The organism is Frankia alni ACN14a (assembly GCF_000058485.1).
Classification (GTDB): domain Bacteria; phylum Actinomycetota; class Actinomycetes; order Frankiales; family Frankiaceae; genus Frankia; species Frankia alni.
Window position 1 is genome coordinate 2,186,859 of the sequence record NC_008278.1, and the last position, 57,671, is coordinate 2,244,529.

Sequence of the window (57,671 nt, forward strand, 5' to 3'; positions counted from 1 at the left end):
CCACCGCGGTGCGCGCGCCGGCGACCCTGCTGTTCGAGATCGGCACGGAGGAGCTGCCTGCGGCCGAGGTGACCCGCACGGCGGCGGCGGTGCGCGCCGGCCTGCTCGACCGGCTGGCCGCCACCCGCCTCACCCACGGCGACGTGCGCGTGCAGGGCACCCCCCGCCGCATCGTGGCAATCGTCGACGACGTGGCCCCGCGCGAGCCGGACGTCGAGCGGGTGGTGCGCGGCCCACGGGTCGCGGCCGCCTACGACGCCGCCGGTGCGCCGACGAAGGCCGCGGTGGGCTTCGCCCGCGGGCAGGGTGCGGATCCGGCGGATCTCCAGGTCGTCACCCACCGCGACGTCGAGCACGTCGCCCTGGTCCGCACCGAAGCCGGCCGGGACGCCACCGACGTGCTGGCCGAGGTCCTCGGCGAGCTTGTCGCCGGGCTGCGCGCGGAGCGCAACATGCGCTGGAACGACCCGGAGCTGTCCTTCAGCCGCCCGGTGCGCTGGCTGGTCGCCCTGCTCGGGGAGACGGTGGTGCCGGTCGCGGTGTCCTCCCTCGCCGCCGGCCGGACCACCGTGGGCCACCGCCGGGCGGGATCACCGCCGATCGAGGTGGCCAGCGCCGACGGCTACCCGGAGCTGCTCGCCACGCGCTCGATCCTGCTCGACCCGGCGGTGCGTCGCGACCTCGTCCTGGAACAGGCCGCCAAGCTCACCGCGGACACCGGCGGCCACATCGATCCGGACGCCGACGCCGACACCCTCGCCGAGGTGACGAACCTCGTCGAGTTCCCGCGGCCGCTGCTGGGTGCCTTCGAGGCGCGGTTCCTGGAACTGCCCGCGGAGATCCTCACCACCGTCATGCGCAAGCACCAGCGGTACCTGCCCGTGCGCGACGCCGCGGGGCGGCTGCTGCCGGCCTTCGTCGCCGTCGCCGACGGGCAGGTCGACGACGCCCTCGTGCGCGCCGGCAACGAGGACGTTATCCGGGCCCGGTTCACCGATGCCGCCTTCTTCTACGACGCCGACGTCAAGGTGGCGCCGGAGACCTTCCGCGCCGAGCTCGCGAAGCTCACCTTCGAACAGCGGCTCGGTTCGGTCGCCGACCGGGCGGACCGGATCGGGGCGCTGGCCCGCGCGCTCGGCGACGAGATCGGCCTCGGTGCCGACGACCGGGCGACCCTCGACCGGGCGGCCACGCTCGCGAAGTTCGACCTGGCCACCCAGATGGTGGTCGAGCTGTCCAGCCTCGCCGGCACGATGGCCCGGGAGTACGCCCGCCGGGCCGGCGAGCCCGAGGCCGTCGCCACAGCGCTCTACGAGATGGAACTGCCGCGCCGGGCCGGCGACGACCTGCCCGCCACCGTCGCCGGGTCGCTGCTCGCCCTCGCCGACCGGCTCGACCTGCTCGTCGGGCTGTTCGCCCTGGACGCCGCGCCGACCGGCAGCTCCGACCCGTTCGGGCTGCGCCGGGCGGCGCTCGGCGCCGCCGCGATCCTCGGCAGCCGGCCCGAGCTCGCCGGCCTCGCCGTCGCCGACGTCCTCGCCCGGGCCGCCCGGCTCACCCCGGTGCCGGTGTCCGAGCAGGCGCTCGCCGCGGCCGAGGCGTTCCTCCGCGGTCGCTACACCCAGCAACTCCTCGACAGCGGGGTCGACCACCGCCTGGTCGGCGCGGTCGGTCCGCTCACGGGCACTCCGGCGCGCGCGGCAGCCACCCTGGCGACGCTGCGCGGGCTGATCGCGGTGCCCGCCGCGGCGACATCCGCGGGTGAGGCATCCTCGGCGACGCCCTCGACGCCCTCGACGCCCTCGACGCCCTCGACGCCCTCGACGCCCTCGACGACGGGTGATCAGGTCGCGTTCGCCGCCCTGGCGGCGGCGCTGCAGCGGGTGCGCCGCATCGTTCCGGCGGATGCCCCCGCGATCCTCGACGGCGAGCGGCTCACCGAGCCGGCCGCCGCCCGGCTCCTGGCCGTCGTCACCGCGTTGGCGGAGCGCCTGGGTGCACGAGCAGGTTCACCCGCTCCGGTCGTGGCGGACAGTCCGGTCGTCGGGGACGCTCCGGTGGTGGGGGACGTCGCGGCCGGCTCGGGGGCGTCGGCGAACCCGGCGTTCGTCCCGCTCGGTGAGCTCGTCGCCGCGGCGGGGGAGCTGCCGGCCGCGATCGACGGCTTTTTCGACGCGCTGATGGTGATGGATCCCGATCCGGCGCTCCGGGCCGCCCGGCTCGGACTGCTCGCCAGGATCCGGGACCTCACGGCGGGAACCCTGGACTGGGAGGCACTCGGCTCGCTGCCCGCCTCGGGGCACTGATACGGCAGGGAGTGAAACGGCGGGCACAGATCCGGCGGGCACCGATGCGGTGGGCGCAGGCCGCCCCGCCGTACGGTCACCCGCGAAAGAACCAGGACAAACGGGCGCATAGGCCGCGCTGTGTCGGATAGCCCGCGACGGGGGGCTACTGTTCCATCGCGTGGGTCTGTCCCGTCCTAGCCTCGCTGTCCATCCGTTTCGCGCGACCTGGTACCAGGTGCCCTGGTGGCGGTGGGCGATCCGGGCTGTGGCCGCGGTCGTCGCCGCCATCGTGATCCTCACTGTGGTGACGTTCGTTCAGGTGTGGTGGGTGGGCCGGGAGGATCACCGGCCCACCTCCGACACCCTGGTCGTCCTCGGGGCCTCGCAGTACGACGGGCGTCCCTCGGCGGTCTTCGCGGCCCGGCTCGACCACGCCCTGGAGCTCTACCGGCAGGGCGTCGCACCCAACGTGATCACGATCGGCGGCAAGCAGCCCGGCGACCGCTACACCGAGGCCGAGGCAGGCGCCGCCTACCTGCGCCGCCGGGGCGTTCCGGCCGATCGGGTGATCGTCGTCCCGGAGGGTTCGGACACCCTCGGTTCGCTGACCGCCGTCGCGGGGGTCATGAACACCCGGCACTGGCGGTCGACCGTCCTGGTCACCGATCCCCCGCACAGCCTGCGGTCCCGGACGATGGCACGCGACCTCGGGCTGGACGCGACCACGTCGCCGGTGACCCGCGGCCCGGCCGTCCACGGCTTCGACACCAAGGTCCGCTACATCATTCGCGAGGGCATCGGCTACCGCTGGTACCAGCTCTTCCACCGGGCCTCGCCGCCCTCGGCGACCACGCGGGCGGTCTGAGCTCGGGCCACAGACACCGGGTACCGGACAGGCCCGCCGCCGGCACCGACCGGCTCGGCACCTTCCGGCCTGTGGGTGGCCGCCCGCCGGGCCGGCCACGCGCGGGCGGGCGGCGGTGGGCAGCGGCGGGGCGGCGGAGGTCACGCGACGGCCGGCCGGGCGACATCAAGTGTTTCTGACGATGTGACCTACCCGCAGCTTGTTCGACCCTCTTCGGTGGTCACCCGCGCTGGTACGGTTCGGATCGCCGGGTGAGAGGGTAGTGCGACAAGCGGCAGTGACGCAAGGCGGCGGAAGCGGCCACCCGACGCGTGCGACAACACCCCGGAAATCACCTTCCGCGAGTGTAACGACTTCCTAAGGAGACTGGTGTGGCAACTCCCGTATCCGAGAGTGCGGTCGGGACGGCCGATCTGGAGACAGTCCGGGAACTCGCGCAGCAGTTGCGGGTCGACTCGGTGCGCAGCAGCACCTCGGCCGGCTCCGGGCACCCCACCTCTTCCATGTCCGCCGCGGACGTGCTGGCCACCCTCGTGGCCCGGCACCTGCGCTACGACTGGGACAACCCCGAGGACCCGGCGAACGACCACCTGATCTTCTCCAAGGGGCACGCCTCGCCGCTGATCTACTCGATCTTCAAGGCGGTCGGGGTCGTCAGCGACACCGAGCTCGTCAACGGCTACCGCCGCTTCGGCGAGCGGTTGCAGGGTCACCCCACCCCGATCCTGCCCTGGGTCGACGTCGCCACCGGGTCGCTCGGGCAGGGCCTGCCCGACGGTGTGGGGGTGGCGCTCGCCGGGAAGTACCTGGACAAGGTGCCCTACCGCGTCTGGGTGATCTGCGGTGACAGCGAGATGGCGGAGGGGTCGGTCTGGGAGGCGCTGGACAAGGCCTCCTACTACAACCTGTCGAATCTGATCGCGATCGTCGACGTCAACCGGCTCGGCCAGCGTGGCCCCACCGAGCTCGGCTGGGATCTCGACACCTACGCCAAGCGGGTCGAGTCGTTCGGTGCGCGGGCGGTCGTCATCGACGGTCACGACATCGCCGCGATCGACGAGGCGCTCGCCGGGGCCGAGGACGCGACCCGGCCGACCGTCATCCTCGCCCGTACCCACAAGGGCGCCGGCTTCTCGGAGACGTCGGACAAGGAGGGCTGGCACGGCAAGCCCTTCCCCGAGGACATGGCCAAGCGTGCCATCGCCGAGCTCGGCGGCGAGCGCAACCTGCGCATCCGCGGCCCGGTGCCGGGGCCGGACTTCCCGCGGCCGGAGCCGATCAGCCGGCCGGCGATCACCCTGCCCAGCTACGAGCTCGGCGCCAAGGTCGCCACCCGGCGGGCCTACGGGCAGGCGCTGGCCGCCCTCGGGGCGCGCACCGACGTCGTCGCCCTCGACGCCGAGGTCAGCAACTCGACGTACTCCGAGGACTTCGGCAAGGCGTACCCGGACCGGTTCTTCGAGATCTTCATCGCCGAGCAGCAGCTCGTCGCGGCGGCGGTCGGCCTGTCGGTGCGCGGCTACGTGCCGTTCGCCTCCACCTTCGCCGCCTTCTTCTCCCGTGCCTACGACTTCATCCGGATGGCGGCGATCTCCCAGGCCGACATCCGGTTGTCCGGCAGCCACGCCGGGGTGGAGATCGGCGCGGACGGTCCGTCGCAGATGGCGCTGGAGGACCTGGCGATGATGCGGGCCGTCGGCGGATCGACGGTGCTCTACCCGAGCGACGCGACGTCCGCCGCCAAGCTCGTCGCGGCGATGGCCGACCTGTCCGGGGTGAGCTACCTGCGTACCACCCGCGGCGCCTACCCGGTGCTCTATGGTCCGGACGAGCCGTTCGCCCCCGGCGGCTCCAAGGTGCTGCGCCGTTCGGACGGCGACACCGTCACGCTCATCGGTGCTGGTGTCACCCTGCATCAGGCCCTGGCCGCCGCCGACACGCTCGCCGCGGAGGGGGTCGCCGCCCGGGTGATCGACCTCTACTCGGTCAAGCCCGTCGACGCCGCGACCCTGCTCGAAGCCGCCCGGGCCACCGGGGGGCGCATCGTCGTCGCCGAGGACCACTACCCGGAGGGCGGACTGGCCAGCGCCGTGCTCGGGGCGCTGGACGACAGCGGGCTGCCGCTGTCCGTTCGCCATCTCGCGGTGCGCGCACTGCCCGGTTCGGGCACGCCCGAGGAGCTCCTCGACGCCGCCGGCATCTCGGCGAAGCACATCGTCGAGGCGGCCCGCGACCTGCTGCGCTGACGGTCCCCCGGCGGCGCGTGGCGCCGCCGGGGAGGACCGCCGAGAAGGGGCCGAGACGGCAGCGGGGCCGGGGGACGTCACCCCCCGGCCCCGCTGCCATCGTCACGCCCGTGGCCGCGTCGACCCGGGCCCGGCCGCCGTCACGCGTCCAGAAGAGCCCGGCGACGCGACCACCCCGCGTCGTCCCCCGCGGGTGAGTTCCGTACCGCCGCTGTCAGTCGTCCCCGGCCGGCGACGGCGCCCCACCGAAGGTCATGTCGACCAGGGTGAGGTAGAGCCGGTCCGGTCGCGGCAAGAACTGGATCTTGGATAGTGCCTGGTCCTGACCGGCGGACTCGACCACGAACTCGCCGTAACCGAGCAGCCGGCCCAGCGGATCCCGGTTGTAGGTCAGATCGGTGATCTTGGACAGCGGCATCGTCTGGACCTTGCGAAAGAAGATCCCCGACACCTTCAGCAGCCGCTTGTCGGTGATCATCAGATGATCGAACTGCCAGTCGGCGACCTTCCAGAGCATCCGCAAGATCATGAAGAGCGCGAAGTACCACAACAGTGTGGTGATGAAGCCCGCGTCGACGTCCTGCGCGGCGAACAGGATGTTCGCCACCAGGGCGAGCAGCACCGCACCCAGGGTCTGGAGGAAGACGGGAAGCAGGACGGCCCAGTGCAGCCGCACCATCATCACCAGGCGTTCCTGCGACGCCAGGTACTTGGTGTCGCGCTGGGCCGGATCCGGGAGCTGAAGTCTCACCACGTCCGCAGTGTCCCAGACATGAGGGCCGCCTGGGCGGGCATTACAGAGCGGTGTCGGTGACGAACGTGGACACCCCGTCAGCCCATGACTGCAACCATCCGAACACGCGGTCGATGATACTTGCTGCACTGTTGGGTGCGGTCACCACGAAGAAGATGACGAACGCGATCGCGCCATACTTGATGATCTTGTCCACGGCGGGCCTCCGGGCCGATTGGTGAAGGGTGCGCACAAAGTATCGTCGCTGCGATCGGCCGAGGTCCCCGAATCGCGCCGATACGCTCAACCTCGTGGTCGGTGAGTGGTATGACGCTTCGGATACGGTCCGTCGGGTCTCGGAACGCCCGAAGGCTACACCGCAGCCGCGGTCCCCGTTCGCCCGGGATCGGGCGCGGGTGCTGCACTCCAGCGCGCTGCGCCGGCTGGCGGGAAAGACGCAGGTCGTAGGCCCGCTCGACGACGATTTCCCGCGCACTCGGCTCACCCACTCGCTCGAGACCGCCCAGGTGGGGCGGGAACTCGCGGCGGAGCTGGGAGCCGATGCGGACCTCGTCGATGCGGCGTGCCTCGCACACGACCTCGGACATCCCCCTTTCGGGCACAACGGTGAGCTGGCGCTGGACGAGGCGGCGGCGGCCTGCGGCGGGTTCGAGGGCAATGCGCAGAGCCTGCGGGAGCTGACGAGACTGGAGGTGAAGATCGTTGACGACGAGGGGCGCAGCGCGGGGCTGAACCTGACGCGCGCGAGCCTGGACGCCGCGACCAAGTACCCGTGGGCGCGCCGGGACGCCCCGCCGGAGCATGGCGGCAAGTTCGGCGCGTACGACGACGACCTGGCCGTGCTGGAGTGGGTGCGCGCGGGGGCCCCGCCGGGGCGGCGGTGCTTCGAGTCCCAGATCATGGACTGGGCCGACGACGTCGCCTACTCGGTCCACGACCTCGAGGACGGCGTCGTCGGCGGGCACATCGAGCTGGCCGCGCTCGACGACCCGGGGCACCGCGAGGAGCTGGCGGTCGCCACCGCACAGCGCTATCCGGGCGCCTCGGCGGCGGCGGTGTCGGCGGCGCTGGACACGCTGCGTGCCCAACCCTGGTGGATCCGTTCGGAGATCACGTCGGCCCGCGGCCAGGCGGCGCTGCGGGCGATGACGAGCGAGCTGATCGCGCGGTTCTCCCGGGCGGCGGTGCGGACGACGCGGGAGCGCCATCCCGGGGGGCCGCTGCGGCGCTACGGCGCGGACCTGGCGGTGGATGCCGCCACAGTGGCGGAATGTGCCGCCCTCAAGGGGGTCACCGCGTGGTACGTCATGGAGCGGCCGGGTGCGCGGACCCGGCAGGCTCGGCAGCGGGAGGTCGTCGCCGAACTCGTGGACCTGCTGCTGCGGGGCGCCCCGCGGTCACTGGATCCGTCGTTGCGGGCTCGTTTCGAGCAGGCTCCGGACGACGCCGCCCGGCTGCGGGTGGTCGTCGACCAGGTGGCCCGGCTGACCGATGCGAGTGCCGAGCGGCGGCACGCCGCGCTGCGCGGGCAACCGGTGCACCGTGTGCTCTGAGCGGCCCGATCGCCGGTCGGCGGCCGCCCGCGGCGGGCGAGGGTGGCGTCGTGGCGGCCGGCGCGTCCGGGGCGGTGCGGGGTCCCCCGCGGGGGTGATCGTCGTACCCTCGGCAGGGGGAGCGGACCCGTCCGCGTCCGGGGTAGGGGCGCATCCCCCGACGGAGGGAGGGCCGCCACGGCCGGGCGCGAGGCCGCCGGCTCGGCCCGAGATGCAGGTGGCGGCCATTGTCCTCAACATTCCCGTGGCATGATCGGCACTGTCGTGCTTACGACACGTACCATCGCACCGGTAGGACCGATGTGAGCGGCGTCGCGGCCGACATCGGCCGGGGGTACGGCGACGGCGCCGTGGCGATCGGCTCCGCGGGAACGGGATGGCGCACTACTGGCGGGCGTTCTGCCCCGGGCGAGGTACCTCTCGCCCGACACGGACGAGGGGAGGGACGGGTGGCCGGACGAATCCGTGACGCCGACGTCGCCCTGGTCCGGGAGCGCTCGCCGATCGCGGACGTCGTCTCCGAACACGTCCAGTTGCGCCCGGCGGGGCGCAACGAGCTGGTCGGGCTGTGCCCGTTCCACGAGGAGAAGTCACCCTCCTTCTACGTCAACGTGGCCACCGGCCTGTTCCACTGCTTCGGCTGCCAGCAGGGTGGCGACGTCTACTCCTTCGTCCGCGAGATCGACGGGCTGAGTTTCCGGGAGGCCGCCGAGCGGCTGGCCCGCCGCGCCGGGGTCACGCTGACCTTCGAGGGCGGCGGCACCACGGACCGGACCGTGTCCAGCCAGCGCCAGCGGTTGCTGGAGGCGCACCGGATCGCGGCGGAGTTCTACGCCGAGCAGCTTGGCGGTCACCCCTCGGCCCGCGCCGGCTGGGACTTCCTCACCGCCCGGGGCTTCGACCTGACCGCGGCGCAGCGCTTCGGCGTCGGCTATGCCGCGACCGGCTGGGACACGCTCACCCGCCACCTGCTGTCGCGCCGCTTCACCGGCGAGGAGCTCGTGCTCGGGGGGCTGTCCAAACAGGGAGCCCGCGGGGGCCTGATCGATCGGTTCCACCACCGGCTCATGTGGCCGATCCGCGACCTGGCCGGCGAGGTGGTCGGCTTCGGCGGGCGCCGCCTCGCCGAGGACGGCTCGCCGAACGCCGGTCCGAAGTACCTCAACTCGCCCGAGACACCGCTGTTCAAGAAGGCGAGCCTGCTCTACGGGGCGGAGCTGGCCCGCCGCGACATCGCCCGGCGCTACCAGGTCGTGGTGGTCGAAGGCTACACCGACGTGATGGCCTGCCACCTCGCCGGGGTCACCACGGCCGTGGCCACCTGTGGCACCGCCTTCGGTCCGGAGCATGTCGGGGTGGTGCGCCGGCTGCTCATGGACTCCGACGAGCGTCGCGGCGAGGTGATCTTCACCTTCGACGGCGACGCCGCCGGCCAGAAGGCGGCCCTGCGGGCGTTCGAGCACGAGGAACGCTTTGCCACCCAGACGTTCGTCGCGGTGGAGCCCACCGGGCTCGATCCGTGCGAGCTGTGGATGCGCGGCGGTGACGCCGCCGTGCGCGAGCTGGTCGCCCGCCGCGTCCCGCTGGTGGAGTTCGCGATCCGCGGGGTGCTCGCCCGCTACGACCTCGACACCACCGAGGGCCGCCTCGCCGCGCTGGACGCCGCCGCCCCGCTGATCAACCGGATCAAGGACGCCGGCCTGCGCCATCGCCACGCGGTGAACCTGGACCGCTGGCTGGGCTTCCTCGACGAGCGGTTCGTGGCGCGCCGGGTCGCCGAGCACCGGGAGCAGCAGACGGGCGGCCGGTCCGCCGCCGTCGCCTCGGCGGTGGGCCGCCGGGAGCCCGCCGCAACCGACCCGACCGTCATCGTGGAGCGTGAGGCACTCAAACTCGCGGTCCAGTTTCCGGGACTTGCAGGGCCGATGTTCGACACGCTGGCCCCGGAGATGTTCACTGTTCCCGCGCACCGCGCCGTCCGCGAGCTCATCTCCGGTCTCGGTGGGGTGGGCGGGGGGCTGGCGAGGACCGGCGACGTCGCCGCGTGGGTGACGGAGCTGTCCGCGGCGGCGACGGAGGAGGGGCTGCGACGTTTCGTCACCGCTCTCGCCGTGGAAAGGGTGCTCTGCGACCGCGATGTGGATGATCGTTATGTCGACGAACAGATGTCACGCGTACAGGAGTTGCATGTGACACGTCGGATCACCGACCTGAAGTCGCGCGTGCAGCGGCTCAACCCGGTGGTCGACGCCGAGGCCTTCAACCGTGCTTACGGTGAGCTGATCGCTTTGGAACAGCACAAGCATCAACTCCGGGAGCGGGGCGTAGGTGCCGCGTAACCTGGGTCGATCCCGAGAAGGAAGTGACGAGATTCCGCCCATGAGTCCTACCGTCCTACCCCGCGAAGCCCAGGTGGACGAGGTCAAGGACCTCATCACCCGGGGCAAGGAGATCGGTTTCCTCACCACCGAGGATGTCACGGTCGCGATCCAGGCGGCGGAGCTGCCCCCGGAGCAGGCCGAGACGGTGCTGCAGGTGCTCAACGACGAGGGCATCGAGGTCCTTGAGGCCGGGGGCGAGAACCCCGACGAGGCCGATCTGCTCGCCCGCCGGCGCCGCGAGGAGGAGGAGCTCGCGCTCAAGGCGCCGACCTCCGACCCGGTGCGCATGTACCTCAAGGAGATCGGCAAGGTCCCGCTGCTCACCGCCGAGGAGGAGGTCGACCTCGCCAAGCGGATCGAGGCCGGGCTGTTCGCCTCCGAGAAGCTCGCGGTGGCGACGAAGAAGACCTCCCCGCAGATGCGGCGGGATCTCGAGGCCATCGAGCGCGACGGGCAGATCGCCAAGCGCAAGCTGGTCGAGGCGAACCTGCGTCTCGTCGTCTCGATCGCCAAGCGCTACGTCGGTCGCGGCATGCTGTTCCTGGACCTCATCCAGGAGGGCAACCTCGGCCTGATCCGCGCGGTCGAGAAGTTCGACTACACCAAGGGCTACAAGTTCTCGACCTACGCCACCTGGTGGATCCGCCAGGCGATCACCCGCGCCATCGCCGACCAGGCGCGCACGATCCGCATCCCGGTGCACATGGTCGAGACCATCAACAAACTGATCCGCATCCAGCGGCAGCTCCTTCAGGACCTCGGCCGCGAGCCGAGCCCGGAGGAGATCGCCAAGGAGATGGACCTCACCCCGGACAAGGTCCGGGAGATCCTCAAGGTCTCCCAGGAGCCGGTCTCGCTGGAGACGCCCATCGGTGAGGAGGAGGACTCCCACCTTGGCGACTTCATCGAGGACTGCGACGCCGTCGTCCCGGTCGACGCGGCGAGCTTCATCCTCCTCCAGGAGCAGCTCGACTCTGTCCTGCACACGCTCTCCGACCGGGAGAAGAAGGTCATCCAGCTCCGCTTCGGGCTCACCGACGGCCACCCCCGCACGCTGGAGGAGGTCGGGCGCGAGTTCGGCGTCACCCGCGAGCGCATCCGGCAGATCGAGTCCAAGACGCTGTCGAAGCTGCGCCACCCGTCGCGTTCCCAGAAGCTGCGCGACTACCTGGAGTAGACGCGCCTGCGTGGCCACCCGGGTTGTTGACCCTGTGTGGTCACGTTATTACTCTTGGCTAGTATCGGTGTCCTGATCCTCGATGGTTGCTGTCCATCGATGCTCGTCGGCCCGGTGCGCGGCGGCACAGTCGGTGCCGTCTGTCCGGCCGAGAGGATGGCGAGCATGGCTGGCAGGGGATCCACCGTCGTACGCCGGCTACGCCCGCTGGCGGGATTCGCCGTGGCGACAGCCGGTGCGCAGAACTTCCTCGGCGCTCGATGGGTGCCCGCGCTGCTGGCCGTGACCCCGGCCGGGCGGCGCCCGCAGGTCGCGCTGCGCCTGCTGGCCTGGAGCCCGCACTACTTTCAGCCCGGCGAGCATGACCGTCACGCCGCGGCCGAGCGCAACCGGCGCACCCGGCAGGTGCTCGCCGACGAGGTGCTCGGCCGTTACCTGCAGGCGGACGACGATGTCCTCGACGTCGGCTGCGGCCCCGGCTATCTGGCCGCGGCCGTGGCGCCACGGGTCCACTCGGTGACCGCTGTCGACGTCTCCCGCGGGGCGCTGGCCTGCGCGCGCGTGTTGAACCCGGCGCCCAACCTGGACTACGTCACCGTCGACGAGTTCATCCGCGGTGGCCGTGACGTCGATGTCGTCTACTCCGTCGCGGTCGTGCAGCACCTCACCGACGAGGTGTTCGCGCGCGCACTGCGTGGTTGGCACGCCGCGCTGCGCCCCGGCGGCCGGCTGCTCGTGCACGTGGTCGTCGACGACCCCCGCTGGCGGACCGAGGCGCAGTGGCGCGCCGAACGGGGGCTGGCGGGCCGGTTGAAGCTCCGGTTCGCGCTGAACTGCTTCGGCCGCAGCGCCGACCAGGTGCGCCGACTCGTGACGGCGGCCGGATTCGGCGAACTGGAGCTCGTTCCGGTGGCCTCGCTCGCCGATGTCGACGACGACGTCGCCGGTCAGCATCTGCTGGTCGCCCGACGCCTCGACGTGGGAGCGGCGCCCGTGGCGACGCCGTCGCGCGGGCTCACGGTGCCGGCCCAGGCGACGCCCGTCGAGCCGTTCGACCTGGAGCCGTTCGACCTGGAGCCGCTCGAGCTGGAGTCCATCGCTCCGGCGACCGCGGACACCGACCGGACCCACTGAGCGACCGGACCCGCTGAGCGACCGGACCCGCCGAGCGACCGGACTCGCCGAGCGCCCCGATCCGCGGGTCCGCCGCGGCGGGAGCGGTGGAGCACGGCCACGCCCGCCGGGTCCGCCGCGAGCGCGATCAGCCCGCGGCGCCCTCGCCGAGGAGCAGGTCGAAGTAGGGTCCGCGGTCGAACGGGTTGTCCTGGTCGGGCTTCAGATCCACCTCGAGCGCGGCGTGCAACGCGGCGGCGATCTCCTCGGTGGCCTCCCGCTCGTAGCCGACCAGCGCCGGTCCGGCGATCTCGCGGTTGTGGGCGCTGTCCAGCGCGACGACGGGCACTCCCATCATCCGGCCCTCGGCCATGGGGTAGCCGAAGGACTCGAGCTCGGCCGGGAAGAAGATGGCGTCGCACCGGATCATCATGTCGATGACCGTGGTCGCCGGGTGCTCCCTGACGAGCCGCAGGCGTGGATGATGCGCCACGGCGGGATCCTCGATCAGGTCCGCCCGGCCGGTGACGGTGATCGTGGCGTCGATGTGGTGGGGCGGTCCGGCGAGGATGTCGAGGGCCCCGAGCCCCGCCCGCAGACGGCGGGCCATCAGCTTGTGCGGGGTGATGATGATGGGGCACAGGAAGTCCACCGTCCCGGCGCCCGCGTCCCGCTCGCGGCGCTCGTCCGACCGGACCCGCAGCAGGTGCGGGTCCGGCGGCGTCACCGGGTTGAACGCCACGACCACCCGGTCCCGGGCGGCCGGCATGATCCGCAGGACCCGCTCGGCCATGCTCGTCGACGGAACGAAGATGTGGTCGGCCCGGCGCATAGCCGCCCACACGACCGGGGCCTGCGCGTGCACGGCCGGGCCGATCCGCAGCCCGAGCGTGCGCACCTCGTCCATCCGCAGGAAGTGCTGGGGGCCGTGGATGAGGACCCGACGCTCGCGGCCGGTCAGCGCGAAGGAGACGTTGTTCAGCGCCAGCGATCGGTCGTACCGGTCGCCGGGGCGCTCCCGGCGCAGCAACCAGGGGGCGGTCAGGACGCGGTCGCGCCCGGTCACGCGCAGCTCGGGCAGCCGGCGGTCCTGCAGGTAGAGGTCGAACTCGTTCAGCAGGCGTTTCGCGCCGCCGATGCGGGCGCCGGCGCAGTCGACCAGGATCTTCATCATGCTCCCGAGTGAGAGGGCGCGCCGGCGCGCGTCCTGCCGTGCGGGGCGTCGGCCGGCTGGTCCGGGACCCCGGCCCCGCCGAGGCCGGCCGGGGGACGCCCGGTCAGGGCGGTGAACACGAGTCGGAGGTAGTCGTCCGGCCGGGTGGCTGCCGCTGCCCATTCGGCGGCGCGCCGCCCGATGCGGGCGAGGCGGGCCCGGTCGGCGAGCAGGGCGCGCAGCACGTCGGCGAGGGCCTCGGCGGACTCGTCGACGGGTGTGGCGCCGGTGACGCCGTCCTGGTAGGCGTCGTGGCTGCCACCGGAGGCCGGGCCGACCACGGCGCAGCCGGCGAGCTGGGCCTCCAACAGCACGATGCCGTAGCCCTCGCCGCTGGCCGCCGGTCCGCGTGGGCGGGTGCGGGTGCACAGGGCGAACAGGTCGGCGGTGGCGTAGAACCGGGCGAGGTCCTCGTCGGTCGGGGACTCGTGCAGCTCGGTGTCGGGATCCGCGGACACCAGCTCGTGCAGCGCGCCCGGAGCCGGGCCCTGGCCGGCCAGCACCAGCCGGACCGGGCCCAGGGTCTGCCGGACGGAGCGCACCGCCTCCATCAGCACCGCGGCGCCCTTGCCCGCCCAGTCGGCGAGCCGGAAAACGCTGAGCATGGTGGGGACCGGCGGCAGCGGCCGTCGCCGGCTCGCCTCGGCGAGCAGCGTCGCCCGCCACGCCGGGGAGATGCCGGGCGGCAGGATGGGGGCGAGGCCCACGGTGGACAGCGCCCCCGCGCTGTAGGAACTGATCGTGACGGGGTGCAGCAGGGGGTCGGCCCGCAGGATCGCCCGGTCGGCGGCGCGCATGCCCCAGATGTCGGTGCCGTAGAACAGGACCGGGCCGAAGCGGGCCCGGGTCAGCCGCAGCGCGGCGGCGGCCACCGGGATGAGGTTGGCATGGCCGGCGACGACGCTGTCCGCGGGGCCGAAGCGCCGGGCCTGGTCGAGCGCCCGCAGGCTGAACCGGGCGCGGGCGGCCGCGGTCAGCTCGACCCCCGGTCCCAGCATGTCGAGGCGCAGCAGGTCCGCTCCGCCGGCCCGCAGCGTCTCCTCGACGGTGGTGAGGTAGCGCTCGATGCCGCCGCCGAGCCCGCGCGAGACGGTCAGGAGCAGCACGCGCGCGGGCTGGTCGGGGGCAGATGCGGGAGTGGGGGCAGGGAATCGGCGAAGAGGTGGCACGGAAGGTGATGCTAATCTCTCGCCACGTGTTGTCTTCGCGTTGAGTGCCGTGTCATCGGCACGTTGAGGATTGGAGTATGTACTTTTAGTGGCCCGTGCGCGGGGCTGGTAGGGCGTCGAGGGACCTGCCCCGGCCCGGGCGACGGGACCACCGGTTCTTCTGCCGCAGCGCCGGCGCCTCCACGGCCGGCCAGCTCGCCGCGGCGACCAGCACCGTCACGGCCGTGGTCAGCGGCAGGTAGACGACGGCGCCGAGCCGGTGCAGGCCGTAGACGGTGGCGAGCTGCTGGATCGGGAAGCCGTAGATGTACAGGCCGTAGGACAGATCGCGCCGCGAGCCGACCCGGTGCAGCGGCAGCCGGACCGCCAACCAGGCGACGAGGTACGCCATCGGCAGCGCGGACAGCAGGTGCTGGTCGGTGACGAAGAACGACGCGCCGAGCACGAGCGCCGCCGCCGTGGCCAGCCGGCCCGACAGCGGGATGCGCTCGGCGTACAGGCACAGCACGGCGCCGGCGAGGAAGTGCAGCCCGAACCGGGCGAGGTCGGTGGAGAAGGGCGCCGGCAGCAGCGCGCCGCCGGGGCCCAGCGGGTGGATCGCGGCGAGTAGCAGCAGGGTCGCACCGACGGCCAGAACCGGGCGGCGGCGCAGCAGGCCGACCGCGGCGAGCGCCGCGGTGCCGAGGTAGCACAGCACCTCCCACCACAGAGTCCACAGCGAGCCGTCCCAGGCGACCGGCATGCCCGAACCGGGCAGGGGGAAGAAGGTGCCGGTGGGAGTGCCGGCGATGTCGTAGAAGCGCATCCTGACCAGCGCGTTGTCGGTGACGTAGGGCAGCGCGCCGTGCGGGCCGGTCAGCGGGTAGCCACGAAGCGAGCCGGTGTCGTGCAGCCAACCCAGGGGCGCCTCGACGAGGGCGACCAGCAGGAGGCACACCCAGAAGGCCGGCAGGATGCGCAACGCCCGGTGCCACAGGAAGCGGGGGACGCTCAGCCGCGTGCCGCTGCGGGTCACCAGGAAGCCGCTCACCGCGAAGAAGCCGTTGAGGGCTACCTCGTCGTACTCGTGGCGGCCCAGTGCCGGGGTGTGGTGGCCGCTGAGTGCCCACCCGTGGGACAGCAACACCGTCACCGCGAGCCACAGCCGCAACGCCCCGATGCTGTTCGGCCCCGTGAAGACCGTGGCGAGGGTGGGTCGGGGGCCTTGCAGCGCCTGCCCGGTGCTCGGGGTGGTCGCCGCGGGAGGGGACCCGCTCGGGCTCGCGGCGGCCGGCGAGGGGAGGGCGTGCGCCGTCGGTCCGATGCCGGATTCCATACGAGGCTCCTTCGCGGCCGACACGGGGCCGACGGTGGTCCTGGCGCGAGGTCAACGATTATGCGTCATGAAGGCATTACTCTATGTGAGAATCCGGCCTTGCCTCTGAGGTCGAGGACGCGTGCCGTGCCGGCGCGAAGGGAGTCGTACATGGAACTCGATCTGCGGTATCGCAATGGCGGCAACTCCGACCTGCTCGATCTGATCGACATCCGGCCGGGGCGGGCGCTCGACTGCGGCTGCGGAGCGGGGGACAACGCTCGGTTGCTGCGGGCCCGGGGCTGGCGCGTCACCGGGGTGACGATCGATCCCTCGGAGCGGGTGGCCGCGGGCGTGGAGTGCGAGCGGGTCGAACTCGCTGATCTCAACGACGGGCTGTCCTTCGCGCCGGACGGCAGCTACCAGCTCGTACTGCTCTCCCACATCCTGGAGCACCTGGCCGAGCCCGCGCCGCTGTTGGCCGAGGCCCGCCGGGTCGTCGACCCGGCCGGGCGCATCCTGGTGGCGCTGCCCAACGTGCTGCACTACCGGCAGCGCGCACAGTTCCTGCTCGGTCGCTTCGAGTACACCGAGACCGGGCTCATGGACGCCACCCACCTGCGCTTCTACACGGTGGACTCGGCCCGGCGCCTGCTGGCGGACAACGGCCTGCGCCTCGTCGCCCACTCGACGACCGGCGGCCTGCCGTGGTGGCGCAGTCGCGAGGTGCTGCCGCGCGGGCTGACGCGCGGTGCCGACCGCCGGGTTCTCGCCCGGTGGCCGAACATGTTCGCGTGGCAGGCGCTGTTCCTCGCCACCCCCGCCACCACCCCTGCCACCGCGACCCCCGCCACCGTCGCCCCCCTCGCCGTCGGCGCCGACGCCGGCGGCTGCGACGGCGCACCCGTGGTCGTGCCGGCGCAGAGCTCGGGGTCGTCCCGGGGCCCGGCGGTCATCCGGTCGGTCCACGCCGAGGCCGGGGCCGGCCCGCGGACACCGCCCCGGCGGCCGTAGGCGCGGGACCGGTGGGCCACGTCGGCCACGGCCGCTCTGCCGTCGGTCGGTGCAGCGGGGCCGACCGGCCGGGGCGCGCGACGGTCGGGTGGCGCGGGGACCGCCGCGGCAGCAGATCCGTCGCGACCCGGAGGCGGTGTCCCCGGTGGGTGGGAACGTGGGGTCGGGCTACCGCCATGCCGTCCAGTGGGCCGCACGCGGTTCGTCGGCCCTCGGGTCGCCGGGGGGTGGCAGGGGGCCGAGCCCGTCGAGCAGGCCGTGGCGGACCAGCGCCGTCGTTTCGAGTCCCCGCCCGCGCACGACGTCCAGCACCACGCTGCGGGGCAGCACGACGGTCGCGGTGACGGCGGCGACCAGCGTGGTGCGCAGCCGCCAGCCGCGGATGCGGGTGAACCACAGCCGGTTGCGCACGGTGTAGTAGGCGTTGGCGCGGCGGGGGATCGTGGTGCTGCCGGTGTGCCAGGCCCGGTGCGGGCTGAGTACGACGCTCCACCCGGCCTCCCGGACCCGGTAGCAGAAGTCGACGTCCTCGAAACCGAGGAAGTACCGGCCGTCGAACGGGACCCGCCGCAGGCATGCGGCCTTGATGAACATCACCGCGCCGGTCACCCAGTCCGCCTCGCAGGGCCGGTCGTCGGGGGGGCGGCGGGCTCGCGGCGCCACGAGGACCGGGCTCAGCCGCGCCGAGCCGGACTGCAGGCCGTCACCGTTGACTAGGGTGGGGGCGACGACTCCGATGTTGGTGCCGGTCAGCAGGTCCAGACACGCCCGGATCGTTGCCTCGTCGATCCGGATGTCGTTGTTGACCAGCAGGTAGGCGCCCGCCGCCGGGTAGTCCCGGACGGCGAGCGCGAAACCGCCGCCGAAGCCGAGGTTGCGTGGCGGCAGGGTCCACGCCACGGACGTCGCCAGTTCCGCCGGCCGGGCCGAGCCGTCGTTGGCGACGACGGTGACCTGGGCGATCGACGGGCTCGCGTCCAGGCGTTCCGCGAGTTCGACCGTGGGCTGAGGCGGGCCCCAGTGGACGATGACCGCCACGGTCTTCATCGGGCCCCCTGCCTCGGTCGAGCGGAGCGTGAGTCCTGGCGGCCGCGCGACGACGCCACCGATTCGGTGCCGAGAGTAACAGAGCCATGTCACGCTGTAGAGCAAGGGGAGTCGTCGGCTCGCCGTGGCGGGCCGCAACGTCCAGTCGATCTGCCGATACCTCACTAGAGGTAGTTGAACGATGGCCTAGGGTGATGGCGTGGTGGAGGCATCCTCGGTCCCAGCGGCCGAAGACGAGCAGGGAACCGCGTCGAGCGGTCCGGCGACGGGCGAGACGCCCCGACCCGGCCGGCCGGCGGATCCGGCGGCGGACGCGCCCACGGTGCTCGTCGAGGACCCGGCGCCCGTCGTCGGACGCGGTCCCGCCGCCGGACGCCGGCGGATGCTCGCCGGCCGGCTGGCCCGGGGGCTCGGCGAGTTGCTGATCACCGCTGGGATCGTCGTCGCGCTGTTCCTCGCCTACCAGCTGTGGGTCACCGATCTGTTCGCCGCGCGGACCCAGGATCGGCTGCACCACCAGCTCGACCAGGCCTGGCGGCGGCCGCCGGCGCCGCGGGCGCCCGCCGGTGATCGGGTGCGGCCGGCTCCGCTGCCACCGGTCGATCTCGGCGACGGCCTGGCGGTCCTGCGGGTGCCGCGATTCGGCCGCGACTATTCCCCCGTCGTCGTGGAGGGCGTCGCCGCCGGTGACCTGCGGCGCGGGCCAGGCCATATTCCGGGCACGGCCATGCCTGGTCAGCTCGGCAACTTCGTCGTTTCGGGGCATCGGACGACGTATGGAAAACCGTTTAGTCGTCTCGATGAATTGAAGGTTGGCGACCCTCTTGTCGTTGAGGTACGGGACCGTTACTACACCTACCGGGTCACCGGCTCCGAGGTCGTGACGCCGAACCGCGTGGATGTCACCTACCCGGTCCCCAAGCGACCGGGAGTGGCGCCGACCAAGGACCTGATCACCCTGACCACCTGCCATCCGAAGTTCTCGGCGAGCCATCGACTGATCGTGTACGGCGAGCTGGTCGACACCACCGCGAAGTCCGCCGGGGTGCCCCCGGCGGTCAGGGGGGAGTGAGCGATGTACGCGTGGCTCTACCGCCGGCTGCCCGGTCCGCCGCGGCTCCGGCTGACGCTGGCAGTCGTTGCGGTGCTTGCCGTCGTCGCCTTGTTGATGTTCGTTGCCTTTCCCGCGGTGGAGACGGTGTTGCCGAACGGTCGAGTCACACTGGGTAACTGATGGGTGTTGACTCGACGGCGGCGGGCCGCCGGCCACCACTCGTCTGTCGGCGGACCAGCGGATTAGTCGAAATGGCGACGGGCTGGTCCCAACGGGTAGCGGAGTGGAATTCGCCAACGCCTTCACGGGCATTAGGACCCGATGGTCGGGGGAGCGTGTCGGGGACACCGGACGGCTGAGCCGACGCCACCGGAAAGTCGGGCATCGGATACCCTGCGAACTGGGCCACGTTACGCTCTGATAGCGCGGAGATCGGCGTGGACGTGGGGCAGGCCGGGTCGGCGGAGATGGTGGCGGGTGGGCCAGCCACAGGCGGTCCGGAGAGCGGCGCAGGGGCATTGCGGGATAGGCTTCGGGGGAATTCCATGAAATGGCCGGATCGGATACGGCGTGGTTCGGCGCTCCGCCCGGGCGGCGTGGCGTGGGAACCGGGCGGTCGCGGTTGGTCACGCTGCCTGCCGGACGGGGCGCCGCCTGCCGGCGCCGGCGGCCTCGACCGGCTCGACCGGCCCGGAGAGGTCCAGGCGGCGCCGCAGGCCGGACCGTCAGGCCGGGGTGGCCGCGGCCACGCCCGTGCGGCGGCGGCCGTCCTCGCCGTCCTCGCCGTCCTCGCCGGGCTGATCGTGCTGGCGCTCGTGGTCGGGTTCGTCCGCCCGCCGGGCTTACCCGGCTCCGCCGGTGACGCCGGGGGACGCGTCGGCGCGGCCGCGATCTCGCTCGCAGGGGTCACGGCGGTCGCCGTGGTCGCCGTCCCCGCGGCGCTGGCGGGTCGGGCCCGCGCCTGCGGCGGCACCTGGTGGGGCTCCAGGCGGGGGCGGCGGCGCTGGGCCGGTGACGAGCTGACCGGGCTCGCCGACCGCCGGCACTTCCTCGACGCGGTCGGCCGCAGCCTGGGCGGCGGCCATCGGGCGCGCGCCGTGACGCCGGTCGCGGTCCTGCTCCTCGACCTCGACCGGATGCGCGACGTCAACGGCGCCCTCGGCCACGAGCAGGGCGACCGGCTGATCGTCACCGTGGGCCGGCGCCTGCTCGCCGCCCTGCCCGCCTCGACCCTGCTCGCGCGGGTCGACGGTGACGCCTTCGCGGTGCTGCTGCGCGGCGGCGAGGTCGACGGCGCCGAGCGGCTCGCGGCCGTCCTGCGGGAGACGCTCGAACCGCCGGTCCTGCTCGCCGGCACCCCGGTCCGACCCGACGCGAGCATCGGGATCGCCTGCTCTCCCGAGCATGGCCGGGTGGCGCTGGAGCTGTTCCGTCACGCCGAGGAGGCGATGCTCGCCGCGAAACGGTCCCGGTGCGGGCAGGCGGTCTACAACCGGGCACATCCCCCGATCAACCGGGCGCGGCTGCTGCTGCGCGCCGAGGTGCGCCAGGCGTTGGACCGCGGCCAGCTCGAGCTGAGCTACCAGCCGAAGGCCGACCTGCGCAGTGGCCGGATCAGCGGGGTCGAGGCGCTCGTGCGCTGGCGCCATCCGGTCGACGGGGTGCGCCCGCCCGACGTGTTCCTCGCCGAGCTCGACCGGGCCGGGCTGATGCCGAAACTGACCGTGTACGTCCTCGACCAGGCGCTGGCCGCCTGTGCGGGCTGGCACGCCGGGGGCGCACTGCTGTCGGTCTCGGTCAACGTGCCGGCGTCGGTCATCGTCGACCGCGCCTTCGTCGGCGTGGTGCGCGCGGCGCTGGCCCGCCACCGGCTCCCGCCGTCGGCGCTGGTCGTCGAGGTCACCGAGGACAGCCTCATCGAGGCCCGGGAGGCGGCGCGGCGCACGCTGGCGGGTCTGCGCAGCCTGGGCGTGCGGGTCAGCCTGGACGACTACGGCACCGGCTTCTGCTCGCTGACCTATCTGCGCGAACTGCCGGCAGACGAGGTGAAGCTGGACCGTACGTTCCTGCGCGATCTCGACCGTGACCCCGCGGCGGTCGAGATCGTGCGCTCCACGGTCTCGCTCGCCCACGCGCTGCGGCTGCGCATCGTCGCCGAAGGGGTGGAGACCCAGCGGTCCTGGCAGGCGCTGGCCGACTGGCAGTGCGACGAGGTGCAGGGCTTCTTCGTCGCCGGGCCGATGACGGGCGACCGGGTCGTCGGGTGGCTGCGCGAGTGGGCCGCCCGGCTCGCCGTCCCCCCCGACGCCGCGGCGTCGGGGGGCGGGGCCCTGGTCGGCGCCGGCCTGGCCCCGGAGGTTGGCGCCGCGGCCGTTCCGGCGCTGTCGGCACCGCCGTCGGCCGGTGCCGGCGCACCGCGGCCGGGCCAGTGGCCGGCGGGCCTGCGCGGCACCCCGGCGCCCGCCACGGCCTGGCGGGCGGCCGGCTACCGGGTGCAGACCGACCTGGCGGCCTCCTGAGCTCAACAGGCCGGCCCCTGCCGGGCCGCCGCCGTGTCCAGCCGCAGCGTCAGCTCGGCGACCGCCCTGATCTCCCGGGCGTTCTCGCCCGGCGCCCCCGCGACGAGCCGCTCGCAGATCCCGCGGTACATCGCCGGGTAGCTGTCGAGTCGGTTCACCCGGCGGCGGCGCAGGATCCGGGACCCGGCCTCGGCGCTGTACCGGGCGCCGTCGACGATGGTCGCCGTCACCCCGTTGGCCCGCAGTTCGGTGTGCTCACGCAGGCCGAAGCGGCTGCCGCCGGCGCTGGTCAGCACGAGCGAGAGGATCGCGTCGTTCACGAGCTCGACGTACACGGTGAAGGTACCCGTGCGGGCGGAGGTGACCGTGGCGCGGCGCACCGGGGCGAAGTCGTTGAGCCACAGGAAGTGGTCGATCCAGTGGCAGCCGTTGCTCACCAACCGGGTCCGCGAGGCCGGCCAGCGGTACCAGTGCCGGGCGGGCAGCGGCTCCTCGTACACCACCGCGCTGTAGAGCATCGGCTCGCGCGCCTCGCCGAGGCGGAGGTCGGTGCGTAGCCAGGCGTTGATCGGCGAGTGGCGGCGCTGGAAGCAGGCGAACAGACGCCCGCCGCCGTCGATGAGCTTCGCCAGCTCCTCGAGGTCCTCCTCGGTGGTGACCAGGGGTTTCTCGACGACGGCCGCCGAGCCGCGGCGCAGCGCCGCGTGGGCCAGCGGGGCATGGGTGTGGTGGTAGCCGGCGATCAGCAGGACGTCCGCCGGGTCGTCCTCGGCCGGCAGCGGCGAGGTGTCCCAGGACCACCGGTCGGTGCGCCGGGCGCCGATCTGCACGGGATCGAGTTCGTGCACCCGGATGAGGTCGAGGTGTTCGCCGATGTGCGGGACGATCTGGGTCTTGGCGTAGTGGCCGAGCCCGAACAGGGCCGCGGTGGGCCGGCGGGCGGACCCCGGCGCGGCGCCGGGTGCCGGGCGCCGCCGCGTGCTGGTCGCGATCGGGCTGGCGCCGGTGAGCAGCCGGTCGTCCGGCCTGGCCCCGCGCCACTCGACCGCGAGCCACGCCACGAGTCGGTCGACGGCCGCCGGGTCCAGCGCGATCCCGGCCAACGGCGACCAGCCGACCAGCGCGTCGTCGACCACCGGCGGCGGGCTCGCCGGTCGGGCCCGGTGGACGATCGTCGCCCCGCCCGGCCGGGCACCGGGGTCGACCGGTCGGGGGACGTCTGCCGCACGGACCGGGCGGATGAGGTCGCGGTGCAGGACGACCCGCTCCATGCACGCCGGGTGGCAGGGCGCGACGAAGGCGACGGGGGAGCCGGGCGCCGGGACAGCCGTCGGCGACGCCGGCGCCTCGCCCCCCGGGAACGGCGCCGGCTCGACCGTGCCCAGCCCGACCCCCACGTACCGCCGGTTGCGGTCGCGTTCCCGCAGCCGGCTGGCGGTCTTGCGAGCCACCGCCCGAGCCCCGAACTCGCGGGTGTAGGCGGCCAGCGCCCGGGAGCCGCCCGACCGCACGTAGAACTGGTCGTCCACCGGGACCAGGGTGATCCAGACGGACGGACGGACGCGCGCCTGCCCGGCCGTCGGGGTCTCGTCGAGGAAGCCGTCGGCCCAGCGCTGCGCGAGGAGAACCCTCATCCCGCCGCCGGCGCCCGTCCGACCGGTTGGGCGCGGCAGGCGCCGGCGAGCAGTGTCAGCGGAGCCGTCAGCGCCGCGTCGATCAGCCGCGCGCAGGTCTCGAACGCCTCCCGACCGCCCTCGAGCGGGTCGGACAGGTCGTCGATCGACGCCGGCACGACGCGGCCCGAGGCCCGGACCCGCCAGGCGGCCGCGGCCAGGTGCTCCCCGGCCAGCCGCGGCTCACCCGGCGGCACGTCCGCGGGGCGCACCCCGGAAGTCAGCCGGCCGAACTCGCGCACGGTGAAGGTCCGGCGCAGGGCGCGCGGCGCGAGGGCGACCACCGCCGAGCGGTGCTGTCGGGTCGCGCACAGGACCAGGTCGCTGGCGCCGATCAGCTCCGCGGTCAGCGGCCGGGTGCGGAACGCGCCGGGGTCCACGCCCCGTGCGCGCAGCAGCGCCGCGGCGTGCGGGTGCATCGGCGCGGCCGGTTCCGCGTACACCCCGGCGCTGTGGAACACGGGCGCCGCGCCGGGCGCCGCGCCGAACCGGGCCGCGGCGAGGTGCTCGGCCAGCGGCGAGCGGCAGAGATTGCCGGTGCAGACCATCAGCACCGTCCACGGCCGGCCCGGCTCGCCCGCCCCGGTGGCGCTCATGCCGGACGGGGCGCGCTGCCCCGACGCCAGTACACGCCCGTCCAGTCGACCTGGATGATCGGTTCGGACACGCCGTGGGCGGCCCGGTAGTCGTCCACGGCTGCCCGACACCCGGGAACCGCCCCGTAGTCGTCGATGATGCAGTAGCCGCCGGGGGACAGCTTCGGGTACAGCGCGCCGAGCGCGTCGATGGTGCTCTCGTACATGTCACCGTCCAGGCGCAGCACCGCCAGGCGTTCGATCGGCGCGTCGGGCAGCGTGTCGCGAAACCATCCCGGCAGGAAGCGGACCTGGTCGTCGAGCAGGCCGTAGCGGCGGAAGTTCTCCCGCACCTGGTCGACGGAGACGACGAGGGCGGAGTGCTCGTGGTGGCGGTCGCCGGCGTCGGCCGCGTAACGCGGGTCGGGCACCGGCAGCCCGGCGAAGGAGTCGGCGACCCAGATCGTGCGGTCGTCGACCCCGTAGGCGGCCAGCACCCCGCGCATCAGGATGCAGGCCCCGCCCCGCCACACCCCGGTCTCGATGAGATCGCCGGGGACGCCGTCGCGGATCACCTGCTCGGTGCACTCCTGAAGGTTGCGCATGCGATGTTCGCCGGTCATCGTGTGCGCGAGTCTCGGCCAGTCCCGCCCGTCGTCGCGGGCGTCGGGTGAGGATCTCTTCACGATCTCCACTCCCTGGCGCTCGGCGGCCAGGGCCAGGATGCGCCGGGCGCCGCCGCGCGGCTCCCACACGCTGCCGTCCCCGCCGTCCCAGAGGGAGAAGGTGAGGGTGGACCGGAGGAGATCGAGGTACCGCGACGTGGTGTCGGGCAGGTCGTCGCGGGTGCCGGTCGGCGTCGTGGTCATCGTCGCTCCTGGATGGGGGATGGATCGCCGGTGAGGTCGGTGACGGGGTCGATGGTGGTGCGGGGCGCGGGGATCGCGGGATGCGGGCGGCCCGCGAGGTCGGTCGGGACGGTGCGGCCGAGCTGGCCGGCGTGGGTGAGCTGGCCGGTGTGGGCGTGCTGGCCGGTGTGGGCGTGCTGGCCGGTGTGGGCGTGCTGGCCGGTGTGGGCGTGCTGGCCGGTGTGGGCGTGCTGGCCGGTGTGGGCGTGCTGGCGGGGGTCGGCGAGCTGGCGGGTGCAGGCGAGGTAGAGCGCGGCGGCGGAGGCGCTGTAGGTGGCGCCGGAGACGGCGGCCACCCCCGGCAACCCTGTGTGGCGCAGCGCGACGACGAGCCCCAGCACCGTCGCCAGCGCCACCGGCACCTGCACGGCGAGCACCGTGCGCGCCGAGCGGAAGCCGAGCAGCACGTGGATGAGCAGGTAGTCGACCGACTGGGGGATGGCGGCGAGGACGAGGATCCGGGTGGTCGTGGCCGCCGGGGCGAAGTCGGCGCCGTACACCACCCGGATACCGAGCGGAGTGAGCAGCGCGACCGGCCCGGCGACGGCCGCGGCGATCGCGAGCGTGGCCAGGACCGCCCGGCGCACCGTGCGGGCCCGCGCCCGGGGGTCGACCATGGAGCGCAACCGGCTGAACACCACCATGCCCGTCGCCTGGCAGATGGTCGAGCAGGCGGTGGCGAAGGCGACCGCCACCCCGTAGAACGCCACCTCGTGAGCCGCCCGGAAGGCCGTGACCAGCAGCATGTCGAGCTTGTAGATGAGCTGGGCGCCGACGACCGTGCCGTAGGCCGCCAGCGCGCTGCGCACGAAGGCGCGCCGCGGCAGCAACGCGCCGATCCGCGGACCCCGCCCGGCCGGGCTCATCCTGGTGGGGCTCATCCTGGTGGGGCGGAGCACGAGCAGGTGGTAGCCGAGCGGGGGCACCAGCGCCGTGAGGGCCAGCGCCACCATCCACCGGCCGGGATCACCCACCCCGCTCGTGGCGAGCAGCACGAACGCGCCGAGCGTCGCCGCCGCCGGAACCAGCCGCACGAGCTGGAACTCGCCGCCCATCCGCCCGCGGCGCTGGGCGAGCCCCGCCGCGTTCGACCCGACGATCGTGGCGGCGGCGAAGCAGCTCGCGCCCACCACGGCGACGGCGTCCCAGTGCACGTCGCCCCGGCGGGCGAGCGCGCCGGCCGCGGTGGCGGCGAACAGGGCGCCGCCGGCCGCCGCCACGACGCCCGCGTGCGCGAGCAGGGGACCGAGCAGGCCGTCGTCGTCCCCGTCGTCGGTGACCAGCGCCTGCGAGACCCCGAGACTGAGCACCATCGCGAGCATGCCGGCCCAGGTCTGCAGGGTGAGCAGCTCGCCGCGACCGGTCGGTCCCAGCGTCCGGGCGGCCAGGGCGCCGGTGGCGGTGCCCAGTACCAGGGTGGCGGCGTTGCCGGCGAGTACGGCGACGGTCGCGCGCGACAACCTGGCCGGCGGGTCGGGACGGCTCACCGCGGCCGCTCCGAGCGGCGCACGGCGGCGACCGCACGGTGGAACCCGTCGATCGAGGCGTCGAGGTCGATGTCCGGCACCGCCTTCTCCGACTCCAACGCCATCGTGGCGAGCAGGTCCGGCCGGCGGCGCAGCTCGTCGAGGATGCCGGCGAGCGCGCCGACATCACCGACGGGGTGGATCCGGGCGTTGCGGCCGGGGCGCACGTCGTCGGTCGGGCCGATCGACCCGACCCGGTCGCTGACCACCACCGGCAGTCCGCACAGCACCGCGTCCTTCACGGCCAGCGGATGCGGATCGCGCTGCGCCGGATGCACGTACAGGTCGCTGGCGGCGTACAGGCGGGGCAGGCGCTCCTGGTCGGCGAAGCCCACCACGCGCAGCGCGCCGTCGAGACCGGCGGCCGCCGCATCCAAGGCGGGCCGCAGCACCCCGTCGCCCGCCATGATCACGACGAGTTCCCGGGCGTCGGGCCGGCGAGGGGCGCGGGCGACGATCCGCAGGGCGTCGGCGACGTCCAGCGGGCGCTTCCGAGAGATCATCTTGCCGACGCACAGGGCGACCACCGCATCCGGGGCGATCCCGAGTTCGGCGCGGACGGCGGCGCGGTGGGCGGCCCGATCGGTCAGCGCCTTGTGCAGCGCGGCCTGCTCGGTGGGGTAGGGCGTGCGGAACATCCGCTCCCGCGGGACGCCGTAGTGGGCGAGATAGTCCTCGTTGTTGTCGCCGACGGTGAGAAACGCGTCGACCCGGCCGAGCAGCGGCGGCAGGGCGAGCCGCTTGGCGGCGCGCACGCGGGACGTACGGTGGCCGAGCAGCTCGCTGTCGCCCATCATCAGGGCGCCGACGCCGCGCCGGCGGGCCCAGGCGAGGGCCGCGAGCGAGCCGACGTGGCGGTAGCCGTGAACCAGCACGCAGTCGGGTCCCCGCCGGTCGAGCGCCGTCCAGACCCGGCCCGCCGCCCGGGTGCCGGCGACCGGCTGGCGCCATTCCGGTCGCAGCGGCAGATCGGCGACGAACTCGTGCTGGTAACCCTCGGTGATGTCCGGTCGCCAGTGCATCTCGGCGCCGAAGCCCCGGTCGAAGTAGCGGTCGAGGCCGGCGCGGGACAGGAACAGCACCCGCAGGTCCACCGGTCCCTCGCCGACGGCCCGATACAGCGGCGCGAAGTGCTGGATCGGGTGGGGCACGACAGCGGCGACGGTCGTCGGCCGGGAGGTGGACGTCATGGGCCTGCTGCGCCTCCTCGGGGCCGCCGAACCGAGCGGCGGGCTGTCGGGCTGTCGGGCTGCCGGGAACGTCAGTCTTCACGATGCGTATTCATTAATCAACGCACTGTAGATATGTGTCGTGGAACCGGTCCCGCGCCGGGCCCGCGGGAGCGGTCGTCGTGGCCGGGGCGGCGGGGCAGCCGGAGAATCGTGACTGTCCGTGATAGATGACGTCCATGCGTGTCGTCGTCGCCGGGGGAGCGGGCTTCCTCGGTAGTCATCTCTGTGAGCGACTCCTGGCCGGCGGGGCCGAGGTGATCTGCGTCGACAACTTCCTCACCGGCCGGCCGGAGAACGTCGACCCGCTGCGGGCGCTGGACGGCTTCCGGATGCTGCGCCGCGACGTCACCGGACCCGTCGACGTGGCCGGGCCGGTCGACACGGTGGTGCACCTGGCCTCCCCGGCCTCACCGGTGGACTACCGGGCGCTGCCGCTGGAGACGCTCGCGGTGGGTGCCTGGGGCACCCGCCGGCTGCTGGAGCTCGCCCGGCGCAAGGGGGCCCGGTTCGTGCTGGCGTCCACCTCCGAGGTGTACGGCGACCCGCAGGTGCACCCGCAGCCCGAGGGGTACTGGGGCCACGTCAACCCGGTGGGCCCGCGCAGCATGTACGACGAGGCCAAGCGCTTCGCCGAGGCGTTGACCACCGCGCACCGTGCCACCCACGGCACGCGCACCGGCATCGTGCGGATCTTCAACACGTACGGCCCCCGGATGCGCGCGGACGACGGCCGCGTGGTGCCGACCTTCATCACCCAGGCCCTGCGCGGCCGGCCGGTGACCGTGGCCGGCGACGGCTCGCAGACCCGCTCGCTGTGCTACGTCGACGATCTTGTGGACGGGCTGGTCCGGATGCTCGACGCCGAGCATCCGGGGCCGGTGAACCTCGGCAGCCCGCGGGAGCTGTCGGTGTTGGAGCTCGCCCGGTTGGTCGTGGGGCTGTGCGGCGAGCAGGTGCCGATCGTCTTCGTCCCGCGGCCCCCGGACGATCCCAGCGTGCGCCGGCCCGACGTCACCCTGGCCGATGAGGTGCTCGACTGGCGGCCCGCGGTGGACCTGGCGGACGGGTTGGCCCGGACCGTCGGCTGGTTCCGGGAGCGGGCCGCCGGGCCGCCACCGACCCTCGTGCCGCGCCAGAGCGGGGCGCCGCGATCCTGGGCGGGCGGCGGCTGAGCGGACGGCCCGGCGATGTCCCGACCGGGAGCCGGTCGAGTTGTGTCGCCGAAGGTAATCGATCTGCTACAAATAGTGAATGACCTTTGCTGTTTCCCGGACTGCGGCAACCACCGGTCCGGGCGCGGGCGGAACCGCGGGCGGGCCGCTGCGCTGGCGCGCGGCCGGGCGGCTGGCCGCGGCGCTGCCCGATGTCCGCGGGCGCGACCGGGTGACCGGCTGGGTGCGCGGAACCCCCCGCTTCACCGGACCGGTGCACGGCCGGCTGACCAACGGCATGGCCTTCGAGCTGGCGGACTGCTGCGACGGGTCCGCCCGCGACCTGGTCGAGCTGTGCTACCGGCCGCCGGCCCTGGCCGCGGTCTTCGACACCGTCCTGCGCCCGGGCGACTGCTGCTATGACGTCGGCGCCAACATCGGCGTCTACACGCTCTGGGCGGCGGGCGCGGTCGGGCGGACGGGGGAGGTCCACGCCTTCGAACCGGTGCCCGAGCCGCGCGCGGTCCTCGCCGCGCTGGCCGCCCGCAACGGGCTGAGTCAGGTGCGCCCGACGGCGTGGGCGGTCGGTGCCACCACCGGGACCGTCGGGCTGCGCCGGCATCCCGGCGCCTCGGGGCTGACCCACCAGGTCCCGGCGGGCGACACGGCCGAGCTCACGGTGCCGACGACGACGCTCGACCAGCACGCGACCCGTCACCGGCCGCCCGACCTGATCAAGATCGACGTGGAGGGGTTCGAGCTCGAGGTGCTCCTCGGCGCCACGGAGCTGCTGCGCGCGCGGCGCCCCGCGGTGCTGCTGGAGATGCTGCCGAGCCACCTCGCCCGCCGCGGTGGCCGGGCGCAGGGCGAGCTGGTCGGCGTGCTGGCCGCGGCCGGTTATCGCCTGTTCAACCTGACCCGCCGGGGACTCGCCGGCCAGGGGGAGTTCTCCGCGAACGTGCTCGCGCTGCATCCCGGCTGGGCCCGGTTCGACCCCGTGGTCGCGGCCCTGCGCCGCACGCCGTTTCCCCGCAACCAGACGACATGAGCACGTGACCCGGCCCCGCTCGACCGCGCGAGCGGAGCACCGGACCGGGCCCGTCCGGTCGTGGGCGGCGGCCGCGGGGCGGCACCGTCCCGGCGGCGGGTCTCGGGTGGTGGCGACGGGGCGGCACCGGTCCGTGGACCGCGACCGCGGCTATCTCGCCGGGGTGCGGGCCACCGCCGCGACGAGCCTGGCCGTCACCGCGGCCGGCGCGGTGCAGGGCATCCTGCTGGCCCGCCTGCTCGGACCGGCCGGCCGCGGCGCCTACGCCATCGTGACGTCCTACGCGTCGGCCGCAGCCGCGGTGGGCGAGTGCGGTCTGACCGCGGCGATCTGCTTCTTCGTCGCCCGCCAGCCGGGACGGGCTCCGGACGTCGTGCGCACCGGCGGGGCGCTGCTGCTGGCCCTCGGCGTGGTGGTGGGCGTCGGCGGGTACCTCGCCGCCCCGTTGGTCCTGCCGCACGATCCCACGGCGGCCAGGGCCTTCGCGATCGTCTTCGCGGCCGAGCCGGTCATCTTCGTCTCGGCCTGCTGGGTCTTCGCGTTGCAGGCGACCCGACTGGCGGTGTGGAACCTGACCCGGGCCGTCCAGCCGCTGCTCCAGCTCGTCGGCGTCGGGGTGCTGGCGGTGACGGTCGGGCTCACCCTCGGCGGCACCGTGGCGTGTCTGCTCGTCTCGATCGCCGTCCAGGCGGTGTTCGCCGCGGTGCTGTGGCGCCTCGACGTCCCCACCCGCGGCCGGATCCGCCGCGACGAGGCCCGCCGGCTGCTGCGTTACGGCGCCGGGGTGTTCCTCTCGGCACTGCCCTACCTGCTCAGCGCCCAGCTCGACATCCTCATCCTCGCCCTGCTCGTCGAGCCCGCGCAGGTCGGTTACTACGCGGTCGCCGTGTCGATGAGCCTGATCAGCCAGCCGATCTGCGTCGCCTTCGGCAACGTCGCGATGCCCCGGCTGGCCCGCCAGTCCGCCGTGGCCGCCGGGGCTGCCGTGGCCGCCGGGGCCGGCGGGGCCGGCGCGCCTTCCGGGCCGCGGCGGACCGCGATGATCGCCGTGGGAGCGAGCCTGGCGTGCGGGATCGTCGCCGCGGGGGTGATGAGTGCGCTGGCCCCGATCGTCGTCCCGCGCGTCCTCGGTGCGCGGTACGGGCCGAGCGTCCACCTGCTGTGGCTGCTCGCGCCGGGGGCGGCCCTGCTCGGCTGCAACCGGGTCACCGACGACGTCCTGCGCGGCCTCGACCGCGCGCTGACCGTCGCGCGCTGTGAGGGGGCGGGCAGCGCGCTCACCGTGGTGGGCCTCGCGGTGCTGGTGCCGATCCTGGGCGTCGAAGGGGCGGCGATCGCGTCGACCGTCGCCTACACGGCGTCGTTCCTGCTGCTGTTCCGCGCGGTGCTGCGCGCGGTCGACGTGCCGGCCCGCACGGTGCCGGCGCGGGCGTACGGGCTGCTCGCGGCGCGCGCGGCGAGCAGGCGCCGGGTGGTGCCGCTGGGCGGCGGAAGGTGAGGCGATGGTGAGGCGGACGATGACCGACCACACGCGGCGCGGTGCTGCGCGGTCGGCTGCTCCGTCCGCGGGGGCGCCGTCCGCGGGGGCGCTGCGGGTCGGGGTCGTCGGCCCGGTGGGGCTCGACGACTTCGCCGACAACATCGTCGACTGCCTGCCCGATCTGGGGGTGCACGCGGTGGCGCTGGGCCCGGCGGTCCCGCTGCCTCGCCGGCGCTGGCTCGCCGGCGCGGCGCTGGTGGCGCGCACCGTCTCCGAGCGGCCGGACCAGCTTCATCAGCGCCGCCTCGTCGACCGGGTCGAGCGGGAGAACCTCGACGTGGTGCTCTCGGCCGATGCCCGCCTGCTGCCCTCGACCGTGCGGGCGCTGCGCCGGCGGGGGGTCCGGGTGGGCCTGTGGTTCCCGGACGCGGTGGTGAACCTGGGCCGCCAGTACCTGCTGATGGGGGACTACGACGCGCTGTTCCTCAGCGACCCGCTGCTGACCCGCCGACTGTCGGACGTCCTCGACCTGCCCGCCCGCTACCTGCCCGAGGCCTGCAACCCGGCGCGCCACCGTCCACCCGCGGCGGTGGCCGACGAGGCGCATGCGGTGTTCGTCGGCAACACCTACGGGGTGCGGGTCCGGCTCGTCCACCAGCTCCTCGACGCCGGGATCGCCGTGCGGCTGTACGGCCCGCCGCCGCCGCGCTGGCTGCGCGATCCGCGGGTGCTGGCCTGCCACACCGGCCGCTTCGTCACCGGGGCCGAGAAGGCCGCCGTCTTCCGCGGCGCCCTCGCCGTGATCAACGCGCTGCACCCGGCGGAGATGGAGAGCGTGAACTGCCGCCTGTTCGAGGCGACCGCCTGCGGTGCGACCGTGGTCTGCGAACGGCGCGCGGCGCTGCCCGACCTGTTCACCGAGGAGCGGGAGATCCTCGGCTTCACCGACTTCGCCGAGCTGACGGACCATCTGAAACGCTGCGCCGCCGACCGGGCCGGCGCCCGGGCGCTGGGCGACGCCGCCCGCGCGCGCAGCCACCGCGACCACACCTACCAACAGCGGCTCGACACTCTCCTTGGCGACCTGCTGTGATCGCCCGGCACCGCGGGCGGCCAAGCTCCGCCGACCGGGCCAGCTCGGCTGACGTGACCGGCTCCGCCGACCGGACCTGTCGCGCCGGGCTGCTGCTGCGGGCCAAGATCTCGACGGCCGGACTGCTGACGAGCCCGGCCGCGGGGGCGGTCGTGAGCGCCGCCACCCGTAACCGGATCCGCCATCACGGCGTCCGCTTCGACGTCACCGATGCGGTGTTCACCCCGCGGCAGCGGGCGGCACTGTTCTGGCGGCTCTACGAGACCGCCGAGATCGGGATGATCCACCGGTACGTGGGCCCCGCGGAGACCGTCGTCGAGCTCGGCGCGAGCCTCGGCATCACCGGCGCCCACATCGCCAGCCGCCTGGCTCCCGGCTCCCGCCTCGTCTGCGTCGAGGCCCACCCCGGCCTCGCCGCGGGCCTGCGGCGGCGGCTGGAGCCGCACACCGCCCACCTCACCCTCGACGTCGCCGCGTTGGCGATCACCGGTCGACCCGGCCCGGTCCTGTTCGACCTCGGCGCCACCACCCTCGGCTCACGTCTGCGCGACCCCGCCGCCACCACCACGGCACCCGCCACCACCACGGCACCCGCCACCACCACGGCACCCGCCACCGCCGCGCACGCCGCCATCGGGATCAGCGCGGTCCCAGTCGCCGGCGGGCCGGTGGCCGTGCCGGGGACGACACTGCGCCACCTGCTGGCCGACCGCCGGATCGACGCGTTCGACCTCGTCAGCGACATCGAGGGAGCCGAGGCGTCCTTCCTGCTGGGCGATCCCGGCGCGCTCGACGGCTGCCGTCGCGCCGTCCTCGAACTGCACGACACGGTCTTCGCCGGCCGCCGTGTCACCGCCGACGACCTGCTCGCCGCCGCCCGGGGACTCGGCTTCCGCGTCCTGCGCCGCCGCGGCGCCGTCGTCGCCCTCACCCGCGACCCCGTCTGATCCTGCGGTTCCGCGGAACCGTCCCGGTGCGGCGCAGACGCCAGCGCCGTGCGACGCGGCCGCGCGAACTTCCCGCTACGCAGACCGGCGACGAACGCCGCCCACTCTCGCAGCTCGAACAGCAACGCGGCCCCCGCCGGACCCCGGCCGTGGCGCACCGCCCCCCCGGGCCCTGCGAGCCTCGGACGTTCAGCTTCGCCAGGTGGACCAGCGGGCGGCTCGGGGTTCGTCGGGGAGCAGGCTGTCGGGCGGCGGGATGCGACCCAGCCCGTCGCGCAGCCCGTGCAGCGCGCAGCGCAGGCGGACGGTGCCGCCGCCGCGGACGGCGCCGGCCGCGGCGAGCCGGGGCAGCACCGCGACCAGCAGCCAGGCCGTCGTCAGCGCCACCTGCGGCGGCCGGGCGTGCAGGCGGGCGAACCACAGCCGGTTGCGCACGGTGTAGTAGGTGTAGCCGTCACCGGGAACCGTCCCGCCGCCGGCGTGCCAGGACTGGGCCGGGCTGACCAGTACCCGCCAGCCGGCCGCCCGGGCTCGGCGGCACAGGTCGAGATCCTCGTAGACGAGGAAGAAGCGGGTCTGCATCGGCGCGTCGCGCAGGCACGCCGCCCGGATGAACATCGTCGCCCCCGTCACCCACGGCACCTCGTCGGCTCCGTCCGTGGGGACGCGCCGGCGGCGGGGCACGGTGAGCACGGGGGTGAGCCCGTCCGCCCCGGGGTGCAGCCCGCCCGCGTTGACCAGGGTCGGGCCGACGATCCCCACGCCGGGGCGGGCCAGCAGGTCCAGGCAGGCGTCGACCGTGGCCGCCGTCAGGTGGACGTCGTTGTTGAGCAGCAGATAGGCCTGCGCCGACGGGTCGGCGGCGCAGCCGTGCCGGAAGCCGCCGCCGAAGCCCAGGTTGCCGGCCGGGACGAGCCACGACACCCCCGGATCGAGCCCGGCCGGGCGGGGGCGCCCGTCGTTCGCCACCACGACGATCCCGGCGATCCGGGTCAGGGCGGTGAGCGCGGCGGCGAGCTCCACCGTCGGCGTGACGGGTCCCCAGTGGACGATGACCGCGGTCGCCTTCACGCCCGGGCCTGCCGCAGGGCGACCGGCTGGTCCGGCGGCCGGGCGGCGGTCGGGACGGCCAGGGTCGACCAGGGCGCGACCACCAGCGGGCGGCGCCGCGCGGGCGGGATGTCCGCGTCGACGACGCGGTAGTCGTGGCGGGCGAGCAGCGCGCCGACCGCCTCGGCGTTCGGCGTCGCGACCTCGCAGATCAGCACCGGGCGCACCGCGGCGAGCAGATGGTTGGCGCCCGCGAGCACCGCCCGTTCGGCCCCCTCCACGTCGATCTTGACCACGTCGGGGGCCGGCAGGTCGGCGAGCAGGCCGTCGAGGGTGACGGTCGGGACCAGGTGCGTCGTACGCACTCCGCCCGCCTGGCTGCCGCCGAAGCCGGCGAGGTGGCTCGTCGCCCGGCTGCGGCGGGCCACCTGGAAACGTCCGACGCCGCTGGACGCGCCGACCGCCGCGGGCAGGATCTCCACCGCCGCCTGCTCCCGCGCTGGACCGGCGCCGCGGGCGGACAGCCGGGCCGAGCGACGCAGCAGGCTGACCAGCCACGTGTCCGGTTCGATTGCGACGACGGTTCCGCCGGGCGCGGCCGCCCGCGCCGCGGTGAACGTGAACAGGCCCAGGTTCGCGCCGACGTCCCACACGATGTGGCCGGGCCGGATCACCTCGGCGACGAGACCGGTGAGCATCGGATCGACGCGGGCGAGGCTCGGCCGCAGGTACTTCAACCCGCCCTCGCTGGACACGTAGATCCGGCTGGTCCGGTACGGCGGCGGCAGCCGGCGGGGCAGCACCACCCGGTGGGTGAGCTGCTCGGCGAGGCGACGCGCGGGCGGCCGGTGCGGCACGGTGCCCTCCTGGCGGGTGTGGTCGGCGCGGTCCGCCGTCGCGGGGATGGTCAGCGCGGCGGGTCGGCGTCGGTGTCGGCGCCGCGCGGCGCGGCGAGCGGCCGCGGGGTGCCCCGGGGATGCGGGACGGCGAGCTGCGGCGCGGTGGCCGTCCGGCCAGGGGCGGTGGACCGGTCGACGGGGTGGGCCTCGGCGCGGGCGGTCAGCGTCGCGTGCAGGTCGACGGGCAGCTCGGCGTCCACCCGGAACTCGGCGGTGGGGGCGGGGACCGTTCGTTCCCAGCCGGTTGCTCGCCGGGTCGTGCGCACGTGCCACCGGCCGGGGCCGCCGGCGCGCAGCAGCAGGCGCCGCCCGGCCGGGGTGGTGACGTCGAGGGCGGCGGGCTCGGGTGGGCCGCCGGGATCGGGCCGGCGGGCGGCGGCCAGCGTCACCCCGGGTGCGAAGTGGAACAGCACGGCAAGCTGGTGTCGGCCGCCGCCGCTGATCCGGTCGGTGACGGTGAGGCCGTCCGCGTCGAGCCGCCAGGTGCGCCAGTGGACGGGCCGGCCCGGCAGGTGGCGGTAGCCGTCGTGCCCGGCGGTCAGGGTCGCCACCCCGTCGCGGTGGCGCAGGGTGACCAGGGTGGGGCGGGCGCGGCGGCCCGCGCGGAACGCTCCCCAGACCTCGGTCGAATCGACGCCGTCGATGGTGACGGTGCTGTGGGCGGCGGAGCCGCGCTCGGCGTCGCGGCGTTGCCCGGGGGCGTAGGTCGAGGTGCCCACGTCGACGAGCAGCGGGCGGTCGTCCAGCCACAGCAGGAAGCCGAGGGTGTCCGCGTGCGCGTGCGCCGGCAGGTCGTCGGGGCAGGGCAGGCCGACGTCCGCGAGCAGATGCCAGCCACCGGCCGTGAGCGCCGCCAGCCCGCTGTCCGCCAGCAGCAGGCCGCCGGACCGGCCCCAACCCCCCGCGCCCGCGGCGGCCGGCACGCCGGGCCGGCCGGGAACGCCGGCGAGGCTGGTGATGCCGGTGGAGCTGGTGTTGCGGGTGATGCGGGTGGAGCTGGTGGCGTCGGCGAGGCCGGTGGCGCGGTCGGACGGGTCCACCTCGGGGCCGGGCGGGGGTGGCTGCGCCGGGACCGAGGGCAGCAGTCGGCGCAGCAGCTCGGGACGCACCGCAAACCCGTCGTTGAGCAGCGGCACCGTGCCGTCCGGACCGAGCACCGCGCCGAGCCAGGCCCGCATGCGGGTGATCGCGTCGAACAGCTCGGTCGGCACGGCCCACCCGCCCGCGGCGAGCAACCCGGCGACGTCGTCGAGGTCGGCGAGCACCTGGCAGTGGTAGGACGGAGACCGCTCGTAGTGGCCTCCGTCGTCGAGCACCTGTCGGCGCGTCTCGCGCACGAGCTGGTCGACCCGGCGGTGCAGCCCGCTCGGGTCGTCGGCGGCCACCGCCAGTGCGATCAGAGCCTTGATGTTCTTCACCAGGTGGTTGCCCCCGACGTCGGTCTCCAGGTGGATCCGCAGGAACGACCGGTGGACGCCCAGATCGGCGCGCAGCACGTCCCGCGCGGGGGTGTCTCGGGCCAGCATCGGGCCGAGCGCGCACAGCGTCCAGGCTCGCAGCGAGGCGACGTAGGGCGACCAGGCCACCGGATGACCGACGGCCACCGCCGTGCGCCAGCCGAGGTAGAGCCGCGCGAACAGGGCACGCTCCCGATCGCCGCCGGGCGCCAGCGCCCACGCCCAGTCCCAGTAGTGCAGGTGGTAACGCCACAGCAGCGGGGCTCCGGCCTGTTCCCAGTCCCAGCCCGCCAGATCGTCGTCCACGTCGCCGACGGGGTCGAGCGGGTCGGCGTGACCGAGCCGGCGGGCATGGCCGAGCAGGGTCAGCCGGCCGAGGGCGAGCTCGTCGACGGTCGGCCCCGCGGGTGGGCACGTCTCGTCCACGGCGACGAACCCGGCCGGCCACGACCCCGACGACGGGCGGCCGCGCAGCATCGTCACGGCCAGGCGGGGATGGCGGCGCAGCACGGCGCGCTGTCCGCGCAGCCGGGCGCGGGCGGCGACCTGACGTGGTCGCAGGCGTGCGACGGTGCGCAGGTAGCGAGCGAGATCCGTCGACGGGTTCATGCGCCGACCGGTCCCCTCGCGGCGCCGGCTGGTCCGACCGGACGGGCGGGGAGGGTGCGCTGCGGGGGCACCGGTGCTGCCCGCCTGGCGCCCGGCGCGGCCTGCGCGGCTGCGCTGTCCCTGCCGGATGCACCGGTACTGCTGGTACTGCTGGTACTGCCAGGGGTGCCGGTGCGGCCGAGTGCGCCGACGGTGAGTTCGTACCAGGCGTAGTAGAGGCAGAACAGCAGCCCCTGCCGACCGTCGCGCCAGCCGGCCCGCAGCAGGTACATGTAGCAGAACAGGGCCGCCGGTTTCGCCGGGACGAGCGGGAGGACGACCTCCTTGGCGACGGTGCGACCCAGCGGGCGGGTCGAGCCGCCGGGATGACGGATCTCGCTGCGGATGCGGGAGATCCGCTCGCGCAGGGCCGGCTGGGCCGCGCGGCGCTGCGCCTCCAGCTCGGCGTAGCGCACGTGCTTGTGCAGCCAGGCGGCGAGGCCCTTGCGGTCCTCGTCGATCAGGTCGGCAGCCAGGCGCGCGACCGGACCGGCCACGATGGCCCGCTCGCCGTAGCTGACACTGGCGTCGAAGGAGGCGGCCCGCCGGTCGAGCAGACGGGCCTGCCAGCTGTTGGCATACCACCCGCTGTGGGCGATCCACCGGCCGTCGAACACGAGCCGGCGCCGCTGGCTGAAGGCGGCGCTGTCCTCCGTGCCCAGCCGTCGGGCGATCTCCGTGGCGAGCTCGGTCGAGACCCATTCGTCGCTGTCGAGGAAGAACACCCAGTCGTGGCTGACCTCCGGGGACATCATGGCCCGCTGACGCTGGCCCGCGTAGCCCTGCCAGGGGATGTGCCAGACCGTGGCGCCGGCGCGACGCGCGAGCTCGACCGTGCCGTCGGTCGAGCCGGAGTCGACGACGACGACCTGCGCGCACCAGCCGACAGAGCGGACCGCCCGGACGATGTTCGGTGCCTCGTCGCGGGCGAGGATGATCGCGGTCACCGGAACGGATCCCGGCGCGGGCACCGGGCCGACGGAGTGCTCCCCGGCGGCCCTGTCCACGCCGGCCCTGTCCACGCCGGCCGCTGCGTCCTGCCGGGCGGTGTCGTAGGGGACGGGCCAGCCCGAGCCGTCGCGGGCGGGCGGGGCCGGCCCACGGGAGTCGGCGGTGAGCGGCTGGCTTCGGGCGATCACAGCGCCGGTTCCTTCGCATCGAGCAGCCAGGTGAAGTAGTCCACGGGATCGAACGGGTTGCCGGGTTCGGGCTGCGGGGTCAGCGTGAGCGCGGCGTGCATCGCCGCCGCGAGGTCGTCGGCGGACTCGTCCCGGTACGGCACGAGCACCGGACCGGCGACCTCCGCGTTGTGCCCGGTGCCGCGGGCGATCACGGGCACACCGGCCAGCCGGGCCTCGGCGAGGGGATAGCCGAAGGACTCCGCCGTCGTCGGGTACAGCAGGGCGCCGGCCCGTCGCTGGTGGCCGCGCAGGGCGTCCGGGGTGAGCCGCCCGACGAAGCGCAGCGACCGGCAGGCGGCGAGACCCTGCTCCCGGGCCTCCTCGTCGGTCGCCGTGACCACGATCGACACCGACGCGCCGGTCTGCTGGGCGACCATCGCGGCGGCGGTGTCGGCGAGGCGCAGCAGCCGGCCCATCGGCTTGAACGAGGCGAACAGCACCGGGCACAGGATCGCCCCGCGGACGCGTTCGTCTTCGCCGGGCCTCGCTGGCTGCGGGGACAGCGGGTGGGGCCGGACGACCAGGCGGTCGCCGAGGCGCGGCAGGGCGGTGCGGACCCGTTCGGCCATCGACGACGCCGGCACGACGACGACGTCGGCGCGACGGGCGAGCAGGCGCACGACCGGCGCGGCTCGGGCGATGTCGGCGGGCAGCCCGCGGGGCAGTGCCCGAACCTCGGCCGGTGTGAGGAAGTGCAGCGCGTTGCGCAGCAGCACCCAGCGTTCGCCCCGGGTGGCGAGGTACCCGACGTTGTTCAGGGCGACGGTGCGCCGGTAGCGGCCGAGGCGTTCGCGGCGGGCAAGCCAGCTCGGCGCGACGCGCCGGCCGCGGCCGATCAGGCGGACGCCGGCGCCGGGGCGCGGTGCCAGGAACCCGTCGAGCTCGGTCAGGAACCGCAACGCGCCGCCCATCTGCGCCCCCGCGCAGTCGACGAGAACCGGGCCGCTCGCCCCGCTCACGCGGGCATCCCGGCGGGCACCGCGGCGGGTGGGCCGGCGGCCGCGGTGCCCGCCGACCACCCGTCGCGGCGGGCGTAGAGGTATCCCGACGGGGCCCCGGCGAGATCCCGGACGCGGCGCAGGTCGTTGTCGAGCAGGGTCACCTCGAACCCGTGCCGGCGCAGCCGCGCGACGAGGTCGGCCGGATCGCCGAACCCGGGGTGCACCTCCATCACGAGCCTGCCGACCGCGTCCAGCCAGTCCGGCTCGCCGAACAGGGCGAACTCGGAGCCCTCGATGTCGAGTTTGAGCAGGTCCACCTGGTCGACGCCGCCGGACTCGAGCACCTGGGCCAGCGTCAGCCTCTCGACGTCGCCGTCCCAGTGGGTGGCGCCCTGGCGTGCCGCCGCGTCGGCGAACACCCCGGTCGACGGTCCGACCAGGGCGTGCAGGAGCTGGATGCGGTGGGAGACGCCGTTGGCGGCGGCATGGTTGACGAAGACGGAGGCGAAGCCGCGCTGCGCCTCGACGGCGATGACGTCTGCCCCCGCCCGGGCCGCCAGCACCGAGAACAGGCCCTGGTTCGCCCCCAGATCGACGACGATCTCACCGGCTGACGGCGCGAATCCGGGCAGCGCGTGGTAGACCCCGCGGCAGTACATCTCCCGGGCGCCGCCGAACGACCCGCCGGGCAGGGTGACCTGGACGCCGGGCAGCGGGCGGTAGGTGTGGCTGCCCCGGGCCATGGCTCGGTCGGCGGCGTCGAGGGTGCCGGTGCGCAGGACGGCCGGGGCGTGGCGGACGATCGCGGCGGCGAAGCGCACGGCCGTGGGGCCGCCTGCCACGGCGGCGACGGCGCGGACGTCGCCGATCAGCCGGCGAAGACGGTCGGGCCGGCGGACGGCCCGGGCCACCGGGGCGGGGCGGCCGGCGGCGCGGCGGTCCGCGGCGGCCTGCTCGGCGATGCCGACCCCGAACGGTCGCGGCCGGTGGTCGAGGTCGCGCAGGGCGGGTCCGATGTCGAAGGCCTTGTCCTCGGCGAGGCGGGCGATCTGCTCGGCCCGCAGCCGCGGCGCGCCGACGCGGCGTTCGTAGGCGCGGGCGGCGGCGAGGACCGGGCGGGCCGGCACCGGCACGCAGTACACCCGGCGGCCCTCGGCCGCCGCGGCCGCGGCGACGATCTGGCCCAGTGACAGCGCCCGCGGACCGGCGACGTCGTAGCCGCGGCCGACCGCCGCGTCGGCGCTCAGCGCCCGCAGCACGGTCGCGGCCAGGTCGTCGACGTGCACCGGCTGGTGCAGCCGCCGGCCGCCGCCGGGCAGCGGCAGAACGGGAACGCGGCGTACCAGCGCGAGCAGCCGGGCCATGTTGCGGTCGTCCGACCCGCCGTAGATCATCGTCGGGCGGATGATCGTCCACTCCAGCCCGCTGGTCTCGATCGTGTGCTCGGCCGCGATCCGCACGCGCTTCGACGGCGGGTCGAGCGCGGTGAAGATCCCGGTGGTGGACAGGAACACCGCGCGGCGGATGCCCGCCGCCCGGGTCGCGGACACGATCGCGTCGGCGTGGCCGAAGCCGAGGGAGGCGAGGTTGAGCAGGACGGCACAGTCCGCCGCGGTGAACGCCGCGCTCAGCCCCGCCGGATCGTCGAGGTCGCCGGCGACGGCCGCCGCTCCCTGCCGGCGCAGCGCCGCCGCGGCCGTGGCGCTGCGGGCCAGCCCGACGACCTCGTGACCCTGCGCGAGCGCGCGTGGCACCACCCGGCTGCCCAGGAAGCCCGTCGCGCCGGTGACGAGAATCCTCATGCCAACGCCTCCGGTCCGGGTGCCGTCGCCGGCCGCGGCCCGGTGGGGGCCCGGTGCGGGGCGGGCGCCGCGGCCCGCTGCGCCGGGACCGGCGCGTCCGGTGCGTCTGGTGCGTCCGGTGCACCGGTGCTCCGCCCGGCGCCGCCGGGGCGGGCCGGTTCGTCGGGGTCGAACAGCAGTTGGCGGTACTGCCGGGCGAGGGCGTCGCGGTCGAAGTGCCGCTCGACGTGCGCCCGGCCGGCGCGCCCCATCCGGGCCCGGCGGTCTGGGTCCGCGGCCAGCTGCGCGACGGCGGTGGCCAGCGCCGCGGGATCTTCCGGGGGGACGACGACCTGCCCGGCGGCGGTGAGGATCCGAGCGGCCTCGCCGCGCACCGCGCCGATCACCGGCCGACCGGCGGCGAGAAGCTCGAACATCTTCGACGGGATGAACACGTCGAACATCGGCACGTTCCGCAGCGGCACCACGCAGAGGTCGGCGGCCGCGACGACTCCCGGCACCTGCTCGCGGGGCACGCTGTCGTGCAGCACCGTGTTCGCCAGTCCCAGGTCGCGGACGTGCTCGGCGAGCCGGCGTCTGTCGGCGCCCTCCCCGACGAAGGCGAACCGGATCCGCGTCTCGCCGGGTTGGGCGTGGCCGGGTCTGGCGTCCTCGAGCCTGGTGTCCTCGAGCCGGGCGGCGGCGTCGGCGACCGAGGTCAGGCCGTGCGAGATGCCGTGGGCGCCGATGTAGAGCACGAGCGTTTCCGGGCCCGGCGCGCCCAGCCGCGCGCGCAGGCCGGCCGGGGCGACGGTGTCGGGGTGGAACCGGTCGAGGTCGACGCCGTTGCGCACGACGTGCACCTTGTCCGCCGGGATGCCGCGGCGGACGATGTCGTCGCGGAAGCCCTCGGTGACCGTGACCACGGCGTCGGCGGCGCGATAGGCGGCCAGTTCGAGGCGTTCGAGCAGGCCGAGGACGCGCGGGTCGGTGATGACGCCGAGCTGTTCGAAGATGGCGGGCCACAGGTCGCGCACCTCCACGACCAGCCGGGCCCGCCGCAGCCGGGCGAGCAGCCACGCCGAACCCAGCGGGAAGAAGGTCGGCGAGGACACCACGACCACGTCGCACGGGCCGGTCCGCCGGCCGCCCAGCAGGACGCTCGAGACCATGAACGACAGGTGGGACAGCGTCTTGCGGACCACGCCCTCGTTGGGGGTGGCGTACAGCCGGGTCCGCACGACGCGGTAGCCGTCGACCCGCTCGGTGCGCAGCCAGGCACCGCGGTACTCGGGTGGGATCACCCCGGTGGGATGGTTCGGCATCCCGGTGAGCACGGTGACGTCGAGGCCGTCGGCCGCCCACGCTCGGGCCGTCTCCGACAGCCGCGCTTGCGGCGCGCCGATCTCCGGAGGGAAGTAGTGCGTCACCACCAGGACGCGGCGACCGGGCAGGGTGGACACGGAGTACGACCTCCAGCCGTCGACGACCTATCGCTAAAAGTAGCGTAGTACTCACTTGGAGTGATTATCGGTAGTGTGACCGTCCGCGTGTCGCGGCGACCTCGTCCCAGGCGGGCTGCCCGAGCGGCAGCCGGAAGCCCCGCGCGTCGAGCCAGCCCCGCTCCTGCCCCTGGCCGAACAGCAGCAGCTCCGCCCGGCGGCACGCGGCGCTCAGCGGCGGCAGCCACTGCCCGGTCGGCTCGGCGGCGCGCAGCAGCCCCCGGACCGCTCGCGCCGGCAGCGGGTGCAGCGGCCGGCCCGGCGCGAACGTCTCGTAGAGGCTGCGCACGGTGTGCCCCTCGTAGGGGTGGGACACCACCAGGGGTGCGCCGTCCGCCGCCAGGATCGCGGCGACCGCCGCGCCGACGTTGCCGATCAGTGCAACTGGCACGGGCTGACCGCCGTCTCCGCACGTCACCAGGGGCCAGCGCCGGCAGAACGCGGCGAAGGCGGTCGTCATCCGCCGTCCCGAGCCGTGCACGGAGGGGGGTCGGTAGAGGGTCACCGCGACGCGGCCGGCGGCCGCCGCGTCGCGCAGGAGCTGCTCGCCGAGGGTCTTCGACCGGGCATAGGGGTTCACGGGCGCGTAGCGGAGACTTTCGTCGAGCCGGTCGACCCGGCCCTGCACCGCCGCGGTGCTGACGTGGACGAGCCGGGGCACCCCCGCCCGCTCGCAGGCGTCCGCGAGCAGCCGGGGCCACGCGGCGTTGCCCCCGACGAGCTCGGGTGACAGGCGCGCCGCCGACACCGCCACCCCCGCGGCGTTGACGACCGCCCCGACACCGTCGAGCTCGGCGGCGAGCCCTGGCAGATGGGGCCGGTACGCGCGCTCGGGGACCCCGGTCAGGGCCTCGCCGTCGACCGCCAGCCGGCGCGCCGGACGGGGCAGCACCTCATGGCCGGCGGCGGCGAGCGCCGCCGCGCACGCGGCGCCGATGAAGCCGGTGGCGCCGAACAGGGCGACCCTCGTCATCGGGTCGTCCCCGGCGCCGCCCGACGGCCCGGCTCGTCGTCGGTCCGCCGCTGGGTCGGCAGCCGGGCGGGCTGGCGAGGCGGTGGCGTGGCGGGGCGAGTCGGGCGCGGGCGGGCCGCGGTACGGCCGCGCCGTGCCGCCCACCGAGGCGCGCGGAGGTAGGCCAGCAGCACCAGTCCCGCGGCGCCGTCCGCGGCGAGCCGACCGGGCAGGGGGCCGAAGGCGGCCAGCGACAGCACGACGAGCACCGCCGTCGTGGCGCCGACGAGGCCGGTGACCCGCACGTGCGACCAGCCGGCGATGGTCAGCCGCTGGTAGGCGTGCGAGCGGTGCGGGGAGTACCACTGCTCCCCGGCTCGGATCCGTCGCGCCAGCGTGGCGGTGGTGTCCGCCAGATAGAGCGCGCACGGGGCAAGCGCCGACTCCGGCGGGACGCCGGCCAGCACCGCCTGCACGGCGAGCACGGCGAGCACGGCCCCCAGCGCGTAGCTGCCGACGTCGCCGAGGAAGACCCGGGCCCGGGGGAAGTTGAACGGCAGGAAGCCGAGCGCCGAGGCGGCGACGAGGATCCCGCCGGCGGTCAGCGTGGGCAGGTCCCGCGCGGCGCCGAGGGCCGCGAAGGCCCCGCCCGCCAGCGCCGCCGTGACCGCGGAGATGCCGTTGATCCCGTCCATGAAGTTGAAGACGTTGACGAAGCCGGTGATCCAGACGGGCGCCGCGACGGTCACCAGCAGGACCAGGAGCAGGCCCGGTGCCGCGTCCCCGAGCACGGCGCCGAGCACCGCCATCGCCGCGACGACGAACGACGTGGCGGTGTGCAGGGCGAGCCGCCGCATCGCGGTGACCCCGCCGATGTCCTCGGCCAGCCCGATCAGCCCGAACAGGGCCGCAGCCGCGGTCAGCGGCAGCAGGTCGGGGGAGTCGGCGCCGCCCTGGGTGAGGACCAGGACGAGGACGCCCGCGAAGAGGCCGAGCACCACGGCGATGCCGCCGCCGCGGGGGGTCGGTGCCTGGTGCGAGGAGCGCGCCGTGACCTCGTCGATGGCGGCCAGGCGCCGCATGCAGACGAGGACGATCGGGGTCGCCGCCAGGGTGACGATGCACGCGGCGGCCGGCGCTCCCAGCATGCCGTTCCTCCGGCTCTGACACGTCGGGTGGAGTACGAGCGGCGTACATCGCTTAATGTAATGCATCAACTACACTACGCAGCAGGATGCGGGGTGCGGGTGTCCCGCGCGGCCGCCCCCCGGCCGCCACCGGCCGGGAACCGGGCTCGCCGACGCTCACCGGAGGCCGGAGGTTCGCGCGATGAAACAGGTGGTCCAGGCGGCATCCGGGGGAGCGGTGCGGGTGCTCGACGTGCCCGTGCCGGTCATCGGCCCGACCGAGGTGCTGGTGGCGACGGCGGCGACGATCGTGTCGGCCGGCACCGAACGGGCCGTCACCGAACTCGCCCGCGCCGGTCTGCTGGCCAAGGCCCGGGCCCGCCCCGACCTGGTGCGCAAGGTGACGGAGAAGGCCCGGACCGACGGCCTGGTGCCGGCGGCGCGCTCGGTGCGTGACCGGCTCGGCAGTGACGTGCCGCTCGGCTACAGCGGCTGCGGCCGGGTCGTCGAGGTCGGCGCGGCGGTCGCCGGCATCCGCCCCGGTGACCTCGTCGCCACCGGCGGCGCCGGTCGGGCCAACCACGCCGAGTTCCAGGCCGTGCCCGGGCTGCTGTGCGCGCGGGTACCCGACGGGGTGGAGCCCGCGGCGGCGGCGTTCGCCACCATCGGGTCCATCGCCCTGCACGGGCTGCGTCTCGCCGAGGTCGGGCCGGGATCCAAGGTCGTCGTCGTCGGCCTGGGCCTGGTCGGCCAGCTCGCCGCCCGGCTGGCGCTGGCCAGCGGCTGCGAGGTGGCCGGCATCGACCTGGCGAAGCTGCCGCTGACGACCGCCGCGGCGGTCGGCGTGCACGCGCTCGCCGAGGTCGGCGAGGCCACCACGGCCGCGGTGCGGGCCTGGAGTCGGGGCCGTGGGGCCGACGCGGTACTCGTCTGCGCGGCCGGCCGCTCGGCGGAGCCGGTGATGCGGGCGACCGCGCTGGCCCGCGACCGTGCGCAGATCGTCGTCGTCGGCGACGTCGGGCTGGGCCTGCTGCGCGCGCCGTTCTACGACAAGGAGCTCACCCTGCGCTTCGCCCGCTCCTACGGACCGGGACGCTACGAGCGCGAGTACGAGGACTGGGGGGTCGACTACCCGGCCGGCCAGGTGCGCTGGACCGAGGGGCGCAACCAGGAGGCCGTGCTCGACCTGCTCGCCGCGGGCCGGCTGCGCGTCGACGACCTGGTCACGCACGCCTTTCCCATCGACGCGGCGCCGCGGGCCTACGAGCTCGTCGCGGGCCGCGGCGAGCCGTACCTGGGCATCCGGCTCGACTACCCGGACGAGGCCCCCGCCCTGCCGGCGAGCCGCCGGCCCGCGGACGACACGGACGGGTCCGCCGCGCCGCCGCGCCCCCGGCCCCGGCCCCGCGTGGGGCTGCCGCGCCAGCGTGGAGTGGCGGCGGGGCGCCGCGGCAGCCGGGTGGGCTGGATCGGCGCCGGAACGTTCTCCGGGGCGGTGCTGCTGCCCGCCTTCCGAGCCGCCGGGTTCGACCAGTTCGTCACCGTCGCCTCCGCCGGCGGTCGCTCGGCGCGGTCGTTCGCCGACCGGCACGGGTTCGCCGGGGCGGTGGCCGGCGCCGACGCCGTCCTCGACGACGACGACATCGACGTCGTCGTCATCGCCACGCCGCACGCCACGCACGCGGGGCTCGCCGCCCGGGCGTTGGAACGGGGGCGGCATGTGTGGTGCGAGAAGCCGCTCGCGCTCAGCTTCGACGAGCTGGAGCGGGTGGAGAAGGCGGCGGCGGCCGGCGGCGGCGTGCTCGTCGTCGGCTTCAACCGGCGCTTCTCGCCCCCGGTCCGCGCCGCCCGCGCGGCCCTGGCGGCGCGGACCGGGCCGCTGTCCACCGTCTACCGGATCGCGGCCGGCGCGGTACCGGCCAGCCACTGGTACAACGACCGGGTCCAGGGGGGTCGCCTGCTCGGCGAGGTGTGCCACTTTCTCGACACCTGTGCGGCGCTCGCCGGCAGCGAGGTCGAGGCGGTCGCGGCACTCGCCGGGCGGGAGGCCGAGCTGCTGCTCGCCCCCGACCTGGCGGTGTCGCTGCGGCACGCCGACGGGTCGCTGTCGACCGTCGCCTACAGCTCCGCCCGGCCCCGCGGAGCCCGTAAGGAACAGATCGAGGCCCTCGCCGGCAGCCGCCTCGTCCGTATCGACGACTACCGGGAGCTCGTCGTCGACGGCCGGTCGGTGTGGAAGGGGGCCCAGGACAAGGGTCACCGCGACGCCGCGGCGGCCTTCCTGCGGATGTGCCGCGGCGGCGACGCCGCGGTGACCGCGGAACTGCTCGCGTCCAGCCGGGCCACCCTCGCCGCCGCCGACGCGCTCGGCGTCGAGGCGGTGTGCAGCCTCGGCGACCCGCGGGTCTGACTGAAACCGATTCTTCGCGACGACGACGACGACGACCGCCGCCGCCGGTCCGCCCCGGCGAAAGAAAGGATGAGGACGTGCCGCGTGCGCTGATTACCGGGATTACCGGTCAGGACGGGTTGTATCTGGGTGAGTTGTTGACCGCGAAGGGTTATGAGGTGTTCGGGTTGGTTCGGGGGCAGTCCAACCCGAAGGTGGCGGTGGTGGAGCGGTTGGTGCCGGGTGTGGTGTTGTTGGAGGGTGATCTGACGGATCTTCCGTCGTTGATCGGTGCGGTGGAGATCTCGCAGCCGGACGAGGTGTACAACCTGGGGGCGATCTCGTTCGTCGGGCTGTCGTGGAAGCAGGCGGAGCTGACGGGGGAGACGACGGGGATGGGGGTGTTGCGGGTGTTGGAGGCGTTGCGGATCGCGGGTGGTAACGACATGTCGCGGGTGCGGTTCTATCAGGCGTCGTCGTCGGAGATGTTCGGGAAGGTGCGGGAGACGCCGCAGCGGGAGACGACGCCGTTTCATCCGCGGTCGCCGTATGGGGTGGCGAAGACGTTCGGGCATTATTTGACGGTGAATTATCGGGAGTCGTACGGGGCGTTTGCGTGTTCGGGGTTGTTGTTCAATCACGAGTCGCCGCGGCGGGGGATCGAGTTCGTGACGCGGAAGATCACGCGGGCGGTGGCGCGGATTTCGTTGGGGTTGCAGGACTCGTTGACGTTGGGGAATCTCGAGTCGCGGCGGGACTGGGGTTTTGCGGGGGATTATGTGGAGGCGATGTGGCGGATGTTGCAGCAGGAGACGCCGGATGACTATGTGGTGGCGACGGGGGTGACGCACAGTATTCGGGAGTTGTTGGATGCGGCGTTCGGGCGGGTGGGGATCGGGGACTGGTCGGGGTTGGTGAAGCAGGATCCGCGGTTTTTCCGGCCGGCGGAGGTGGATGTGCTGGTGGGGGATCCGTCGAAGGCGCGGGAGGTGTTGGGGTGGACCCCGCGGGTGGGGTTCGAGGAGCTGATCGCGATGATGGTCGACGCCGACCTGGCCCTTGAGGCCGAGGCGGCCGCCCGCGAGCACCTGACCGCCACCGCGCCACCGCTGCCCGTCCGGCCACCGTTGCCCGTCCCGCCACCGCCGCCCGACGGGCCGGCCCCGGCCGTCGCCCCGCCCCGCTCCGCTCCGCCGCCCCGGCCCACCCCGCCGCCTCGGCCCACCCCGCCGCCCCGCCCCGCCCCGCCGCCTCGGCCCACCCCGCCGTCCCACCCCACCCCGCCGACCCGTCGCACCCTGCCGTCCCGCCCCGCTTCGCCGTCCCACCGCACCCTTGCGCCCCGCCCCGCTCCGCCGCCTCGGCCCACGCCACCGTCCCACCGCTCCTCGCCGGATCGCCCCACCGCGCCGCCCGCCGACGCGCCGTCCGCGGGACTGCCGGCCCAGGGGGCGTCCTCCGAGGCCAGGCCATGACCGAGGGGTCGGCCGGATCCGTCGGGGCGCCCGGACTCGTCGGGTCGGTCGGGTCGGCCGGATCGGCCGGGTCGGGCGGGGGTCGGGCGGCGCGGCCGCCCGGCCAGCGGATCCCCCGACCCGCGCGGGCGGTGCCGCAGGTGGCTCCGGGGCCGCATGCGGTGGTCGTCGCGGGCGCCCGGCCCAACTTCGTCAAGGCCAAGCCGGTCCTGGACGCCCTGGCGGCCGAGGGCTTTCGCACCACGCTCGTGCACACGGGCCAGCACTACGACGAGGCGATGAGCGGGGTGTTCTTCGCCGAGCTCGACCTGCGCCGCCCCGACCATCACCTGGCGGCGGGCTCGGGCTCCCACGCCGTGCAGACGGCGGCGGTGATGACCGCCTTCGAGCCGCTGCTGGAGCGGTTGGAGCCCGACGTCGTCGTCGTGTTCGGGGACGTGAACTCGACGTTGGCCTGCGCACTGGTGGCGGCGAAGGCGGGGGTGCGGGCCGCACACGTGGAGGCGGGCCTGCGCAGCGGTGACCGCTCGATGCCCGAGGAGATCAACCGGATCGTCGCGGACCATCTCTGCGCCGACCTGTTCGCCACCTCGCCGGACGCGGTGGAGCACCTGCTGCGGGAGGGTGCCGCGCCGCGGTCGGTCCACCTCGTCGGCAACGTCATGGTGGACACCCTGCTGGCCCGCCGCGACGAGGCGCTCGCCCGGCCGACCCTCGCCGAGCTCGGGCTGCGTCCCGGCGGCTACGGGCTGGTCACCCTGCACCGGCCGGCCAACGTCGACGACGCCGCGGCGCTCGTCGGCCTGCTCGGGGCGCTCGGCGAGATCGCAGTTCGCTGCCCGCTGGTGTTCCCGGCGCACCCCCGCACCGCGGCCCGGGTGGGTGGCCGGTTGCCCGCGGGGATCCGCCTGCTCGGGCCGGTCGGGTACCTCGACTCGGTGGCCCTGCAGGCCGGGGCCCGGATCGTGCTCACCGACTCGGGCGGAATCCAGGAGGAGTCGACGGTGCTCGGCGTGCCGTGCCTGACGCTGCGGGAATCCACCGAGCGCCCGCTGACGGTCACCGAGGGCACGAACCGGGTGGTCGGGCGTGACCGCCGGGTGGTCGTCACCGCGGCGATCGACACCCTGGAGCATCCGCCGCCGCCGCGGCGTCCGGCGCTGTGGGACGGGCAGGCCGGCCGGCGGATCGCCCGGGTGCTGGCGCAGGCGGTGGCGCAACCGTCGGCCGGCGGCGCGGCCGTCGGTCCGGTGACCCCGCGATGAGGACACGATGAATCGGCTACGTCGCTCTATGTGATTAATAAGAAACACTCTGTTCATGTCATCGAACAAGCTGGTGGTGGTCGGGCAGGGCTACGTCGGGCTCCCGGTGGCGATGCGGGCCGTCGCCATGGGCTGGCACGTCGTCGGGGTGGAGGTGGATCCCGACCGGGCCGCCCGGCTCGCGGCCGGGCGCTCCTACGTCGAGGACATCCCGGACCCCGAGCTCGCCGCGGCCCTGCGCAGCGGCCGGTACGAGCCGACCGGAGACTACGCGCGGGCCGCCGGGTTCGACGTCGCGGTGATCACGGTGCCGACCCCGCTGCGCGAGGGCGCCCCCGACCTGTCCTACCTCGTCGACGCGGCCCGCAGCCTGGCGCCGCTGGTCACCGCGGGAGCGACGGTGATCCTGGAGTCGACCACCTATCCCGGGACGACCGAGGAGCTGCTCGCCCCGCTGCTCGCCGAGGGTTCCGGCCTGCGGCCCGGGGCGGACTTCCACCTCGGCTACTCCCCGGAGCGCATCGACCCGGGCAACCGGACGTGGAACCTGGTCAACACGCCCAAGGTGGTCTCCGGCACGGGCCCGGCGTCGCTGGCCGCCGTCACCGCCTTCTACGACAGCCTGATCGAGCGGACGGTCCCGGTCGCCTCGACCCGCACGGCCGAGCTGACCAAGCTGCTGGAGAACACCTTCCGCCACGTCAACATCGCGCTGGTGAACGAGCTGGCGATGTTCGCCCACGAGCTCGGCGTCGACGTCTGGGAGGCCATCGACGCCGCGTCGACGAAGCCGTTCGGCTACCTGCGCTTCACCCCCGGTCCCGGCGTCGGCGGCCACTGTCTGCCCATCGACCCGTCCTACCTGTCGTGGCGGGTGCGCCACAGCCTGGGGCGCAGCTTCCGGTTCGTCGAACTGGCCAACGACGTCAACGACCACATGCCCGACCACGTCGTACGCCGGGTGACCGAGATGCTCAACGCCCGGCACCTGCCCGTCGCGGGCAGCCGCATCCTGCTGCTGGGGCTGGCGTACAAGCGCAACACCGGCGACGCCCGCGAGGCACCGGCGACCCGCGTCGCCGGCCTGCTGGCCGATCTCGGCGCCGAGGTGCGCGCGGCGGACCCGCACGTCGATCCGGCCCGGCTGCCGGCCCGGGTGACCCTCGTCGAGGCGGGCGCGGCGGAGCTCGCGGCGGCGGACCTCGTCGTCGTGCTCGTCGACCACGACGCCTTCGACCGCGACACGGTGGCCCGCCACGCCCGGCTCGTGCTCGACACCCGCCGCTGGCTGCCCGGCCCTCTCGACGTCCGGCGATCGGGCCCCGCCGCCGTGCCGATACCCGCCCAGGCGACCAGACACGATGACGCCGGACTCGCCGTGGAGTCTCTCTGACCCGCCCGTACGGCGACACGCCCGAAACTCACTGAACGAAGCTAACTATTTACAGCCAGGCGTTGAATCGGGCCTCCTCTTCCTAGGGTGATCTCTGAAAGTAGCAATCTACTTACGGAATGGAGGAATTTGATGCGAAGTTCGTTCCGCGTGGCACACCGGGTGGGACTGCGCCGGCTCACCGCCGGCGTCGTGTCCGGTGGCGTCCTCGCGGCCACCATGGTCGGTGTGGGGGTGAGTCCGGCCTCGGCCGTCGCCAACCCCTTGGCCTACGAGCAGTACGCCTATGGGACATCGGTCGCGCTGGGCGGCACGGTGACGTCGGGGCCGACGTTCCCGGCCGGGATCTCCTGCACGACCCTGCCGAACCAGGGGAGCAGCGCCGGGGGAGTCGTCAACATCCCCGGCGTGATCACGGCGGCCGCGGTGTTCCAGTCCGCGACCACCGCCGAGGCGGGTCCGAACAACAACCAGGTCGCGGTCACCCGTAGCACGGTGGCCAACGCGAGCATCCTGGGCGGGGTGGTCGGGCTCAGCGGCCTCGCCGTCACCTCGACCGCGGTCAACACCGGGACCGTCATCGCGAGCGCCGGCGCGGTCTCGCTGGGGAGCCTGACCGTGCGCGGTCTGCCGATCCCGCTGGGCGCCATCGGTCCGAACACGGTGATCGCGATCCCGGACATCGGCACGATCACGCTCAACCAGCAGACCGTCGCGGCGAACGGGATCCGCACCATCGGGGCGCGGGTGCAGATCCTCGCGGGGCCGAACGCCGGCCTGGACATCGCGCTGGGCTACACCCAGTCGCGTTTCCTGCCGAAGCCGCCGGTGTTCGTGACCGGGGTGGCGTACTCGAACCTGATCGCGGCGGGTCCGCTGTCGGTGAGTCCGCTCATCGCGCAGAGCGCTCCCTGCAACGGTGGATCCACCACGGCGAACCTGGCCGGCATCAACCTGCCGGGCATCCTCAACACCGGGGTGATCACCGCGTCGGGGGCGGCGGTCCTGGGTAATCCCACGCTGGCCGCCACGAAGATCACGTTGGCCAACATCAACATTCTGAGTGGGTTGATCACGGCCAGTTCGATCACCTCGCAGGCGAACGCCTCGAAGGGCAACGGCCAACCGGCCGTGATCGATGCCACCGGCACCCAGTTCGTCGGACTGTCGATCGCCGGGGTACCCATCCCGGCGAACGTGGCACCCAACACCTTCATCCCGCTGCCCGGCGTCGGGTACGTGGTGTTGAACCGCCAGATCCAGACCGCGAACGCGCTGGAGGTCCGGGCCGTCGAGGTGGTGATCCAGGTTGCGGGCGTGCTTCCGGTCGGGGCCGTGATCCGGCTCGGTGTCGCCTCGATCAACGCGTCCGACAACGGGGCGACCGCGCTGTCGGCGCCGATCAACGGGTACGACACCCTGGAGCTGTCCGCCCCGCACGCCGGCGACCTCTGCGGTGGCGTCGCGGACCCGGCGAAGTGCCTGGGGGTGAGTGACACGCTGTAACCCGCGGGTGGGCCCGCGATCTGGGTGTACCTCGCGGGAGGCGGGCGGGTGGGGGCGCTTTGCCCCACCCGCCCGCTCGTGCGTCCGGCGCCGGATGTCGCGCCCTGCCGCCCGAACTCTCCGTGAGTGCTGTATCTCTCTGTAGTCATGTCATGGCTGTAGGTTGAGCACGTCGTGGAGGGAGTACCGGCGAAGGGCGGGCGCCATGCGAGTTGTCGTCGCGACGGAGGCACGGTTCCATCGGGGAGGCGACGACCGTGTGCTGGCGCCCACGCCCGGTGAGGCCTACCTGCACTGGTGCAGCTACCTCGGCGTCTTCGACGAGGTCGTGGTGCTCGCGCGGGTCGGCGCGGCACCCGGAGACCTGGCGGCGACGGCGTCCTTCCCCGTCGAGGGCGAGCGGGTCCGCGTCGTCGCGCTGCCGCCCTACCAGGGGCCGGCCGGCTACCTGCGAGCCAGAAGATCGATACTCTCCGTGATTCGCGACGGGCTCGACGTGGGCGGTCAGCTTGCTCCCACCCCCCGCCGGCGCGCCGCGGCCGCGGGTGCCGCGCGCCGCGCCTTGCCGCCCGGGCCGATCCCGGCGCCGCGGTCGCCGGCCGGATCCCGCCCCGGCGCGCGGCCCGCCCGCTCGCCTTACGTCGTGGACACCCGCTACCTGGCGGTGATGCCCGGCATGGTCGGGGCCGCGCTCGTCACCGAGCTGCAGGCCCGCGGGCTGCCCTACGCCATGGAGATCATCGGCGACGCCGAGGCGGTGGCCGGCGGGATGTTCGGCCGCTGGGCGCGCCGGCCGGCACGGCGCTGGTTGGCCCGACGGGCCGCGGGAGCCCGGGCGGTCGGCTACGTCACCCGCGAGACGCTGCAGCGCCGCTACCCGCCGGCGGCCGGAGCGTTGACGGCCGCCTACGCCTACGGTCGCCTGAGTGCCCAGGACTTCGCCGCGGCTCGGCCGCGTGCCGCCCGGCCGCCGGTGCCGGCGACCCTGGTGACGATCGGCTCGCAGGACCGCCGGTACAAGGGCCACGACATCCTGCTGGCCGCGGTCGGCCTGCTCGACGCGTGGGGGCACCGGCTGCGCGTCGTCATCGTCGGCAGCGGGCGCCATCACTCCGCGCTCGTGCGCGCCGCCCAGCGTGCGGGTCTCAGCGACGTCGTCGAGTTCGTGCCGGCGCTCGACCGGGCCGGCGTGCGCGCCGTGCTCGACGCCGCCGACCTGTTCGTCCTGCCCTCCCGGACGGAGGGCCTGCCCCGGGTGCTCATCGAGGCGATGGCCCGCGGGGTGCCCGCGATCGCGACCGCGGTCGGCGGGAACGTCGAGCTGCTCGCGCCGCAGGATCTCGTCCCGCCCGAGGATCCCGAACGGCTCGCCCTGCGGATCACCGAGGTCCTCGCCTCGCCCGGCACGCTCGCCGCCATGTCCGCGCGTAACCGCGCCGCCGCCGAGGACTACCGCGGCGAGCGGCTGGCCGCACGGGCGTCGGCCTTCTACGCGGCGATCGCCGCAGACCCGCCGGCGGACGGCCGCGCGGCGCCGCCACCCCAGCGGGGGACGGTGGTGACGGCGGCGCCGGCCGCGTCGCCACCCGCGCGGACCCCGCAGCCGACGGACCGGCGATCATGACCGCGGACGCCACCTCGACCCCCGTCAGCGCCCTGGAGGCCACCGGACGGACGGCCCCCGGGGACACCCACGTCGATCGGCGGCCGCAGGTCCCGACCGGGCCCGCGATCGAGTCCCGCCCCGTCGCCCCGGCGGCCGGCGTGACCACCACGGCCACCCGGCCGGGGCCCGGCGACGCCGGTCGGCCCCGCCGCCCGGTGCGGGTGCTGGAGGTGCTGGGCCGGATGGATCGCGCCGGGGTGGAGCTGCGCGCGGTGAGCCTGCTCCGTCGGCTGGATCCGGAGGAGTTCCGGCTGGACTTCGCCGTCACCTCCGGCGCCCCGGGTTCGCTGGACACCGAGATCCGTGGACTTGGCAGCGAGGTGTACTACTGCCGGGCCGACTGGCGGTTCGGCTGGCGGTTTCTGCGGCTGCTGCGCCAGGTCCGCCCCGACGTGGTCCATTCCGCCGTGGCGACCTTCTCCGGGGTGGTGCTCGCGCTGGCCCGCCTCGGCGGTGTGCGTCGACGGGTGGCGTACTTCGTCAGCAGCGCCGACCGGCACGGCGACAGCCTGCGTGGCCGAGTACAGCGGGCGGTCGGACGCCTGCTGCTCGACCGGTTCGCCACCGATCTCGTCGCGGTGAGTGAGGCGGCGATGCGGGGGCTGTGGCGGGAGGACTGGCGGCTCGACCCGCGCTGCCGCGTCGTCTACAACGGCGTCGAACTGGAGCCGTCCGGGGTCGCCATCGCCGCGCGGCGCCGCGCCGAGGACCTGGCCGAGGACGAGCACGACGTCGTCACCCTCGTCCACATCGCCCGCCCGGACCCGCTGAAGAACCGTGCCCGCGCCATCGAGATCCTCGCCGCGCTGCGGGCCCGTTCGGTCCATGCGCGGCTGCGCGTCGTCGGCCGCCAGGACGACGCCGAAACCGCCCGCCTGAGCGCGCTCGCCGACCGGCTCGGCGTCGCCGAGCACGTGGAGTTCACCGGCGAGGTCCGGGAGATCCCCCGGCTGCTCGTGGCGTCCTCGCTGCTGCTGGTCACCTCGCTGCACGAGGGCATGCCCACGGTGGTGCTGGAGGCGCTCGCGGTGGGCACCCCGGTGCTCTCGGCGGACCTGCCGGGGGTCGTCGAGATCGGCCGCCTGCTGCCCGGGGTGGCCACGCTGCCGCTGGCCACGTCGGACGCCGTCTGGGCGGACACCGCCGACATGCTCACCGCGGTCCCACCGACCATCGAACAGCGCCGCGAGGCGATGCGGCTGTTGCGCCGTTCCCCGTTCACGATGGACACCTGGCAGCGCGACATCACGGCGGTGTGGTCCTAGGCGATGGCCGTCCCCCGCCGTGCCGCCGGACCGTGCCAGTCCCGGTGGCCGTACCCACCCGTCTCTGTGGCCCCCCTCCTGACCGCCCCGCCCACTCACACCGTCCCGCCCGATCGTGCCGTCCGGCTCGATCAGGTCGCACAGCTCGATCAGGTCGCCCCGCCCACTCGGACCGCTCGGCCCGATCGGGGCGCGGCGCCGTCGCGACGGGCGAGCGGGGTGGCGCTCGCCGGCTGCCTGCTGGCCCTGTTCGCGGTCGCGGCCTGGTCGTCGTCGTTCGCCGCGCTGGCGGAGCACTCCGCCGCCCGGCTCAGCGTCGCGGTGGTCGCCGGCTGCGTGCTGCTGTGCGTCCGGGCCCAGCCGCGTGGGGTGTGGGCCTGCTCGTCGGTCTACCTGATCACCCTGTCGGTGTTCCACTTCGGGGTGGCGGCGCTGTTCGCCACCGGCACCTCCTTCGACCGGATCCGCGCTCAGTACGACTTCCGCTGGCTGGGCGTCTACCCGATGAGCCGGCTGTTTGCCGTGGCCACCCTGGGGGTCGTCAGCGCCGCGGTGGGCGTGGCGGCGATGACGTGCCTACGGGCCGTGCGTGCCGGCGGCGAGAGCTCCGAGCCCGCCGCGATCCACCGGTCGGGTGCCGCCGCGGATCGAGCGGCCGGCGCCGTGGACTGGCCCGCCCCCGCGGATCGGCCGGCCCTCCCGGATCGACCGGACCTGCGTGCGCCCGTCGGATTCGCGTTGCTCGCGGTGTCGGTCCTCGGACTCGTCGCGATCGTGCTCGCCACCGGCGGAATCGGGCTGCTGTTCGGGTCGTACGCCGCGGTCGGCGAGACGGCGCTGCGCGGTCCGCTGGTGCCCTACGTGCTGCTGGGCCTGGGCCTGGGCCTCGTGCTCGCGGTCATCGGCGGGCCGAGCCGGTGGCGCACGGCGGCTCTGGTGGTGTTCGCCCTGTTCGCGGTCGTGGCGCTGCCGCTCGGGCTGCGGGGCGAGGTGATGTTCCCGGCCGTCGCGGCGGCGGCGGTGGCCGCCCGGCGACGCATCGTGGTACGCGGGGTCGTCGTCCTGCTCGGCGCGGTCATCCTGCTCGCGTTGATCGGTGGGCTGCGGGAGATCCGCCAGTCCGGCCTCGCCGCCACCCGGCTCGGCGCCATCACCTTCAGCCCCGTCGACGGGATCGCCGAGCTCGGGGCCTCGATTCGTCCGATCGGGTCGGTGCTCGAGTGGCGCGACGAGTTCGGCGAGCGCCCGCCCGCGGGCTCGACCTTCTACGGCCAGATCGACCGGTTGGTGTCCGGGCGGCTTCTCGGCCTCCCGCAGCCCCCCCAGTTCAGCGACGAGCGGCTGTTCAACGTGCTGATGCTCGATCGGGAGGGTCCCATCGGGGGGTCGCCGATCGCCGAGGCCTACTACAACTTCGGCGCTCGCGGCGTCGTCGGCTTCCTGCTGCTGACCGGACTCGTGGTGGCCTGGATGGACCATGGCCGGTCCGGGCGCGGGACGGACACGGCCTGCCTCGTCCTGCTCGTCCCGTTGATCACCGAGGTGCGCAACGCCTTCGCGGCGGTGCCGGTCCAGGTGATGCTCGGACTGGGCGTGCTCGGGCTGACCCGGGCCGCCGAGATCGTGGCCGCCCGCACCCCCCGCACCGCCCCCACCCGGGCGCGCCGGGATCCGCCGCGGCCCAGCCCGACTCGCCCGCGCCCGCCTCGTCGCGCCGGGCAGTCCGGGCAGATCGGGCGACCCTGGCAGACGGGGCAGAAATGGCAAAAAGGGCGGTCGGGGCGGGCGCCGGTCGGGCGGCCTGGGCAGATCGGGCGGCTACCGGAGCAGGTGGTGCGACGGGCCAGGCGCGCG

At 74.5% G+C, this 57,671-nt stretch carries 43 protein-coding genes and 1 pseudogene (2 of these 44 cut by a window edge); 24 read left to right on the forward strand and 20 right to left on the reverse strand.

The genetic code is table 11. The features are described from left to right. The 3 genes from FRAAL_RS08760 to FRAAL_RS08770 form a co-directional block, all read left to right on the forward strand. On the forward strand, nucleotides 1-2,306 hold the 3' portion of the coding sequence (locus FRAAL_RS08760; RefSeq protein WP_011603191.1) for a glycine--tRNA ligase. The gene continues 904 nt to the left of window position 1, outside the view; 2,306 of the gene's 3,210 nt are visible here — the last part of the coding sequence; the start codon falls outside the window, past its left edge; its stop codon occupies nucleotides 2,304-2,306. Nucleotides 2,307-2,466: 160 nt separating this feature from the next. After that, nucleotides 2,467-3,153, forward strand: coding sequence for a YdcF family protein (locus FRAAL_RS08765; protein ID WP_011603192.1), 687 nt, complete (start codon nucleotides 2,467-2,469; stop codon nucleotides 3,151-3,153). Nucleotides 3,154-3,524: 371 nt separating this feature from the next. Then, entirely contained in the window at nucleotides 3,525-5,399 is a 1,875-nt protein-coding gene (locus FRAAL_RS08770; RefSeq protein WP_011603193.1) for a transketolase, read from the forward strand. A 214-nt stretch (nucleotides 5,400-5,613) separates the two neighbouring features. On the opposite strand, the gene FRAAL_RS08775 is transcribed toward FRAAL_RS08770, so the two are convergent. After that, nucleotides 5,614-6,153 (reverse strand): PH domain-containing protein, encoded by a 540-nt coding sequence (locus FRAAL_RS08775; protein ID WP_009739724.1) that lies wholly within the window; start codon nucleotides 6,151-6,153, stop codon nucleotides 5,614-5,616. 40 nt (nucleotides 6,154-6,193) lie between these two features. Next, a complete protein-coding gene (locus FRAAL_RS33715; RefSeq protein ID WP_173402683.1) occupies nucleotides 6,194-6,349 on the reverse strand; it encodes a hypothetical protein in 156 nt (51 codons plus the stop codon). Between the two features lie 94 nt (nucleotides 6,350-6,443). Between FRAAL_RS33715 and FRAAL_RS08780 the strand changes: the two genes are divergently transcribed. The 4 genes from FRAAL_RS08780 (at nucleotide 6,444) to FRAAL_RS08795 (ending at nucleotide 12,398) form a co-directional block, all read left to right on the forward strand. After that, nucleotides 6,444-7,706, forward strand: a complete 1,263-nt coding sequence (locus tag FRAAL_RS08780) for a deoxyguanosinetriphosphate triphosphohydrolase (RefSeq protein ID WP_041939040.1) — start codon at nucleotides 6,444-6,446, stop codon at nucleotides 7,704-7,706. A gap of 449 nt (nucleotides 7,707-8,155) precedes the next feature. After that, nucleotides 8,156-10,045: a DNA primase gene (gene dnaG, locus FRAAL_RS08785; RefSeq protein WP_041939041.1), complete on the forward strand. Its 1,890-nt coding sequence runs from the start codon at nucleotides 8,156-8,158 to the stop codon at nucleotides 10,043-10,045. 40 nt (nucleotides 10,046-10,085) lie between these two features. Next, complete coding sequence (locus FRAAL_RS08790; RefSeq protein ID WP_009739720.1) at nucleotides 10,086-11,264, forward strand: RNA polymerase sigma factor; 1,179 nt, start codon at nucleotides 10,086-10,088, stop codon at nucleotides 11,262-11,264. A gap of 165 nt (nucleotides 11,265-11,429) precedes the next feature. Beyond that, the gene (locus tag FRAAL_RS08795; protein ID WP_050997341.1) at nucleotides 11,430-12,398 is read left to right on the forward strand and encodes a class I SAM-dependent methyltransferase; all 969 of its coding nucleotides are present in this window, start codon (nucleotides 11,430-11,432) and stop codon (nucleotides 12,396-12,398) included. A gap of 127 nt (nucleotides 12,399-12,525) precedes the next feature. Here FRAAL_RS08795 and FRAAL_RS08800 read toward each other — a convergent pair whose 3' ends face one another. The 3 genes from FRAAL_RS08800 to FRAAL_RS08810 form a co-directional block, all read right to left on the reverse strand. Further along, nucleotides 12,526-13,551, reverse strand: coding sequence for a glycosyltransferase family protein (locus FRAAL_RS08800; RefSeq protein ID WP_011603200.1), 1,026 nt, complete (start codon nucleotides 13,549-13,551; stop codon nucleotides 12,526-12,528). Further along, nucleotides 13,548-14,759, reverse strand: a complete 1,212-nt coding sequence (locus FRAAL_RS08805) for a glycosyltransferase family 4 protein (protein WP_011603201.1) — start codon at nucleotides 14,757-14,759, stop codon at nucleotides 13,548-13,550. Before FRAAL_RS08805 ends, FRAAL_RS08800 begins: the two co-directional genes overlap by 4 nt. An 85-nt stretch (nucleotides 14,760-14,844) precedes the next feature. Further along, nucleotides 14,845-16,074: an acyltransferase family protein gene (locus tag FRAAL_RS08810; RefSeq protein ID WP_157892018.1), complete on the reverse strand. Its 1,230-nt coding sequence runs from the start codon at nucleotides 16,072-16,074 to the stop codon at nucleotides 14,845-14,847. A 150-nt stretch (nucleotides 16,075-16,224) separates the two neighbouring features. Between FRAAL_RS08810 and FRAAL_RS08815 the strand changes: the two genes are divergently transcribed. Next, a complete protein-coding gene (locus FRAAL_RS08815; RefSeq protein WP_011603203.1) occupies nucleotides 16,225-17,067 on the forward strand; it encodes a class I SAM-dependent methyltransferase in 843 nt (280 codons plus the stop codon). Between the two features lie 168 nt (nucleotides 17,068-17,235). Here FRAAL_RS08815 and FRAAL_RS08820 read toward each other — a convergent pair whose 3' ends face one another. Further along, on the reverse strand, nucleotides 17,236-18,114 hold the full coding sequence (locus FRAAL_RS08820) for a glycosyltransferase family 2 protein (protein ID WP_041939042.1): 879 nt from the start codon (nucleotides 18,112-18,114) through the stop codon (nucleotides 17,236-17,238). 199 nt (nucleotides 18,115-18,313) lie between these two features. Here FRAAL_RS08820 and FRAAL_RS08825 point away from each other — a divergent pair, with 199 nt between their 5' ends. The 3 genes from FRAAL_RS08825 to FRAAL_RS08830 all read left to right on the forward strand — a co-directional run bounded on the left by FRAAL_RS08825 (nucleotide 18,314) and on the right by FRAAL_RS08830 (nucleotide 21,687). After that, nucleotides 18,314-19,186 carry a class E sortase gene (locus FRAAL_RS08825; RefSeq protein WP_063822620.1) on the forward strand — a complete coding sequence of 291 codons (873 nt, stop codon included), beginning with the start codon at nucleotides 18,314-18,316 and terminating at the stop codon, nucleotides 19,184-19,186. Nucleotides 19,187-19,189: 3 nt separating this feature from the next. Next, complete coding sequence (locus tag FRAAL_RS33720) at nucleotides 19,190-19,348, forward strand: hypothetical protein (RefSeq protein WP_085949666.1); 159 nt, start codon at nucleotides 19,190-19,192, stop codon at nucleotides 19,346-19,348. Nucleotides 19,349-19,764: 416 nt separating this feature from the next. Further along, a complete protein-coding gene (locus FRAAL_RS08830; protein ID WP_011603206.1) occupies nucleotides 19,765-21,687 on the forward strand; it encodes a putative bifunctional diguanylate cyclase/phosphodiesterase in 1,923 nt (640 codons plus the stop codon). A gap of 2 nt (nucleotides 21,688-21,689) precedes the next feature. Here the strand turns inward: FRAAL_RS08830 and FRAAL_RS08835 are convergent, their stop codons facing one another. The 5 genes from FRAAL_RS08835 to FRAAL_RS08855 are packed head-to-tail and all read right to left on the reverse strand — an operon-like array spanning nucleotide 21,690 to nucleotide 27,559. Beyond that, nucleotides 21,690-23,321, reverse strand: coding sequence for a Gfo/Idh/MocA family protein (locus FRAAL_RS08835; protein WP_011603207.1), 1,632 nt, complete (start codon nucleotides 23,319-23,321; stop codon nucleotides 21,690-21,692). Further along, on the reverse strand, nucleotides 23,318-23,956 hold the full coding sequence (locus FRAAL_RS08840) for an arsenate reductase/protein-tyrosine-phosphatase family protein (RefSeq protein ID WP_011603208.1): 639 nt from the start codon (nucleotides 23,954-23,956) through the stop codon (nucleotides 23,318-23,320). The genes FRAAL_RS08835 and FRAAL_RS08840 overlap by 4 nt, the downstream gene beginning before the upstream one ends. Continuing rightward, nucleotides 23,953-24,804: a TylF/MycF family methyltransferase gene (locus FRAAL_RS08845; protein WP_050997052.1), complete on the reverse strand. Its 852-nt coding sequence runs from the start codon at nucleotides 24,802-24,804 to the stop codon at nucleotides 23,953-23,955. The genes FRAAL_RS08840 and FRAAL_RS08845 overlap by 4 nt, the downstream gene beginning before the upstream one ends. After that, a complete protein-coding gene (locus tag FRAAL_RS08850) occupies nucleotides 24,801-26,330 on the reverse strand; it encodes a lipopolysaccharide biosynthesis protein (protein WP_011603210.1) in 1,530 nt (509 codons plus the stop codon). Before FRAAL_RS08850 ends, FRAAL_RS08845 begins: the two co-directional genes overlap by 4 nt. Beyond that, nucleotides 26,327-27,559: a glycosyltransferase family 4 protein gene (locus FRAAL_RS08855; RefSeq protein ID WP_011603211.1), complete on the reverse strand. Its 1,233-nt coding sequence runs from the start codon at nucleotides 27,557-27,559 to the stop codon at nucleotides 26,327-26,329. The genes FRAAL_RS08850 and FRAAL_RS08855 overlap by 4 nt, the downstream gene beginning before the upstream one ends. A gap of 218 nt (nucleotides 27,560-27,777) precedes the next feature. On the opposite strand from FRAAL_RS08855, the gene FRAAL_RS08860 reads away from it, so the two are divergent. The 5 genes from FRAAL_RS08860 (at nucleotide 27,778) to FRAAL_RS08880 (ending at nucleotide 33,320) form a co-directional block, all read left to right on the forward strand. Continuing rightward, nucleotides 27,778-28,773 carry a UDP-glucuronic acid decarboxylase family protein gene (locus tag FRAAL_RS08860; RefSeq protein ID WP_041939043.1) on the forward strand — a complete coding sequence of 332 codons (996 nt, stop codon included), beginning with the start codon at nucleotides 27,778-27,780 and terminating at the stop codon, nucleotides 28,771-28,773. Nucleotides 28,774-28,852: 79 nt separating this feature from the next. Further along, the gene (locus FRAAL_RS08865) at nucleotides 28,853-29,800 is read left to right on the forward strand and encodes an FkbM family methyltransferase (RefSeq protein ID WP_011603213.1); all 948 of its coding nucleotides are present in this window, start codon (nucleotides 28,853-28,855) and stop codon (nucleotides 29,798-29,800) included. Between the two features lie 133 nt (nucleotides 29,801-29,933). Next, a complete protein-coding gene (locus FRAAL_RS08870; protein WP_162137461.1) occupies nucleotides 29,934-31,298 on the forward strand; it encodes an oligosaccharide flippase family protein in 1,365 nt (454 codons plus the stop codon). 19 nt (nucleotides 31,299-31,317) lie between these two features. Beyond that, a complete protein-coding gene (locus FRAAL_RS08875; RefSeq protein WP_011603215.1) occupies nucleotides 31,318-32,373 on the forward strand; it encodes a CgeB family protein in 1,056 nt (351 codons plus the stop codon). A 53-nt stretch (nucleotides 32,374-32,426) separates the two neighbouring features. Beyond that, entirely contained in the window at nucleotides 32,427-33,320 is an 894-nt protein-coding gene (locus FRAAL_RS08880) for an FkbM family methyltransferase (RefSeq protein ID WP_011603216.1), read from the forward strand. 189 nt (nucleotides 33,321-33,509) lie between these two features. Here the strand turns inward: FRAAL_RS08880 and FRAAL_RS08885 are convergent, their stop codons facing one another. The 9 genes from FRAAL_RS08885 to FRAAL_RS08925 all read right to left on the reverse strand — a co-directional run bounded on the left by FRAAL_RS08885 (nucleotide 33,510) and on the right by FRAAL_RS08925 (nucleotide 44,879). Further along, the gene (locus tag FRAAL_RS08885) at nucleotides 33,510-34,391 is read right to left on the reverse strand and encodes a glycosyltransferase family 2 protein (protein ID WP_011603217.1); all 882 of its coding nucleotides are present in this window, start codon (nucleotides 34,389-34,391) and stop codon (nucleotides 33,510-33,512) included. Further along, nucleotides 34,388-35,227, reverse strand: coding sequence for an FkbM family methyltransferase (locus tag FRAAL_RS08890; protein WP_011603218.1), 840 nt, complete (start codon nucleotides 35,225-35,227; stop codon nucleotides 34,388-34,390). The genes FRAAL_RS08885 and FRAAL_RS08890 overlap by 4 nt, the downstream gene beginning before the upstream one ends. A 50-nt stretch (nucleotides 35,228-35,277) precedes the next feature. Beyond that, on the reverse strand, nucleotides 35,278-37,335 hold the full coding sequence (locus tag FRAAL_RS35760; protein ID WP_011603219.1) for a heparinase II/III family protein: 2,058 nt from the start codon (nucleotides 37,333-37,335) through the stop codon (nucleotides 35,278-35,280). Beyond that, a complete protein-coding gene (locus FRAAL_RS08900; RefSeq protein ID WP_011603220.1) occupies nucleotides 37,332-38,513 on the reverse strand; it encodes a glycosyltransferase family 2 protein in 1,182 nt (393 codons plus the stop codon). The genes FRAAL_RS35760 and FRAAL_RS08900 overlap by 4 nt, the downstream gene beginning before the upstream one ends. Next, nucleotides 38,510-39,514, reverse strand: a complete 1,005-nt coding sequence (locus tag FRAAL_RS08905) for a glycosyltransferase (protein ID WP_041940328.1) — start codon at nucleotides 39,512-39,514, stop codon at nucleotides 38,510-38,512. Before FRAAL_RS08905 ends, FRAAL_RS08900 begins: the two co-directional genes overlap by 4 nt. Continuing rightward, entirely contained in the window at nucleotides 39,511-41,298 is a 1,788-nt protein-coding gene (locus FRAAL_RS08910) for an FkbM family methyltransferase (protein ID WP_011603222.1), read from the reverse strand. Before FRAAL_RS08910 ends, FRAAL_RS08905 begins: the two co-directional genes overlap by 4 nt. After that, nucleotides 41,295-42,740 (reverse strand): glycosyltransferase family 4 protein, encoded by a 1,446-nt coding sequence (locus FRAAL_RS08915; RefSeq protein WP_011603223.1) that lies wholly within the window; start codon nucleotides 42,738-42,740, stop codon nucleotides 41,295-41,297. Before FRAAL_RS08915 ends, FRAAL_RS08910 begins: the two co-directional genes overlap by 4 nt. A gap of 64 nt (nucleotides 42,741-42,804) precedes the next feature. Next, nucleotides 42,805-43,752, reverse strand: coding sequence for an NAD-dependent epimerase/dehydratase family protein (locus tag FRAAL_RS08920; protein WP_011603224.1), 948 nt, complete (start codon nucleotides 43,750-43,752; stop codon nucleotides 42,805-42,807). Continuing rightward, a complete protein-coding gene (locus FRAAL_RS08925) occupies nucleotides 43,749-44,879 on the reverse strand; it encodes an MraY family glycosyltransferase (RefSeq protein WP_157734324.1) in 1,131 nt (376 codons plus the stop codon). The genes FRAAL_RS08920 and FRAAL_RS08925 overlap by 4 nt, the downstream gene beginning before the upstream one ends. 181 nt (nucleotides 44,880-45,060) lie before the next feature. On the opposite strand from FRAAL_RS08925, the gene FRAAL_RS08930 reads away from it, so the two are divergent. The 8 genes and pseudogenes from FRAAL_RS08930 to wzy form a co-directional block, all read left to right on the forward strand. Further along, entirely contained in the window at nucleotides 45,061-47,268 is a 2,208-nt protein-coding gene (locus FRAAL_RS08930) for a bi-domain-containing oxidoreductase (RefSeq protein ID WP_011603226.1), read from the forward strand. A 77-nt stretch (nucleotides 47,269-47,345) separates the two neighbouring features. Beyond that, nucleotides 47,346-48,323 (forward strand): annotated as a pseudogene (locus FRAAL_RS08935) (GDP-mannose 4,6-dehydratase); the annotation flags it as partial. A gap of 395 nt (nucleotides 48,324-48,718) precedes the next feature. After that, nucleotides 48,719-49,987: a non-hydrolyzing UDP-N-acetylglucosamine 2-epimerase gene (wecB, locus tag FRAAL_RS08940; RefSeq protein ID WP_231861583.1), complete on the forward strand. Its 1,269-nt coding sequence runs from the start codon at nucleotides 48,719-48,721 to the stop codon at nucleotides 49,985-49,987. 55 nt (nucleotides 49,988-50,042) lie between these two features. Next, nucleotides 50,043-51,380: a nucleotide sugar dehydrogenase gene (locus tag FRAAL_RS08945; RefSeq protein WP_011603378.1), complete on the forward strand. Its 1,338-nt coding sequence runs from the start codon at nucleotides 50,043-50,045 to the stop codon at nucleotides 51,378-51,380. A gap of 132 nt (nucleotides 51,381-51,512) precedes the next feature. Beyond that, nucleotides 51,513-52,886: a choice-of-anchor P family protein gene (locus FRAAL_RS08950; RefSeq protein ID WP_050997053.1), complete on the forward strand. Its 1,374-nt coding sequence runs from the start codon at nucleotides 51,513-51,515 to the stop codon at nucleotides 52,884-52,886. A 259-nt stretch (nucleotides 52,887-53,145) separates the two neighbouring features. Next, nucleotides 53,146-54,510, forward strand: coding sequence for a glycosyltransferase (locus FRAAL_RS08955; RefSeq protein ID WP_231861584.1), 1,365 nt, complete (start codon nucleotides 53,146-53,148; stop codon nucleotides 54,508-54,510). Next, nucleotides 54,507-55,817, forward strand: coding sequence for a glycosyltransferase (locus tag FRAAL_RS08960; protein WP_011603381.1), 1,311 nt, complete (start codon nucleotides 54,507-54,509; stop codon nucleotides 55,815-55,817). Before FRAAL_RS08955 ends, FRAAL_RS08960 begins: the two co-directional genes overlap by 4 nt. Before the next feature lie 66 nt (nucleotides 55,818-55,883). After that, nucleotides 55,884-57,671, forward strand: partial view of an O-antigen polysaccharide polymerase Wzy gene (wzy, locus tag FRAAL_RS08965; RefSeq protein ID WP_162137462.1) — the 5' portion only. It continues 2,469 nt past the right edge of the window; only the first 1,788 of its 4,257 coding nucleotides appear in the window; the start codon lies at nucleotides 55,884-55,886; its stop codon lies off the right edge, out of view.

Excerpts from the sequence above, each read along its gene's own strand:
- FRAAL_RS08790 (WP_009739720.1), top strand. The coding sequence starts at position 10,086 with ATGAGTCCTACCGTCCTACCCCGCGAAGCCCAGGTGGACGAGGTCAAG.
- FRAAL_RS08795 (WP_050997341.1), top strand. The coding sequence starts at position 11,430 with ATGGCTGGCAGGGGATCCACCGTCGTACGCCGGCTACGCCCGCTGGCG.
- FRAAL_RS08800 (WP_011603200.1), bottom strand. The coding sequence starts at position 13,551 with ATGATGAAGATCCTGGTCGACTGCGCCGGCGCCCGCATCGGCGGCGCG.
- FRAAL_RS08810 (WP_157892018.1), bottom strand. The coding sequence starts at position 16,074 with ATGGAATCCGGCATCGGACCGACGGCGCACGCCCTCCCCTCGCCGGCC.
- FRAAL_RS08815 (WP_011603203.1), top strand. The coding sequence starts at position 16,225 with ATGGAACTCGATCTGCGGTATCGCAATGGCGGCAACTCCGACCTGCTC.
- FRAAL_RS08820 (WP_041939042.1), bottom strand. The coding sequence starts at position 18,114 with ATGAAGACCGTGGCGGTCATCGTCCACTGGGGCCCGCCTCAGCCCACG.
- FRAAL_RS33720 (WP_085949666.1), top strand. The coding sequence starts at position 19,190 with ATGTACGCGTGGCTCTACCGCCGGCTGCCCGGTCCGCCGCGGCTCCGG.
- FRAAL_RS08835 (WP_011603207.1), bottom strand. The coding sequence starts at position 23,321 with ATGAGGGTTCTCCTCGCGCAGCGCTGGGCCGACGGCTTCCTCGACGAG.
- FRAAL_RS08840 (WP_011603208.1), bottom strand. The coding sequence starts at position 23,956 with ATGAGCGCCACCGGGGCGGGCGAGCCGGGCCGGCCGTGGACGGTGCTG.
- FRAAL_RS08845 (WP_050997052.1), bottom strand. The coding sequence starts at position 24,804 with ATGACCACGACGCCGACCGGCACCCGCGACGACCTGCCCGACACCACG.
- FRAAL_RS08855 (WP_011603211.1), bottom strand. The coding sequence starts at position 27,559 with ATGACGTCCACCTCCCGGCCGACGACCGTCGCCGCTGTCGTGCCCCAC.
- FRAAL_RS08860 (WP_041939043.1), top strand. The coding sequence starts at position 27,778 with ATGCGTGTCGTCGTCGCCGGGGGAGCGGGCTTCCTCGGTAGTCATCTC.
- FRAAL_RS08865 (WP_011603213.1), top strand. The coding sequence starts at position 28,853 with ATGACCTTTGCTGTTTCCCGGACTGCGGCAACCACCGGTCCGGGCGCG.
- FRAAL_RS08875 (WP_011603215.1), top strand. The coding sequence starts at position 31,318 with ATGACCGACCACACGCGGCGCGGTGCTGCGCGGTCGGCTGCTCCGTCC.
- FRAAL_RS35760 (WP_011603219.1), bottom strand. The coding sequence starts at position 37,335 with ATGAACCCGTCGACGGATCTCGCTCGCTACCTGCGCACCGTCGCACGC.
- FRAAL_RS08910 (WP_011603222.1), bottom strand. The coding sequence starts at position 41,298 with ATGAGGATTCTCGTCACCGGCGCGACGGGCTTCCTGGGCAGCCGGGTG.
- FRAAL_RS08920 (WP_011603224.1), bottom strand. The coding sequence starts at position 43,752 with ATGACGAGGGTCGCCCTGTTCGGCGCCACCGGCTTCATCGGCGCCGCG.
- FRAAL_RS08925 (WP_157734324.1), bottom strand. The coding sequence starts at position 44,879 with ATGCTGGGAGCGCCGGCCGCCGCGTGCATCGTCACCCTGGCGGCGACC.
- FRAAL_RS08930 (WP_011603226.1), top strand. The coding sequence starts at position 45,061 with ATGAAACAGGTGGTCCAGGCGGCATCCGGGGGAGCGGTGCGGGTGCTC.
- wecB (WP_231861583.1), top strand. The coding sequence starts at position 48,719 with ATGACCGAGGGGTCGGCCGGATCCGTCGGGGCGCCCGGACTCGTCGGG.
- FRAAL_RS08945 (WP_011603378.1), top strand. The coding sequence starts at position 50,043 with ATGTCATCGAACAAGCTGGTGGTGGTCGGGCAGGGCTACGTCGGGCTC.
- FRAAL_RS08950 (WP_050997053.1), top strand. The coding sequence starts at position 51,513 with ATGCGAAGTTCGTTCCGCGTGGCACACCGGGTGGGACTGCGCCGGCTC.
- FRAAL_RS08960 (WP_011603381.1), top strand. The coding sequence starts at position 54,507 with ATGACCGCGGACGCCACCTCGACCCCCGTCAGCGCCCTGGAGGCCACC.